This is a genomic window from Micromonospora sp. B9E7 (genome assembly GCF_039871815.1).
Lineage (GTDB): Bacteria > Actinomycetota > Actinomycetes > Mycobacteriales > Micromonosporaceae > Micromonospora.
The window spans coordinates 1-46,379 of sequence record NZ_JBDPLX010000034.1 but is presented as its reverse complement, the minus strand read 5'-3'; the positions used below and the strand labels follow the sequence as shown (position 1 = coordinate 46,379).

Sequence of the window (46,379 nt, the reverse complement as noted above, 5' to 3'; positions counted from 1 at the left end):
GGCAGGAGGCATGCCATGTGAGAGCCACACCAAATCGCGGTGGGCAGCCGATGAGAGAGCCACCCCGCCGGTCACCTCGACCAAGCCTGGCCGGGCTGCGGTCGTAGCACCAGTAGATAAGTAGCCGGTGACCGTGTCGACTGGCAGCCGGTCGCGGTGCGCCTCGATCGCGGCCCGGGTCTCGGCGTCGTAGGTGGACAGCGGGCCGCCCCGCCAGGCGCTGTGCGGGCCGGCGGCCGGGCCGCCGTCGGCGTCGACGCCGCGCAGGGCGCGCAGGAAGGCCGCGAGGTCCGTGGCGAACCGGGTCAGGTCGTCGATCCGGTCGGAGCGGGCGGTCTGCCCGTCGATCCAGCCGTACACCGACCACGGGTACGGGTAGCCGGCACCGGGTCGACCGTGGGCCAGCGGGGTGGGGATCTCCAGCGGCAGTCGCGCCCCGAGCACCGGCAGGCACCGCTGTTCCTTGGCGACCTGGACGGCGTACCCCTCGTCGCTGGGCAGCCGCACGGTCATCGCGTCGCCCAGGTGGAAGGTGCGATTGTCCCAGCCGCCGACCTCGACCGGACGCACCGGCAGGTGTGACCACCGGGGGAACTGCTCGGCGATCAGTTGGCGCACCAACGCCACGTCGATCCGGTCGGTGCTGGATTCCGATACGCCGGTGTCAGGCTGTGCGCTCATCCGCCCGAGCCTGCGGGTGACCGGCCGCCGCCCGCAACCGATTTGCGCCACCTCCGTTCCCGACGGTGGGGCTCTACGGCGTGGTGGCGGGGGTGGGGCGCGATGGTGTGGTCGTCCGGGCCAGCAGAGGAGACGCGGTGACCAGCAGACAGAACGCGGCCATGAGCAGCAGTGCCGGGGTGAGGTCGAGCGCGTCCACCGACCAACCGCCGAGCAGCGCGCCGGTTACGTGGTCGCCGACCAGCGGGTGGCCGGACCGGACGGCCGTGTCGGCCCGCTCGCGGACCAGCTCGCCATGATCAAGAGCATGGTCACGGTGAACACGTCACCGATCGCACAGGCGGTGATCGGTGGCCCCGGCTGCTGGAGAACGGATGCAGCCTGGTGGCGGCGAACACCCGGGAGCGCTCCGCGTACACCCGGAATCTGCGCCACCTGGTGACCGGCCTGCGCCGACGGTTCCTGGCCGGGACGGACGGCCCGGTGGCGGTGCGCTGGACGGTGCCGGCCGGCGGATTCTTCGTGGTGGTGACGGTGCCGTTCCCGGCCGACGACGCGCTGCTGGACCGCTCGGCGCGCGACTACGGGGTGCTGTGGACGCCGATGGCGCACTTCTACGACGACACCGCGCCGGTGCGCGCGCTGCGGCTGTCCGTCAGCGCGGTGACGCCACCGCAGATCGACCTCGGGCTGGATCGCCTCGCGGCGCTGATCACCGACGAGTTGGCCGCTCGGGCGGGTTGACACACCGCGTTCATCGGATGGCAATGCGCGACGACCCGCGTGTCGCCGTCCTGCGTGGACGGTCATAATAGGCCGCATGGTTGCCTGGGAGTACGCCCTGCTCGTCCGCCGCTATCAGGGACAGGGCCGCAATTTCCATGTCTCGTTCGTCTGGTACGCGCCGGACGGGTCCCGCAAGGACATCACCGCCTTCGGGGACACCGCCATCGCACACCTCAACCGCGCCGGCCGGGAGGGATGGGAGTTGGTCTCCGCTGCCGAGGACGTCAACAACGTCCAGGGCAGCACCGAGGTCCACCGCTACCACCTGAAGCGCCCGATGGCCTGACCCCACCCCGCCCCGCCCCCCGTCCGGGTCGATCATGGAGTTGTGGTGGTGGACAAAGAACGCCATCCGCCGCGATTCGGGCACCACAACTCCATGATCAACACGATCCGGCCGGGGCCGGGGCCGTTGGTCAGGCCAGGTCGATGGCGGGGTAGAGCGGGTGCGGGGCCAGCAGGTCGGTCGCCTGGCGGGCGACCTTGTCGGCCAGGGCCGGGTCGAGGTTGTACTTCGCCTTCGACGGGGTGCCGTCGGCGTTGGCGCCGGCGGTGGTCTGCGTCAGCACGGTGTGGATCAGCTCCGCGGTCTGGTCCATCTCGGCGGTGCCCAGCCCCCGGGTGGTCAGCGCCGGGGTGCCGATCCGGATGCCGGACGTGTACCACGCCCCGTTCGGGTCCTGCGGGACCGAGTTGCGGTTGGTGACGATGCCCGAGTCCAGGAGAGCCTGCTCGGCCTGCCGACCGGTGAGCCCGTAGCCGGACACGTCGATCAGCACGAGGTGGTTGTCGGTGCCGCCGGTGACCAGCTTCGCGCCCCGGCGCAACAGCCCCTCGGCGAGGGCCTGCGCGTTGTCCACGATCCGCTGGGCGTAGTCGGCGAAGTTGGGGCGGCGGGCCTCCGCGAGGGCGACCGCCTTGGCGGCCATCACGTGCGGCAGCGGACCACCGAGCACCATCGGGCAGCCCCGGTCCACCTGGTCGGCCAGCTCCGGCTGGCAGAGCACCATGCCGCCGCGCGGACCGCGCAGCGACTTGTGGGTGGTGGTCGTGACGATGTGCGCGTGCGGGACCGGGTCGAAGTCGCCGGTGAACACCTTGCCGGCCACCAGGCCGGCGAAGTGCGCCATGTCGACCATGAAGGTCGCGCCGACCGAGTCGGCGATCTCCCGCAGGATCCGGAAGTTCACCTTCCGCGGGTACGCCGAGTAGCCACCGACCAGGATCAGCGGCTTGAACTCGCGGGCCGCCTCGGCCACCCGGTCGTAGTCGATCAGGCCGGTCGCCGGGTCGGTGCCGTAGCTGCGCTGGTCGAACATCTTGCCGGAGATGTTCGGCCGGAAGCCGTGCGTGAGGTGGCCGCCCGCGTCCAGCGACATGCCGAGCATCCGCTGGTTGCCCAGCTCGCGGCGCAGCGCGAACCAGTCGGCCTCGGTGAGGTCGTTGACCTGCCGGACCTGCGCCTTCTTCAGCGCGGGGGACTCCACCCGGTCGGCCAGCACCGCCCAGAACGCGACCAGGTTGGCGTCGATGCCCGAGTGCGGCTGCACGTACGCGTGCGCCGCGCCGAACAGCTCCCGGGCGTGCTCGGCGGCGAGCGCCTCGACGGTGTCCACGTTCTGGCAACCGGCGTAGAAGCGACGGCCGACGGTGCCCTCGGCGTACTTGTCGCTGAACCAGTTGCCCATGGCCAGCAGGGTCGCCGGGGAGGCGTAGTTCTCGCTGGCGATGAGCTTGAGCGACTCCCGCTGGTCGGTCAGCTCGGCGCCGATGGCGTCGGCCACCCGCGGCTCGACGGCCCGGATCACCTCGAGGGCACTACGGAATGCGGTGGACTCGGCGTTGCGCGACATGCGACCTCCAACAGACGTGCGGGAAGGCCCAGGCGCTCGGCAAACGTCCTCGTGACGGGGCCGCTCCCCGATGGTTGTCCATCCCCACGCGCCAGTAACGGCCCGGTCCGATCCTACCGGGCCGGCCGGGGCCATCCCGGGCGACCTCCGTACGCCGCGCGTCGGAAGGGTCGGGCGATCGACGTGCGGGCACTCCCAACGAGCTGACCCGCTGCACGGCGAGAGCCCGGCGGCACGCCGGGCCCTCGTTGTGTACGCGACCGACTCAGGCCGTCACCGCGTCCATCGCCTTCTTGATCGCCTTCGGAGCGGTGGGGGTGCGCGGGGCGTCCGCCCGCAGCGCGATCATCCGCTCGCCGATCTCCTGCAACTGCTTGCGACCCAGGGCGTCGCGGACCTTCGGGAACCACTCCTCCTCTTCCTCCTCGACGTGGTGGGTCACGTTCTCGATCAGCACCGTCGTCTTGGCGTTGAAGCGTTCGTCGGTGGCGTCCATGCTGGCCAGCTCGGCACAGAGCACGTCGGCGACGTGGTGCTCCTCGTACGACTCGAGGATGTCGTCCTCCAGGTCGGGCAGCAGGCGGCGGACCTCCGGGTACATCACCTCGTTCTCGAGGTAGGTGTGCACCGTCAGGGCCTCGAGGATCTGGTCCACCAGCTTCTGCCGCTTGCTCGCCGGCCCCTCCTCGGCATCCTGGAAGGCCTTGAACAGGCGGCGCATCTCCTTGTGGTCCTCTTTGAGCAGGACGATGGCATCGGTCGACACGGGTATGACCTCCCTGGATCTCGTCTGGTGTGAATCCGGTACCCAGCAGGTCAAATGGGGAAACAGCGGATATCGGCTGATCAGACCATCGACAGCGTTCCGGGGATCTCGTCGAGCAACTCCCGGGCGAGGAAGCCGATCCGGCCGTACCGGGGGATCAGCCGTTGGCCACTCACCGCGTGCGCGAACGAGCCCCAGCAGGCGGCCTGCGCCGGATCCGCTCCCCGGGACAGCAGCCCCGCCAACAACCCGGCGAGCACGTCCCCGCTGCCGGAGGTGCCGAGCCCGGCGTCACCGCTCTCCTCCCGCCAGCCCCGCCCGTCCGGGGCGGCCACGTGCCCGTACAGCGACACGACGGCCTCGTAGCGGACGGCCAGCTCGGCCGCCTCGGCGTCCAGGTCGTCGCCCGGGTCCCGCCCGAGCAGGTGCCCGGCCTCGGTGACGTTGGGCGTGAGGACCACGGGCCGGCCCGAGCCGACCAGCAGGTCCGGCGCGTGGCTCAGCGCGCCGAGGGCGTACGCGTCGAGGACCAGCGACGTTTCCGGGCGGGCCGCGTCCAGGACCAGGCTCAGCAGGCGGTTGGTCTCGTCGATCGCCTTCAGCCCGGGGCCGAGGGCCACCACGTCGGCCTGGGCGACCAACTCGCCGAGCTGACCGTCCCGGTCGGCGGCGACCGCGCCGTCGACGGTCTCCGGCAACCCGACCACCAGCGCCTCGGGCACCTGGATGCTCAGCGTGGCGGCGGTGGACTCGGCGGCGGCGAGCTGGAGCACCCCGGCGCCGGCACGCAGCGCGGCCACCCCGGCGAGGAGCACCGCGCCGGGAGTGAAGCGGGAGCCGCCGACGACCAGCACGGTGCCGCGGCTCTCCTTGCCCCCGGCCGGCACCGGCAGCGCCCAGTCCCGCAGCAGCCCCGGCGTGATCACCTTCACCTCAGACCGGCTCGGCATGGATCTCGTCCTCCCTGGTCGGCTGTGCGCCCTGCCGGTGCAGGTGGCCGACCTCGTTGAACCCGCCCAGCGTCAGCCGACCCTGCGCGTCGGCGGACCAGTCGGTGATGGAGCAGTTGGCGATCACGTGCTCGCGGGTCAGCGCCATCAGGTCCGCCTCGGTCAGCCCTTCCACCAGATAGCGCAGCAGGAAGACCAGCGCGTCGTGGCCGAAGAGCAGAACCCGTTGGCCCTCGTGGTCGCGGCGCAGATCGCCGAGGAGCGTGCGCAACCGCAGCGCCACGTCGGTCCAGGACTCTCCGCCCGGTGGCCGGTAGTAGAACTTGCCGAGCCGGGCCCGGCGCTCGGCCTCGTCCGGGTACCGACGGCGCACCCCATGCCCGGTCAGGCCGTCGAGGATGCCCAGCTCCCGGTCGCGCAGCCGCTCGTCCCGGCTGACCGGCACCCCCGTGCCGTGCAGCGCCAGCTCGGAGGTCGCGACCGCCCGCAGGTACGGCGAGACCACCGCCACGTCCGGCCGGCGGTCCGGGGGCAACTCGGCCAGCCAACGGCCGGTGGCCCGGGCCTGCTCCGCACCGGTGGGGGAGAGCGGCACGTCGGCGTCGCGATGACCGAGCCCGATCAGCTCCTCGCCGGACGCCTCGGCATGGGTGGCCGCCACGTTCGCGGTGCTCTCACCGTGTCGGATGATCCAGAGCGTCGCCAGTTCCGCCATGCCGACCCCCTACCCGGGCGCCGACGGCGGTAACCGTGGTCGCTCAGCCCCGCCGTTGCAGCAGGGCGACGGTCAGCCCGGTCACGTGGGTCACCGTGACCACCTCATAGCGTTCGGTGAGCGCGGCGGCCTGCTTCTTCGAGAGTCCGGTCAGCGGTGCGTCGGTGACCGTCGGCAGCAGCACCCAGATGCGCGGCTCGTCCCGCAGGCAGCGCGCGGGGTTGCCGCAGTCCGCGGCGAACAGCTCGTTGCGCTGGGCCGCCGACCGCTGCTGGAAGACGTTTCGCGGCGAGACGTCCGCCGGGAGGTAGTAACGCACCCCGGGTTCGTGCATCCACCACCAGGGCCCGCCCGCGGCGAGGCCGTCGCCGGGCTGGTAACCCGCCTCGATGACCTGCGCGGCCTCGGAGTAGGAGAGTGGCTTGAACGCCCGTGCCTGCGGATAGGTGTACCAGCCGTGCGAGTACTCGTCGCGCATGGCGAGCTGCCCCGGCACGGACAGGGCGGCGACCACGACGAGCGCCACCGCGACCAGCGGGGGACGACGCAGCGCGGCGAGCCCCGCGCCGGCGAGCACCGCCCAGGCCGGCATCAGGAACAGCAGGTACTTGGAGAAGAAGTAGTTGATGTCGCCGGTGGCGGCCACCAGGATCACCGGCACCGGCAGCGCGGCGATCAGCGCCGCGCTCAGCGTCCGGGCCAGGGCGTCGCGGCGCAGATGGGTCAGCAGACCCACCACGGCCAGCGCGGTCACCGCGACGGCGATCAGCGTCGAGCCGTAGACCTGCTCCCAGACCGTCCAGGGGGAACTGTCCGGGATCCAGCTGATCTGTCGGCCCGCCTGCTTCATCCCGCGCAGGATCACCGGCGCGGCGATGGCCGCCCCAGCGGCGGTGGCGAGCGTGAACCAGGCCACCGACCACCAGCGGCGCTCCCGCCAGCAGTGGATCAGGACGGCCACCCCGTGCCCGAGCAGCATGGTCAGCGCGACGACGTTCACCAGGCCGGTGCCGGCCACCGCGAGCGCGTACGCCGCCCACCGCAGGAACCCCGGCCGCTCCAGCGCGCGGAGCAGGAACAGCGTGGCCGCGGCAGCGCCGAGGACGACGAACGCGTACGAACGGGTCTCCTGCCCGAATCGGGTGACAGTGGGCAACAGGGCGAAGACGAACCCGGCGGCGACACCCGTCCGGTGGTCGAACAGCCGCCGTCCGGCCAGCGCCACGCATGCCGTGGCCAGGACCATCGCCAGCGCCGACGGCAGCCGCACCGCGGCCGGCCCGGTGCCGAGCAGCATCGTCCAGCCGTGCATGAAGAGGTAGTAGGCCCCGTGCACGGCGTCGACGTTCGCCAGCATGCCCAGGATCTGCCCGGTGGAGCGGGTCGCCACGTCGATGGTGACCAACTCGTCGTGCCACATCTCCGGACTGCCGAGCCGCCAGCCGACCGCGAGCGCGGCGAACGCCGTCGGCCAGAACCAGACGCTCAGCGCCACCTGGCGGGCGAGCCGCAGGGGCCGAGGATCGGGCACGGTGGCGGCCGGGGGCGGGCCCCCGGCGTTGGTCTGCGCGGGCTGCGCGTCCGTGGCGACGGCGCGGTCTGACATCGGCGTCCGATCCGGGGGGCGGGGCGGTACGGGGCGCGACGATGATAGCGCTCGCCGGCGTCGGCGTCGGACCGTCGTCGGTGTGGTCGCGGTGTCCGGTTCGGCGGTGCTCGATCGTGGGTGGGAGCCTGATAATGTGGCCGCGCCTGTCGAGCACCACCACCACGCACAGTTAGGTTTGCCGACCTGATGATTGTCGACATCATGCTGCCGTACTACGGAAGTGTGCCTCTCATGCAGGCGGCGGTGCGCAGCGTGATGGCGCAGAGTGACCCTGGTTGGCGCCTCACCGTGGTCGACGACGGCGTCGAGCCGGGGGTGCCCGAGTGGTTCGCCGGCATCGACGACGAGCGGGTCCGCTACCAGCGCAACGAGCGCAACCTCGGGGTCACCGGCAACTACCGCAAGTGCGTCGGCCTCGCCGAGCACGAGTACCTGGTGATGATGGGCACGGACGACATCATGCACCCCAACTACGTCGCCACCGTCCGATCGGTGATCGAGCAGTACCCGGGCGTGTGCATGATCCAGCCGGGTGTCGAGGTCATCGACGCCGACGGCACGGTGGTCAACACGATGGTCGACGAGGCCAAGCGGCGGCTCTACGCCCCCCGGGTCGACTCCCGCGAACTGATGGGGGGTGAGGACCTGGCGGCCAGCCTGCTGCGCGGCTGCTGGTTCTACTTCCCGTCGATCTGTTGGCGCACGGACGCGCTCAAGGCCGTCGACTTCCGCGACGAGTTCCAGGTCATCCAGGACCTGGCCCTGGTGATCGACCTGGTCCAGCGGGGCGAGCAGATGGCCGTCGACACCACCCTCTGCTTCCAGTACCGGCGGCACGCGGTCAGCAAGTCCGCCGCGGACGCGGTCAACGGTTCCCGGTTCACCGAGGCGCGGGCGTACTTCGTCGATGTCGCGCGGCGGATGGACGAACACGGCTGGCCCCGGGCGGCCCGCGCGGCCCGCCACTACACCTCGTCGCGGCTGCACGCCATCACCCTCCTGCCGACGGCGGTCCTCTCGGGCAAGATGGCCGGCGTACGCAGCCTGTCCCGGCACGCGTTCGGGCCGGGCCGATGACCCACGACAGTCCGGGAGGCGGCATGACCATCGCTCCACGAGGCCCGGCGGACGACGCCGGGCAACCACTGCGGGTGACGGTGTTGGGCGGCACCGGCTTCCTCGGCGACCCGATCTGCCGGGCGCTGGCCGACCAGGGCCACACCGTGGTCGCCGTCGCCCGCACCCCGAAGGCCGTCGGCGCGGGTGTGGAGGTCCGCGCACTGGACCTGGCCGCCGCCGACGTCGACGAGATCACCGAGATGCTGCGTGACCTCGACCCGCACGTGGTGATCAACGCGGCGGGCGGGATGTGGGGTCTGAGCGAGGCGCAGATGCTCGCCGTCAACGTCACGCTGGTCGAGCGACTGGTCGAGGCCGCCGGCCGACTGCCGCGGCGGATCCGCGTGGTCCAGCTCGGCAGCGTGCACGAGTACGGGCTGGTCCCGGTCGACACCTCGATGCCCGAGCAGTTGCCCCCGGCACCGGTGATGGCGTACGGCGAGTTCAAGCTGCGCTGCACCACCGCGCTCACCGAGGCGCACCGGCAGGGCCTGGTCGAGGGCGTCACCCTGCGGGTCGGCAATGTCATCGGCGCCGGCCAGCCCGGGCACAGCCTGCTCGGGGTGGTCGCGGGCCGGCTACGCGACGCGCAGCGGGCCGGCGAGCGGGCCCGGTTGGAGTTGGCCCCGCTCGGCTCCCGGCGCGACTTCGTCGGCCTCAGTGACGTCGTCGCCGCCGTGCTGCTGGCCGTGACCCGCCCCGACGCGGCCGGCCGCGTGATCAACATCGGCCGGGGGGTGGCGGCCAGTGCGCGTGATATGGTCCAGCTCCTCATCGACGTCAGCGAGGTTCCGACCGACCTGGTCGAGGCCGAGCGCACCGGCCCCGCCGAGACCACCTGGCAGCGCCTCGACGTCGGGCTGGCCGCCGAGCTGCTCGGCTGGTCGCCGAGCGACGATCTGCACACCGAGATGAAGCAGTTGTGGGAGCACGCCGGCGCCGAGGTGCCCGCCTGATGGTCGAGAGGTTCCTGGCCGCATGACTACCCCCGCCCTCGTCCGATCCCGTGGCACGCTGGCCGATCTACTCTCCGGCCGCAGCAACGGCATCGGGCTGATCCGACTCTGCCTCGCCGTCGGCGTCGTACTGTCGCACTCCAAGCCGCTCGGCTTCGGTGCCAACGACCTCGGCTACCACCTCACCGGTCGGCAGACCAACGTCGGCACCATGGCCGTGTACGGCTTCTTCGTCCTCTCCGGTCTGCTGATCACCCGCAGCGCCCGGCGCACCGGGCTGATCCGCTACGCCTGGCACCGGGCGTTGCGCATCTTCCCCGGTCTCTGGGTCTGCCTGCTGATCACCGCGCTGGTGGTCGCCCCGCTCGTCGCGCTGCGCGAGCACGGCAGCACCACCGGCTTCTTCGACAACGCCTGGGAGCCCGGCGGCCCGCTCGCCTACCTCCAGGCCAACTGGTGGACCGGTGTCCGCCAGTACGGCATCCACGACCTGCTCAGGGACACCACCCCGTGGGGTGACAAGAGCAACTCCAGCGTCTTCAACGGCGCCCTGTGGTCGCTCAAGTACGAGATGTTCTGCTACGTCGTGGTGGGCGTGCTGGCGGCGACGGCGGTGCTGCGCAACGCCCGCCGGTTCGTGCTGTTCCTGACCGTGGCGCTCTACCTGAGCATCCTCCACGACTGGGTCAGCTCCGGGCAGTTCAGCGGCCCGGTGTCGACCGCGAGCTGGTCGTTCAACTCGCCCCTGGTCGGCGGGATGAGCTTCCACTACATCGTCTACCTGGGCTTCCTCTTCGCCTTCGGCGCGACCCTGGATCTCTACCGGGAGCGGGTGCCGATCAACGACGCGCTGGGCATCGGCTCGGCGGTGGCGCTCGGACTGTCGCTGCTGTTCGGCGGCTTCTTCGTCATCGGTCTGCCGGCGTTCGCGTACCTGCTGGTCTGGCTGTCGGTGCGGATGCCGCGCCAGCTGCACTGGGTGGGCCGTAAGAACGACTACTCGTACGGCATCTACATCTACGGGTTCGTCTTCCAGCAGGTGATGGCGAGCCTCGGCTGGAGCCGCTGGGGCTACGTGCCGTTCGCCGCGATGTCGGTGGCCGCCGCCTTCGCCGCCGCGTTCGTGTCCTGGAAGCTGGTCGAGCGACCGGCGCTGCGGTTGAAGGACTGGACGCCGGGCTTCGTGGCCCGCCGGTCGTCCCCGGCGGTGCCACCGGAACCGCAGACCGCGGTCGCCGAGGAGCCACCCGGGACGCCGTCGCCGACGCAGGCCGGCGGCCCGACCGAGGAACTGCCGCAGCAGCCCGCCACGCTGGTCCCCGGCCGGTAACCCGCCGGCCCGCCCCCGAGCCGTACGCTCGGGGGCGTGGCCACGGCGGCGGAAGAGATCCGGGTGGGGGAGCGGCTGGTCCGCGTCTCCAGCCCCGACAAGCCCTATTTCCCGGAGCGAGGGCTGACCAAGCTGGACGTGGTCCGCTACTTCCTGGCGGTGGGTGACGGCATCCTGCGCGCGTTGCGGGACCGGCCGACGATGCTGGAACGCTGGCCGCGCGGTGTCTTCGAGGGAGCGACGATCGCCACCCGGCAGACCAACCGGGGCGACGCGTTCTACCAGAAACGGTTGCCGGCGGGCGCGCCCGAGTGGGTGCGCACCGCACACATCACCTTCCCCAGCGGCCGCACCGCCGACGAGATCGCGCCGAGCGAGTTGGCGGTGGTGATCTGGGCCGTCAACCTGGGCACGTTGCGGTTCCACCCGTGGCCGGTCAGCGCCGCCGACGTGGAACGCCCCGACCAGCTACGCATCGACCTCGACCCGATGCCCGGCGTCGGCTTCGACCAGGTGGTGCCGGTGGCGCACGAGGTGCGGGCGTTCCTCGCCGAGCTGGGGATGACCGGCTACCCGAAGACCACCGGCGGGCGGGGCCTGCACATCTACCTGTCGATCGAGCCGCGGTGGAGCTTCGGTGACTGCCGTCGGGCGGTGCTGGCGCTGGGCCGGCAGATGCAGCGCCGGCTGCCGGACCTGGTCACCACCACCTGGTGGCGCGACCAGCGGGACCGGCCGGTCTTCGTCGACTACAACCAGATGGCCCGGGACCACACGGTGACCTCGGCGTACTCGATCCGGCCGACGCCGGCCGCGCTGGTCTCCGCGCCGCTGGACTGGTCGGAGCTGGACCAGGTCCGCCCGGAGGACTTCGACGTGCTCAGCATGCCGGCTCGGTTCGCCGAGCGCGGCGACCCGCACGCCGGCCTGGACGGTGACCGGCACTCGCTGGAGCCGCTGTTGGAGCTGGCCGACCGGGAAGGTCTGGAGGCCCCACCCGAGCGCTAAGGAAGGGCCCCTTACTAACGCCAGGCGTTAGTAAGGGGCCCTTCCTTAGGCTCAGGCCCAGGGGCTGCTCGCGCCGTCGAACTCCTCGAACACCAGCCAGGTGCGGGTGGACAGCACCCCCGGGATGCTCTGCACCCGACCCAGCACCACGTCCCGCAGCGCGGCGTTGTCCGGCGCGCGGACCAGCGCGAGCACGTCGTGGTCGCCGCCGAGCAGCGCGGCGTGCTCGATGTAGCGCACCCGGGCCAGCTCGGCCGACACCTCTCGCCAGGTGTTCTGCTCGATCGTCAACGCGATGTACGCCGACGTGCCCAGCCCGGCCGCCTCGGGCGCCACCTGGGCCCGGAACCCGGTGATCACCCCGTCGCGCAGCAGCCGCTCCACCCGTGCGTACGCGTTGGTGCGGGAGATGTGGATCCGTTCGGCGAGGGTGCGCACCGACGTGCGGCCGTCCCGGACCAGCTCGTCGAGGATCCGCCGATCCACCCCGTCCAGACCTCGGGCCGATCGTCCCGATCCCGCCTCCCGGCCCGCTCCGTCGGCGGTCTCCTGGCTCACTTTCGGCCGTCCCGCATGCCAATCGTCCCGCCTTCCGCGTGGATCTTGAGTCAATCATCCGACAGGCGGAAGCATAGGCCCACCACACGTCCCAGGAGGTTCCGCCGTGACGACCACTCCCCAGGCGGTCCGCAGGGCATCCCCGCGCACCCGTCGGGCGGCCACCCCGCCCGACCCGGCGCGTCCGCTGCTGCCGAACACCGAGCCGGTCCGCCTGCTCGACCCGACCGGCACGCCGCTGCCCGCCCGCACCGACTACCCGGAGCCGCCCGTCGAGGCGCTGCGCGAGCTGTACCGCCGGATGGTGCTCGGCCGCCGCTTCGACACCCAGGCGACAGCCCTGACCAAGCAGGGCCGGCTTGCCGTCTACCCGTCCTCGCGAGGCCAGGAGGCGTGCCAGGTCGGCGCGGTTCTCGCGGTCCGTGACACCGACTGGGTCTTCCCCACCTACCGCGAGTCGATGGCTCTGGTTGCCCGGGGCATCGACCCGGTCGAGGTGCTCACCCTGCTGCGCGGCGACTGGCACTGCGGCTACGACCCGACCGAGGTACGCACCGCGCCGCAGTGCACCCCCCTCGCCACCCAGTGCGTGCACGCCGCCGGGCTGGCGCACGGCGAGGCGTACCAGGGGCGCGACACCGTGGCGCTGGCCTTCATCGGTGACGGCGCGACCAGCGAGGGTGACTTCCACGAGGGGATCAACTTCGCCGCCGTGTTCAAGGCGCCGGTCGTCTACTTCGTGCAAAACAACAGGTACGCGATCAGCGTCCCGCTGTCCCGGCAGACCGCCGCGCCGTCGCTTGCCTACAAGGGTGTCGGCTACGGCGTACCGAGCGAGCAGGTCGACGGCAACGACCCGGTCGCGGTGCTCGCTGTGCTCACCCGCGCGGTCGCCCACGCCCGGGCCGGCAACGGGCCGTTCCTGGTCGAGGCGCACACCTACCGGATGGAACCGCACACCAACGCCGACGACGCCAGCCGCTACCGCGACAGCGCCGAGGTCGACGCCTGGCGGGACCGGGACCCGGTCGCCCGGCTGGAGACCTACCTGCGCGCCCGCGGTGTGCTCGACGACGCGGCGGTCGCCGAGATCGCCGAGCAGGCCGAGGCGTACGCCGCGGACCTGCGGACCCAGATGAACGAGCAGCCCACCGTCGACCCGCTGAGCCTCTTCGACCACGTGTACGCCCAGCCCACACCGCAGTTGGTCGAACAGCGTGAGCAGGTCCGCGCCGAACTGGCCGCAGCCCGCGACGAGGAGGGTGACGCCTGATGGCCACCACCATGGCGAAGGCGCTCAACACCGCGCTCGCCGACGCGCTCGCCGCCGACGACCGGGTTGTCGTCTTCGGTGAGGACGTCGGCGCGCTCGGTGGCGTCTTCCGGATCACCGACGGCCTCCAGGCCCGCTTCGGCGAGGACCGCTGCTTCGACACCCCCCTCGCCGAGGCCGGCATCGTCGGCTTCGCCGTCGGCCTGGCCATGTCCGGGTTGCGGCCGGTGGTCGAGATGCAGTTCGACGCGTTCGCGTACCCGGCGTTCGAGCAGATCGCCTCGCACGTGGCGAAGCTGCGCAACCGGACCCGGGGCGCGTTGAGCGTGCCGATCGTCATCCGGGTGCCGTACGCCGGCGGCATCGGCGGGGTCGAGCACCACTGCGACTCGTCCGAGGCGTACTACGCGCACACCCCCGGGCTGAAGGTGGTCACCCCGGCGACCGTCGAGGACGCGTACTCGCTGCTTCGCGAGGCGATCGACGACCCCGACCCGGTGGTCTTCATGGAGCCCAAGAAGCTCTACTTCGCCAGCGCCGACGCGGAGCTGCCGGCGCGTGCCGAGCCGTTCGGGAAGGCCGTCGTGCGTCGGCCCGGACGCGACGCCACCCTGGTCGCGTACGGGCCGGCGGTGCCGGTCGCGCTGGAGGCCGCCGAGGCCGCCCGCGAGGAGGGCTGGGACCTGGAGGTGGTCGACGTCCGCACCATCGTGCCGTTCGACGACGCCACCATCACCGCCTCGGTCCGGCGTACCGGTCGGTGCGTGGTGATCCAGGAGGCGCCGGGCTTCGCGGGTGTCGGCGCGGAGATCGCCGCCCGGGTGCAGGAGCGGTGCTTCCACGCGCTGCACGCACCGGTGCTGCGGGTCGCCGGGCTGGACATCCCGTACCCGGCGCCGATGCTGGAGCACACCCACCTGCCCGGCGTGGACCGGGTGCTCGACGCGGTGGCCCGGTTGCAGTGGGACGACCAGCCGGACGCACGCTGGGCGGCGGCATGACCACCGTCGAACGGACCCAGGTCTTCCTCCTGCCCGACCTGGGCGAGGGGCTGAGCGAGGCCGAGATCGTCGAGTGGCGGGTCGCCGTGGGCGACGTGGTCACGGTCGACCAGAGCGTGGTCGAGGTGGAGACCGCCAAGGCGGTCGTGGACGTGCCCTGCCCGTACGCCGGCCGGGTGGTCACCCTGCACGGCGCGGCCGGTGAGGTACGCCCGGTCGGCCAGCCGTTGATCACCATCGCGCCGCTGGACGGCGGCGACGAGCCGGCCGGGCACGCCACCTACCGCGAGGAGGAGCGGGCCGGCTCGGGCAACGTGTTGATCGGGTACGGCACGGGCCACGGCGGTGCCACCCGGCGTCGACGTCGGCCCCGGCTGGTCCTCGCCCCGGAACCGACCGACGCCGGCCCGACCGACGCTGCCCACCCGGACGCTGCCCACCTCGACGCTGCCCGGACCAGCGTCGGCGCGACCGGCGGCACCGCCGCGGGTGTGGCCACCGCATCCGCCGATCCGGCACGGTCACCGGCCGGCCTGGTCATCTCGCCGATCGTCCGGCGGCTCGCCCGGGAACACGGCGTCGACCTGAACACGGTCCGCGGCACCGGTCCCGGCGGGGTGATCCGCCGCGCCGACGTGGAATCGGCGCTGGCCGCGCCGACCGCCCGACTCGCCGCCGTGCCCGACCCGCACGTCACGCTGGCACCGACCGGGGACGGTGACGTGATCGTCCCGCTCACCGGCGTGCGCAAGGTGATCGCCGACAAGCTCTCCCGCAGCCGGCGGGAGATCCCGGAGGTGACCATCTGGGTCGACGTGGACGCCACCGGGCTGCTGGAGACCCGTGCGGCGATCAACGCGGCGACTCCCGACGCGCCGGTGAGCATCCTGGCCCTGCTGGCCCGGATCTGCCTCAGCGGGCTACGCCGGTTCCCGCAGCTCAACGCCCGGGTCGACACGGAGGCGCAGCGGATCGTCCAGTCCGCCGGGGTGCACCTCGGCATCGCCGCGCAGACCGACCGGGGTCTGCTGGTGCCGGTGCTGCGCGACGCCCAACGGCTCACCACCGCCGAGCTGGCCGCCGAACTGGCGGCGACCACCGCCGCCGCGCGGGCCGGCAGCCTGCCGCCCGCCCGGCTGACCGGCGGGACGTTCACGCTGAACAACTACGGGGTGTTCGGCGTCGACGGCTCCACACCGATCATCAACCACCCCGAGGCGGCCCTGCTCGGCGTCGGGCGGATCGTGGACAAGCCGTGGGTGGTCGACGGGCAGCTCGCCGTCCGCAAGGTGACCCAGCTCAGCCTCACCTTCGACCACCGGGTCTGTGACGGCGGGGTGGCCGGTGGCTTCCTGCGGCACGTGGCCGACTGCGTGGAGCGCCCGGCGTTACTGATCGCCGCCGTCTGACGGCGTACCCCATCGGCCCCGGCGCTGCCCCCGCGGCGCCGGGGCCGACCCACGTCCGGGTCCTCCCGGCGGCGGTGTCATCGGGCCGGGTCTTCCCGGCGGCGTCGTCGGGCCGGGTCTTCCCGGCGTGCGTCGTCGGGCCGGGGTTTCCCGGCGGCGTCATCGGGAAGTCGGCCCCGCCGGAGCGCACCGCACGCGTCGAAGGGAGGCAGCCGGTGGCCGTGCCGAACGAGCTGCTACTGAACTCGGTCCGGGTACGACGACCCGCCTCGGCGGGCGCGCCACTCTACTGCGACGCGCTGGAGTACGGGCTGACCGGTGACGGCGCGACCAACGACCAACCGGCGCTGGCCGCCCTCGTGGACCGCCTCGGCGCCGGCTACGCCTCGGACGGGCGGGCCCGCGTCATCTACTGCCCGCCGGGCATCTACTCGATCCGGGACGCGGGCACGGTGTGGCGCAGCGGTGTGTCGCTGATCGGAGCCGGGCCGGCGGCGACCCGGTTCATGCTCAGCAACGAGGGCAACCGGGCCGATCCGACGCCGCTGGCCTTCTGGACCACCGTGCAGCACGGCGCCGACCGGGACCGGCACATCGCCGACTGCACCTTCTCCGACTTCCAGATCGACGGCTCCGGGGTCGCGATGGCCGAGTACAACTACCTGGCCAAGGGTCTCGGTCTGCAGTACGTGGTGCGGGGCGTGTTCCGCAACCTCTACATCCACCACACCGCCGCCACCGGGCTGGGCTGCGACTTCCTCCAGGACTCCCTGATCGACGGCGTGGTGGTGGTCGGCTGTGGTCGCCTCGACAACGGCGAGCAGATCGGCGGCGCCGGCATCGGGATCGGCATCGGCGGCTGGGGCACGGTGGAGCGGCTGACCATCGCCAACTGCACCGCCCTGGCCAACGGCACCAACGGGATCTTCCTGGAACTGCAGAAGGACTACTGGGAACCGCCCCGCGGCTACCGCATCATCGGCTGCCACAGCCAGGGCAACCGGTTCGGCATCTCCGACTGGGGTGCCGACGGTCTGATCGTCTCGGCCTGCACGATGACCGGCAATCTGGAGACCGGCTTCGACGTGTCGTCGCAGGGCACCGCGTCGGTGGCCGGGCGGGGTGGGCTGCTCACCGACTGCGTCATCGACGGCAACCTGCGCGACGGGGTCAGCATCGGCAACAGCCCTGGCCCGTACACCGTCCGGGGCAACCGGATCAGTGGCAACGGTCAGCACGGCTATCACGCGCAGGACCTGAGGCGCGGCTACCGGGGCGCGATCCGGGACGTGGTGATCGAGAGCAACGAGATCTGGGGCAACGGGTTGGACGCGGTCCGCGTCGATCACCAGATGACCGACGCGGTGGTGCTCAACAACCGGATCCGCAACAACGGGCGACAGTACGCCGAAGGCACCGGCGGGACGGGCGATGCCGTGCGCTACGGCGAGCGGTCCCTGGTGGACCGGTCGGCCACCTGGCCGCACGACGGACACCGGGGCAAGGTCCTGCGGGTCGGACGGTCCGTTGCCATGGTCGCCGCCAACACCGGGGACGAACTCACCCTCGCCCCGGTCCGCCCGGACGGGTTCAGCGCGTGGAGCGGAGACATCCCGCCACCGGGATGCGGATACGAACTGGCTGCCGCGCCGCAGCGGCGGGCTGGTATCACCATCGACGCGCCATTCGACTCGGCCACCATCCGCGGCAACCGGATCTGGGACAACCACGACAGCCCGACCCAGACGCACGGGCTGTGGATCACCGAGCGGGGCAGTTGCGTGGACTGCCGGGTCGAGGACAACGACCTCGCCGGCAACGCCGACGAGGGGATGCGGCTGGACACCCCGCCGGTGGGCGGACGCTGGCGGGACAACCACGTCGACAGCGACTGGAGCTGACCGGCTTGGTCCGGGCTCGGCGCTGAATGACGTGCGGCGGCGGCCGGATCACTCCGGCCGCCGCCGCTGTGTCGGTTGAGCTGGTCAGCCGGCCAGACCGGCCACCGGGGTCGGGTCCAGCACGACCGTGGCCGAGGCCGACTGCGGCGGTACGCCCGGGTCGGTCGGGGCATCGGTGTACTCCGCGACGAACACCGCGGTCAGGTTGTCCGCGCCGCTGTGCCCACCGTCCAGGAAGGTGGGGATCGTCCCGGAGCAACCCGTCGAGGTGGAGAGCGGGTGCCCGTGCTCGTCGTGCCCGAGCACGTAGGTGACCTTCACCCGGGAGCAGTCCACCGGCAGGTCGTCGGTGACCTTCACCTCGTACGCGACCGTCTGCCCGAACTGGAACGGCTGCCCGGCCTCCGGGGTGACGAACTCGACGACCGGCGCGGTCGGCCCGACCACCAGCGGCAGGGATGCCGAGGCGGACCGTCCGGTGCGGTCGGTGACCTTCAGCGTCGGCGTGTACGAGCCGTTCTCCGGGAACGTCCAGCTCGCGTTCGGAGCGGTGCTGTCCACCGAGCCGTCCGCGTTGAAGTCCCACGCGTAGCTGAGCTTGTCACCGTCCGGGTCGGTCGTGCCGGCGCTGGAGAACGCGACGGTCAGCGGGGCCTGCCCGACGGTCGGGGTGCCACTGATCTTCGGGATCGGCGTCCGGTTGCCCCGGACGAAGTCGATCCGGGACAGCTGGGCGTCCGGGTTCTCGGCGAAGTAACCGTCGCCGTACTCCAGGACGTAGAGCGCGCCGTCCGGGCCGAACTCCATGTCCATCGGGTTGTCCACCACCAGCGACGGCGCCACCGGACGGATGTCCGTCACGTCGCCGTCGGAGTCGAGGCGGAACTCCTTGATGTAGTCGCGGGACCACTCGTAGAACAGCGGCACCCCGTCGTAGTAGGCCGGCCAGCGGGTACGCGACGTGCTGGTCCCGTCGTACTCGTACGCCGGGCCACCCATCGGGGAGATGCCGCCGGTGCCCAGCTGCGGGAACTCGGCCGAGGGGGCGGCCGCGTACCAGACCTCCGGCTGCTCGACCGGCGGCAGCACGCGCTTGCCGGTGTTGTGCGGTGAGTCGTTGACCGGGCGCTTGCAGTTGAACTTGGCACCGGACTCGCCGGTGGCGAAGTCGTAGTCGCGGTAGGCGATCGTCGGCGTCACGCAGTACGGCCAGCCGTAGTTCGCCGGCTTGTCGACGAGCATCCACCTGCCGTGCCCGGCCGGGCCGCGCTCCGGGTCCGGGTTGGAGGCGTCCGGGGAGTAGTCGCCGACGTACACGTTGTCGGTACGCCGGTCGACGGCGAACCGGAACGCGTTGCGCAGCCCCATCGCGTAGATCTCCGGGCGGGTCTGCGCCGTGCCGGGCTTGAACAGGTTGCCGGCCGGCACCGTGTAACCACCACCGGCCTTCACCTTGATGCGCAGCAGCTTGCCGCGCAGATCGTTGGTGTTGGCCGAGGTGCGCTGGGCGTCGTACGCCGGGTGGCGGTCGGCCCGCTCGTCGATCGGGATGTAGCCGTCGGAGGCGAACGGGTTGGTGTCGTCACCGGTCGACAGGTACAGGTTGCCCTTGCTGTCGAAGTCGATCTGGCCGCCGACGTGGCAGCAGATGCCCCGGTCGGTCGGCACGTCGATGATCTGCTGCTCGCTGGCGAGGTTCAGCTTCATCCCGTCCAGCTTGAACCGGGACAACCGCAGCGCGCCCTTGAACCGCTGCCAGTCCGCCTCGGTGCCGGTCTCCGGCGCGTCCCCCTCGTTGACGTCCGGGGTCGCCGGGTCGTCCACCGGAGTGTCCATCGGCGGCGAGTAGTAGAGGTAGACCCACTTGTTCTGGGCGAAGTTCGGGTCGATGGCGACGCCCTGCAGGCCTTCCTCGTCGTGCTCGTACACCGGGATGTCGGCGGCGAGGGTGTTCAGCCCGGTGCGCGGGTCGTGGATGCGGACCTCGCCGGTGCGGGAGGTGTGCAGCACCCGCAGGTCGGGCAGCACGGCGAGGCTCATCGGCTCGCCCGGGAAGTCGTTCAGGGTCACTTTCTGGAAGCTGCTGTCCGGCGGCGCGGCCGGCGCGGCGACTGCGGCTGACGGTGGCACGGCCAGGCCGGCCGTCACCAGCAGCAGGGCGGACACGAATGCGGTCCTGTTCATCAGGTCGTCCCCCGAGGTGGTTTCAGTACCGGAGTGAAGCGAGATAGTCGAAGCCGACCCGGGCGGTGTCCAGGGCGTCGGCGGGTGAGCGCGGCGGGGTGCCCGCGTCGTCGCGCTCCACGATGTACTCCTCGATGCCGGCCTCCCGCTCGTGGGCGAAGATCCGACCGAAGTCGATCAGGCCGTCGCCGAGGTCGGCGAAACCGCCCTCGACGTCGAGGTCCTTGACGTGCACCTGGCGGATCCGGCCACGGTTGGCCCGGATCACGTCGACCGGGTCGTGCGCGCCGCGCCAGGTCCAGTAGAGGTCCAGCTCGAAGTGGACCAGCCGCGGGTCGGTCTGTGCGGTGAGGATGTCGAACCCGGTCGAGCCGCCGGTCAGGGGCACGAACTCAAGCTGGTGGTTGTGGTAGCCGAATTCGAGCCCCGCGCGCTCGGCGAGCCGCCCGGCGCGGTTGAGGTCCCGGGCCAGGGCCCGGTACACGGCGGGGTCCCGGATCGGCTGACCGCTCGCGTCCCGACCGAAGTACGGATGGACGATCTTCTTGCAGCCCACGACGTTGGCGTCCGCGAGGGCCTGTTCCCAGGTGGCGGCGTCGAACGGCTGTGGAATGCCGACGTGGCCGGAGGTGGACTTCAGCCCCGCCTCGTCGAGCGCCGCCCGGAACTCCGCGGCGGTGCGTCCGACGAAACCGGCGTGCTCCACTCGCCGGTAGCCGATCCGGCGCAGCGCGTCCAGGGTGCCGGGCAGGTCGGCGGCGAGTTGGTCGCGCAGCGTGTAGAGCTGGATGCTGATCCGGTCCACCGGCACCCGGCGTCGGCCGTGCGACTGCGCGGCGGGCGCGGCGTTGGCCGGCCCGGCGAGGAGACCGGCGGCGCCGACGGCAGCGGCGGAGACGGTCGCGGCGCGTAACACTCCGCGCCGGCTGACCGGCTCGGACGCCGGTGTCGGCTCCGGTCGGTCGATGTGTCGATCCATGGTGGTGGTCCCTTCCTGACGGCTGGCATGCCGTCGACGGCGGTCGACCTGGCTGCCGTCGCCCGGGCGCGCCGAACCGGCCGGAGGCGGGCTCCGGCTGGACGGTGACGGACGGCGCTCGGGTGCGGCCCGGCCCTGTGGGGAGCGGAACGCGGCGACCCGGCAGGGGTGGCGGCAGACTGATCGACTAATGGGCAACCCTCTATCTAGATCGTGACCCTACCCTTGCCCCCGTACGAAGGCAAAGCTTCGTCGCGTTCGGCAGAAGTTTCGCTCCACATGACAAAAGCGCGCTGTCGAGGTGCGCCAGCCGGCATGACCTCCACCTTCCGCGCCTGCGCGTGCCTCGACCCCCGACCCCGACCCGACCCGCGCTCGTCGGGCCCGGCCTCCGCAGCAGCCGTATGTCGCCTTCGGCCCGGTTCATCCCAACTGCCACGAGAGGTCGCCATCCGGACAGCCGGCGTTGCGCGCGCTGAAGCAGAGCAAAGGGCACGACAGGTGCGGCTGGGCTCCTATTCCACCAAGCGGGGCATTGTCGGAAAACTGTGTCGACAAATGCGTGGCCAATTATTTCTGAACGCCGCAATAGCCCACGCCCAGGAAGCGAGAATGTCGGCATAGGGAAGTCGAAAACGGGGGGACTGAACATGACGTGTAGGCGGCGATTGACGCTGTTGGCGGTAACCATCGCAGCCGCACCACTCGTCCTGGGTGGGTGCACCGTCGGCCGGGAGTCCGCGACCGGTTCGGACAAGAAGCACGCCGCCCCACCGGAGCTCGCCGTCACGCCGGGGGACAAGGCCCGGGACGTGCCGGTCAGTGCCGAGGTGGGCACCGTGGTCAAGGGGGGCCGGGTCACCGGCGTGCGCCTTACCGACGACAAGGGCAAGCAGGTCAGCGCCGAGCCGCGCGAGGACGGATCGGGCTGGGTGCCGAGTGCTCCGTTGCAACCGAAACGGACCTACACCGCCGAGGTGACCGCTACCGGTGATTCCGGTGCCACCACCACGCGCACCACCACCTTCACGACGATGGCCAAATCGACCAAGCCGCAGATCACCAGCACCCTCTATTTCGTCGGTAATCGGACGTACGGCACGGCGATGCCGGTTACCGTAGCGTTCGACCCGGCAATTCCAAAAGAGGCCAGAGCGGATGTTCAGCGGCGGTTGTTCGTGAAGACGAATCCTCCGCAGCCGGGCACCTGGTCGTGGATCGAGGACGGGAGTCAGGTCTATTACCGGGCACCCGACTTCTGGAAGCCGGGGACGACGATCAGCGTCCGGGCCGGCCTGGAGGGTCTGCCGATCGGCAAGGACCGGGTTGGTGACGCCGAGCGGACCGCGACTTCCAAGATCGGACGTCAGGTCTCGCTGGAGATCGACAACGCCACCAAGCAGATGACGGTCATGCGCGACGGAAAACAGATCCGCCGGATTCCGGTCAGTCTGGGCAAGCCGAGCACGCCGAGTTCGAGCGGCAAGATGGTGATCATGGAGAAACACGAGCGGACCACCTTCGACACCCGGGGTGAGCCGAACGGCGGCTACGTGGTCGACGTCGACGACGCCCAGCGTTACACCTGGGGCGGCGAGTTCATCCACTCCGCCCCCTGGTCGGAGGGGGACCAGGGCAACACGAACGTCTCACACGGCTGCGCCAACGTCTCCGCCACCGCAGCTGACTGGTTGATGGGGGTGACCCAGGTCGGGGACCTGGTCACCGTGAAGGGCACCGAGGTGGAGCTGCAGCCGGGCAACGGCTGGACCGCGTGGAACGTGAGTTGGGACGAGTTCGCCCGAGGTAGCGCACTACCGGTGCCGCCCGGGCTCAAGCCCGCTCCGGTCGCTCCGGCCCACCCGGGCGCGGTGGCCGGCGGCTCGCCTGAACCGGCACCGTCGGTCAGCGGCCGCTGAGACACCCTGTCGGCTCACCGGGCCGGTCCGCTGTAACGGATCGGCCCGGCGCGGCCGCCTACGACCGGCAGCGCCGGTCCCGTCGACCGCGGCCGAGCATCTGCCAGCGACGCCGGCGTTCACCCCAGGGGTACGCGGGCCACTCCCGGACCGGTCAGGCTGCCCAGCCAGAGTTGGTCGCCGTGCTGGCGTACCCCGGTGATCATCCAGTAGTGCCCGTTCGGGCCGTGCAGCGTCCGGCGGACCGTGCCGTCGCCGTCGACGAGCGCGACCAGGCCGTAGCGGCGGGGCTGCGGCTGCATCGCGTCGGGCAGCAACGCGGCGAGTTGGCGCAGTCGCGGATGCGGCAGCAACCGCTCGGCGATCGGCACCCGCGGGCTGGGCAGCGCTATCCAGTACGTTCCGTCGCCCACGGCGGCGAGGTTGTCCGGGTACGCGGGCAGGTCGGCCAGAACCCGCACGCCGCCGCCCAACTCGACGCGGAGCAGACGGTGGGTGCTGGTCTCCACGAGCATCAGGGCCGACTCGTCCGGGGTCAGCGCGATCCCGTTGGGGAAGTACAGCCCGTCGGCCACCACCTCGGTGCGGCCGCTGCCCGGTCGGTGGGCCAGCACCCGGCCGTTGGGACGGTGCTCCAGCATGTCCCGCTTCCAGTGCGAGACCGGGAACCGGTCGGAGGAGTCGGTGAAGTAGATCGTGCCGTCGCGGGCCACCGTCGCGTTGTTGGCCAGGTGCACCGGAGGCGCGGTCCCGGTCAGTTCGTGCACCTCGCCGTCGGGGGTGACCCGCAGCAACCCGCGGTACGCGTCGCAGACGACCAGCGCCTCACCGGACGTGTCCACCTCGATGCCGAGCGGCCGGCCACCGGTCTCGGCCAGCAGCCGTGGTCGGGTGCCGGCCGGCGCGTCGACCGGCCACCACCAGAGCCGACCCTCCTCGTCGCCACTGATCACCCGGCCGGCGGCGTCGACCAGCACGTCCTCCGGGCCGACGGCTCCCTCGGGAAGGGGCAGCAACTCGACGTGGTCGAGCCGGCGGTCGGTGGGGGCCCACGCTCCGGCCAACGCCGGAGGAACGGTCGCCGGCTCGCGGACGGGGCGGATCAGCCGAGGCGGCCGTGGCCGAGGGATCAGCATCGGCCTATTCTCCACCGCCGGGGCCGGCTGCCGAAGGCCATCGCTCGCGCGGCGTGCCGATCACCGTGATCAACCTCGTGTCGGAGACGGCCGGGCGTCCCGCCGGCCCGACCCCCGACCCCCGACCCCCGGACCTCGGTGACCTGCGGTGGGTCACTGTCCGGAAGGCGCGGGGCTGCGGGCCCCCGGCCTCCACCCCTAGGGGGATGAGGGCTGTTTCGGGGTATGACCCTGGGCGTACCCGGAATCACTCCGCGGAGGGGCGAAACTGTCGTAGTCGGCGGCTAGATTTCTTGGCATGGGAGACGACAGCGACCGGCTCGACGTGCAGGTCAGCGTGGGTGACCAGGTGGTCGTCATGCGGGTGGCGGGCGAGATCGACATCGCCACGGTGGCGGCGTTCCGGTCGGCGTTGTGGTCCGCACCGGCTCGCCGGGTGCTTCAGCTGGAGTTGTCCGATCTGCGGTTGCTCTCCGCCGCTGGCGTCCGCACGCTGCTCGCCGCGCACCTGCGCGTCCGGGCCTGCGGTGGCGAGCTGGTCCTGGTCGACCCGAGCCCGGTGGTGGCGCGGGTGCTCCGCGCCAGCGGTCTGCACCGCGTGATGCCGATCCTGGAGCCGGCCAAGGTGATCAAGGCCGCGCGTCTCTCCGGAGCCGCGACCGCAGACCTGCAGCTGGCCGCCTGACCGGCGCGGGGCCGCCAGCGTGAGCCGACGACCCCGAGGATCGGTCAGCGTACGCCGAGCAGGTCCACGACGAAGATCAGCGTCTCGCCGGGCTTGATGACACCGGCCGCGCCCCGGTCGCCGTACCCGAGGTGTGGCGGGATGGTCAGGCGGCGACGGCCGCCGACGCGCATGCCGACGACGCCCCGGTCCCAGCCGGCGATGACCTGACCGCCGCCGAGCGGGAACTCGAACGCCTCGCCCCGGTTCCAGGACGAGTCGAACTCGCCGCCGGTGGAGTGCGACACGCCGACGTAGTGCACGCTGACCAGCTGGCCCGCCTCCGCCTGCGGGCCGTCGCCCACGGTGATGTCCTCGATCACGAGGTCGGCGGGCGGTGCACCCTCGATCGGACCCACCTCGGGCTTGCCGGATCGGGCGCCTGCTGCCTGGTTCATGCGGGGATCTCCTGCCGTGTCGGGTGATGTGTCCGGTCACCGTCGATCCTGCCGGATCGCGCTTCACCGATGTGCGGCGGACCCGCTACCTGCCCAATCTCACCCCCGGCTGCCGCACAACCTGCCCGGACGACACGTGCACGATCAGCGCGGCGCGAGCGGGGATCGGGGCGTCGACCGGGGGCGGGGCGGAGCGGGACCCGGGAACAGGCTGGCGGGCGTCACCGGGAGTGGTGACGCCCGCTCAGGGGTGGCGCGTTGTGGTCAGCGCAGCCAGGGCAGTCGCTGGACGATGGGCAGCTTCGCCCACGCCCGGCCGAGGCCCCAGGTGTCGCCGGCGTCGACCAGCGCCAGGACCGCCAGCACCGCGGCGTAGATCAGGTGGTCGTCCATGAAGGGGTTGTTCTCCGGAGGCAGGACGGCGGTCCACATCAGGACCAGCAGCAGCCCGCCGGCCACGGCGGCGACCCGCATGCCGATGCCGAGCAGCAGGGCGACGCCGATCCCGGCCAGGCCGGCCATGAACAGCCAGTCCGCCCAGGCGGCACCGGCGATTCCGGTGTACACGTCCTTGAACGGGCCGGTCACCCCGAAGGTCAGGAAGCCCTTGGTGGGGCTGCCCCCGTTGATCCAGGCGTTCTTCGACTCGGTGGCCATCCCGAGGCCGAACATCTTGTCGACGAACGCCCAGAGGAAGATCCAGCCGAGCGCCAGTCGGGTGCCGGCCAGGATGTACCGGACGGCCCGCTCTCCAGTGGTGCCGGCCGTCGGAGCGGTGTTCTCGACGGTGACCCGGTCGGTCGTCGCGGTCATGGTCTCCACGTCCCTTCTCAGTCTCGCACCGCACTTCCCGGTGGCATCTCCAGTGGACGCTCACGGCGCTCGCGGCGGCAGGGCCGACAGACCGCATCGGCCCGGGACGTTGGACCCCCTTCGGTCCGGTCCGGCGACCCTGACGGCTGCCGTCGCGCGGTCGTAGCGTCCGAGGTGGACGAGGAAGGTGAGGTCGTGATGAGGACCTGGCAGGTTGGCGATGTGATGACCCGGGAGGTCGAGACCGTGGTCGTCGAGACCCCGTACCGCGAGATCGTCGACGTGCTGCTGCGTCGCGGGGTCAGCGCGGTGCCGGTGATCGACGGGTTCCGGCGGGTGCTGGGCGTGGTGTCCGAGGCTGACCTCCTGCACCGTGTCGAGTGCGCTGGCGAGCCGGCGCTGCGCCGGGTCTTCGAGAGCCGGCGTCGGCGTGGTGCCCGGGCCAAGGGTGCCGCGCTGCTCGCGGGGGACCTGATGACCGCCCCGGCGATCACCGCGTACGCGGAGACGCCGTTGTCGGCCGCCGCTCGGCTGATGGACCACGAGCAGGTCAAGCGGCTACCCGTCCTGGACGATCTCGGCCGGCTGGTCGGCATCGTCAGCCGCGGTGACCTGTTGCGGGTGCACCTGCGTTCGGACGCCGCGATCCGCGAGGACGTGGTGCAGGAGGTGCTGCGCCGGGTGCTCGCCGTGCGGGACGGGCTGGTCACGGTCGAGGTCCGGCACGGTGACGTGACACTTGCCGGTCGGGTGGACAGACGCTCCGCCGTCGACCTGGCCGGTCGGCTCGCAGGCCAGGTCAGCGGTGTCGTGCGGGTGATCAACACGATCACCTACGACGCCGACGACACGGTCTGCGATCCGGCCCAGGTGATGCCGATCGCCTGAGTGCCGCCTGCCCCACGCCACCACCCCGCCTGCCCCACGCCACCACCCCGCCTGCCCCACGCCACCACCCCACCTGCCCACGCCACCACCCCGCCGGCACCTCTACACCCGCGGTCGTCGCTCCGCCGTTTCGACAAGGGTCGAGTTCGCAGGACCTCCGACGTCGGATCGGCCGTTCGCCTAGGCTCGGGAACGGCCGGCCGGCGGGGTGACGGGGCGCGCACCGTGGCCGATGCGGGAGGGCTTCGGTGGCTGACGTGACAGTCGCGGTCCCGCTGTGGGCCTGGGCGGCGGTCGGCGCGGTGATCACCGTGATGCTCGCGGTGGACGTGCTCCTGCACCGGGACAACCACGTCATCGAGCTACGCGAGGCGTTGCTGTGGAGTGCCGTCTGGATCGGCGCGGGCCTGGTGTTCGGGTTGGTCGTCTGGTGGGGCCTCGGCGGCGACCCCGCCGTCGCCTACTTCTCCGGGTACCTGCTGGAGAAGGCGCTCTCGGTGGACAACGTGTTCGTCTTCGCCCTGCTCTTCGGCTACTTCCAGGTGCCACCCGGCTACCAGCACAAGGTGCTGTTCTGGGGGGTCGTCGGGGCGCTCGTCTTCCGTCTGCTGTTCATCCTCGCCGGTGCCGAGCTACTGGACCGGCTCGCCTGGGCCGGGTTCGTGCTGGGCGCGTTCCTGATCTGGACCGGCTGGCGGCTCGCCGTACGCGGGAAGCCGGACGTCGACCCGGAACGCAACGTCGTGGTCCGGCTGTTCCGGAAGCTGGTGCCCACCGACGCGCGCTACCACGGCGACCGGTTCACGGCCCGGGTGAACGACCGGCGGGTGGCGACGCTGCTGCTGGTGGCACTCGTCGCCATCGAGGCCACCGACGTGGTGTTCGCCATCGACTCGGTGGCGGCGATCCTCGCCATCACCACCAACACCTTCCTGGTCTGGACGGCCACCGCATTCGCCGTGCTGGGGCTGCGCAGCCTCTACTTCTGCCTCGCCGGGCTACTGCGACACTTCGGCTACCTGCGGTACGGACTCGCGTTGCTGCTGGCCTTCGCCGGGCTGAAACTCATCCTCGCCGAGACTCCGGTGGGCAAACTGCCGGTCGGGTTGACCCTCGCGGTGGTGGTGCTGACCCTGGCGGTCTCCATCGGCGCCAGCATCCTGGCCGCACGGCGTGCCCGGGCCGGCTGACGTGCCGGGTCAACCGGCCAGCAGCAGCGCGCACCTCCCGTCCGGATCCGATCATGCCCGTCCGGTCGGCGCGGCGCGTCAGGGCGGGTCGGGGGCGCCGGGCTCGAATCGGGCGGTCACGTCGAGGTGCGCGGGCGTGCAGCCGGCGGTCGTCGCGAACCGGCGGACCGCGGCGTCGACGTGCTCGCGTACGTCGTCGGCCGGTGCGTCGGCCGCCAGATCCACCAGGATCCACACGTCGGGTCGCTGCGGCGCGCCGGTGAGCAGCACCCGTGCGCGGCGTACCCCGGAGTCGCCGGTTGTCAGGTCGCGCTCCAGTGCGCCGACCAGCAGTTCGGTGGCCAGGCGGGTGCGGCCGGGGCGGTGGCCGGGGTGGCTCAGCATGCCGCGTATCGCCTGGCGGGGTCGGCGCAGCTCACCGGCCAACAGGCGCTGCCCCGCGAGGGCGGCGACCACTCCGGTGACCACTGCGGCCAGGGTGCTCCACGGCGCGGCGAGTCGCCACGCGTCGAGTAGCCCCGCGCCGAGCAGTGTCGCGTCCGGGTCGTCGGCGGGCAGCGTGCTGACGCTGACCCACAGCGCGGTCGCCCCGAACGTCACCAGCAGCAGCGCGACGATCGTCCACAGCAGCCGGTGTGCGGCGTCGGTCATGCGGGCCGCCGGCGCGGCAGCAGCCGGATCTCGATCCGGCCGGTACGGGGTGATGCGAGGCGACGCAGCTCCTGGCGCACGGCGAACTCGACCTCCGCGCGGGCTGCGGGGTCGCCGGTCGCGTGCACCCGGGGACGCCACTGGTCACCGCGCCGCCGGACGCGCACCCGAGCCCGGCGGACGCCGGGCACGGTCCCGGCCGCGTCGGTCAGCCGGCGTTCCACACACCGTCTGCGGAGATGCCAGCCCTCCCGCTCGTCGGCGCGCAGCCGGACCGGTGTCCAGCGGCGCAGTTGGGCGACCAGGATGACCAGGCCCAGCAACACGGCCGCGCCGGCTCCGGCGCGGACGCCGGGGTCGTCCCACCGGGTGCTGGTCAGCGCGTCGTACCAGCCGGTGCGGGCGAGCAGCGCTGCCGGGCTACCCAGCGTGACCAGCAGCGCCTGCACGGCCAGCAGCGTTCCGCCGGTCAGGAGGACGACGGCCAGCAGCGACGAGGCGGCACGGTTGACGACGCGCATGCCGCCCGCCGGCCGCCGGACCGGTGACGCCGCGTCGGCGTGGTGCGTTCCGGGAACGATCAGGTCGTCCACCGTGATGGTCACGGCCGCCACGGTGAGCCCGGTTCCGGCGGCCACCCGGTCGGCGACGGCGATCCGGACCGCCTCGGCGACGGCGGGCACGCTGTACCCGTACCTGGTGACCAGGTGCAGGTCGATTCCCACGCACCGGTCGACCAGCCGGACCGTGGCCGGGTGTGCGCCGGTGACGCCGGGCACCTGGCGGGCGGCGTGGACCGCGATCCGTGCGACGTCCGCCGTCGCGATGGTGCTCCGATCCGGCCCGGTGCCGGTGCCCGGTCTCCCGTCGGTGATGCCGGCGTTAGGTGCGGAGCCGACCGTCGGGGTGGACGTGGGGGCGGCCACGGGTCGCGGTGGAAGTCGATGGTGACGTCCCGCTCGAACGGCACGAGGGCGGCGCAGGATGGTCGGATCACCGGCCAGTCGAGGTCGGCGGGTGCGCTGGTCGTCCCGGTGCTGGCGACCGCCCGGACCGCTGCCGGTGCGGGTGCCGAGCTGCTGTCGCGACATGCTGACCTCCCGGCCGGTCTGCTACCGGCGACTCCGCTGGATACACAGCAGCGGAGTCCCTGGAACACGACTGGTCTGTGACCTCGGTCACAGGCGACGACCGCTGCCACCGTGGGGAGGTCCCTGGGAGGCTTCTGCAACGTTGTAGGACGTGCTTCGACCCCGAGGATCCCTCGTGCGCGGATCCGGCAGAAGCACACCGTCGAGGCCTGGTGATTGGGCGCTGTGGTGGGGCGGTCGGGTGGCGCGTCCGGATCAGGCGTGCCGCCGAGGCGCGCGTCATGATCGACCGCTTAGACTCGGCCCGGCTCGACCGACCGGCGGATGGATCAGGCAGATGACGAGCATCGGCAGCGACGCCCGCGGCTGGCTGCGGGTGGTATCCGCCGAGGGTGGACACGACACGCTGCTCAGCCGCGCCGGCCAGCGGGTCCATCCGAACCGCCGGCTCAGTGACCTGGTCCAGGGTCGGCCGCCTGGTGTCACCGGCAGCCAGTGGAGTTCGGCCAGCCGTGCCACCTTCGACTTCGTGGTCTGTGCCGCCGACAGTGGCCGCGCGATCGTCGCCGTGGAGATCGGCCCGGTCACATCCGCCGGCTCGGCGGAGCAGCGCGTCGAGCGACTGAAGGACGCCGTGAGCGAGGCCGTCGGCCTGCCCGTGCTGCGAATCGGTTCTCCGACGTTGCGGGCGGCCGAGCACGGGCGGAACCTCGTGGAGTACGTGATCGACGCGCGCGCCTACGCCGCAGGTGGTGCCGGGGTGGCCGCCTCCGGCGACGAACCGGACCCGGTGGGTTTCCGGGACATCCTCGGTCGGCTGCCGGACGGCCGGACCGGAGCGGTCAACGACCTCGGGGCGCTGACCCGCGCGGCGGCGGTCGAGGCCTACGTGGCCGGGCGGGTGGCCGACCCGATCGTGCGGGGACTGCACGTGCGCTGGGCGGACGGGCCGGCGCAGGGGTGGAGTTGGGTGCACGTCCGCCCCGACGCGTGCCTCGTCGAGCGCGTCTCGGTGACCGAGCACCGCTTCTCCTGCGGCATCGACCCGGCCCGGCTCGCGGAGGACCTCGCCACGGTCGCGGTCGGGGACCGGCTGCGCGAGAACGCCGTCACCGACCTGGTGCCGCGCGCCGAGTTGACCGCGCAGATCGTCGCGCTGAGTCGGCGCCGCGACGAACTGGTCGGCGGGTTCGCCTTCGACCACCTCTGCGCCGACTGACCGGCGCCCGTTCCACCTGCTGATTCTCCGCACCGCACCGGCTCCGTGTCGGGTCGCGGCAATTTTCGGTGAGTCTGTTGAACCTTCCCGGTCGCGGCCCCGTACTCCTGCGCGAATGAACAGGATCTCCCCACTCGCGTCGTCGGGGCGCGGGGGACGGTGTGGAAAGGGCATCGTCGGCCATCGACGCATTACCTGGTAGGTCACGGTGGTCGCCGCCGTGGCGTGCCATCTCACATCCGTCGGTCCGCCGAGGGCAGGAATCCACTACCGGATCGAGAAGGAGAGCAATTCGATGCGCAGGTCCACACGGGCGCGCCGGTCATCCGGCAACGCGCGGAGCAAGCGTCTGCTGGCCGTTGTCGGCACGCTCGTGGTCTTCGGCGGAGTCGTCGCCGTGACCCAGATTTCGTCGGCCCAGGACCGGCGGACAAATAAGCCCCGCCCGGCCGCTGGCCAGTGCGTGGAACCGAGCCCCGGCGCGACCGCGCCGACGGGTGCCGGTTCCACCACACGAACGTGGCAGAACGGTCGGTGGGTGCGCAACCACTGGGGTGACGGCCAGCAGTCGGTCCCCGAGTGTGAGGACGGCAAGGACGGCACGGTCGGCACCGGCACGGCTGTCGCCTGCCCGGACGTGACGGCCAAGCTGCCGCAGGTGCCGGACCGGGCACGGGTCGAGGTGGACCGCAACCTCGCCCAGTTGCAGGCGCAGATCGCCGAAGCGGACCGCCGCCTCGCCGCCGAGGGCAACAAGGGTGAGGCGTTCATCCGTGACGCGATCCTGCAACCGCTGGCCGGCAAGCGGCGCGCGGTGCTGGACCGGATCACGACCGCCATCGACCGTGTCGGTCCCCGACCGCAGGGTCTCGCGGATCTCGCCACGTGCACGGTGCAGCCGACCAACAACGGCGGCGGAAACAACGGCGGCGGCACCACCCCCACCACCACTCCCGGTGGCAACAACGGTGGTGGCAACAACGGTGGCAACAACGGTGGCAACGCCCCCGGCGCCGGTCTCGGCGTGCTGGCCAACGACTGCGACGAGAGCCGCCTCCAGCCGCACGACGGTTTCCAGACCGGCAACCGCTGCGTGAGCACCGAGTTCGGTGAGGTCGGCGCCGCCGCGAACAACCCGTCGCTGCTCATCACGCAGTTCCCCCAGCAGGTCGGCCAGAACCAGGCATTCACCCTGCGGGTCAGCACCCGCAACCTGGTCCGTGACCGCTTCCTGGCGGCCGGTCAGGGGGGCTACTACGTGGAGAGCTCGCTGCTCAACGCCCAGGGCCTGGTCCGGGGTCACTTCCACACCGCGTGCCGGATGTTGGATAGCCTGACCGCCCCGCCGGAGCCGCAGGAGGTGCCCGCGTTCTTCGTCGCGACCGAGGACGGCCGCGGTGGGGCCCAGCCCGACGAGGTGACCATTCAGATTCCGGGCCTGCCGGAGTCGGGCACCGCGCAGTGCTCCGTCTGGGCCGGTGACGGCTCGCACCGTCTGCCGATGATGGAGCGGGCCAACCAGACCCCGGCGTTCGACTCGGTGCGCATCACCGTCAACTGACCGGACGTGCCAACGGCCGGTCACCCGGGGCGACAACCCCTGGGTGACCGGCCGCCGTCTTGTCCCGACGCCCGGACAAGTCGACGGGGTCCCGCCGTTTCCGGCAGGACCCCGTCGTCGTCTCGTGCGTCAGCGGCTCTTGTACGCCTCGACGACCTCGACCGGGATCCGACCCCGTTCCGAAATCTTGTAGCCGTTCTTGACGGCCCATTCCCGGATTGCTCGGTTCTGCTCGCGATCCATTCCCGCGCCGGCGGGTCGCCCCGGACGCCGGACTGAGCGGGTGCCCTCCACCGGGCCGCGCCCGATCCGCCGACCCGCATTGATGTACGGATCCAGCGCCTTCCGTAGGACGCCTGCATTCTCGTCCGAGACGTCGATCGTGTAGGCGACGCCGTCGAGACTGAACTCGACCGTCCGATCGGCCTTCCCACCGTCGAGGTCGTCGGTCAGGACCGTGATTACTTTTCTCGCCATTGCCGATTACTCCCTGTGTGCGGCGGGATGTGTCCAAAGTCTGACCTATCACCCCCGGAATGCGCAACAATATGCGTCCCATTCATTCGGCGCGTCGCGATTCCGTTACCCAGCAAAACCGTGAATCAGTCCGATGACGAAGCTTCATTACCCGAGGATGCCGCTGTGGCCGGCGACGGCGGCAGCCTCGGCCCGGTTCGAGACCCGCAACTTGCGCAGCAGCGCGGCGGTCATCCGTTTCACCGTCCGTTCCGAGACGTGCAGTTCTTCGGCGATGTCGACGGTGCTGCGGCCGGCGGCGATCGCCCGCAGCAGCCGCCGTTCCTCGCCGTCCAGGTCGACGGGCGCGGAGCGGGTGGGCCGCAGAATGGTGCGCAGCAGTTCGGCCGGCAGCACCGCCCAGCCGTCGAGGATGGCCAGCAGCGGTGGCAGCAACTCCTCCGGTTCGCTGGTCTTGGGCAGGAACCCCTCGGCGCCGGCCCGCAGCGCGTCCGCCGCGGGCCCGGGGTCGGTGGAACCGGACATCGCGACCACCCGTACCCGGGGGGTGGTCCGTCGGATCGCGGCCACCGCCCGGATGCCGCCGGGTGGCGGCATGTGCAGGTCGACCAGTGCCAGGTCGGGCTGGCAGCGGCTGACCAGCGCGGCCGCGACGGCCGCGTCACCGGTCGAGGCGACCACTTCGGCCCGGCCGTCGGTGGTGATGGGGAGCAGCAACTCGAGGCCGCGGACGAAGAGCGGGTGATCGTCCACGACAACGAGTCGCAAGGTGGAGGCTCCCGGCATGTCTGCGCCGTTCCCCAGCGGGTACCGATCATGCGGGTTCGCACCATACGAGAGGAGTCGGGTGGATGCGCGTACGGCACGGTTTGCGGGACCTGCTGCGAGGGTTGCGCCGGATCGAGCCCGCCTCGGGTGAGCTGCGCACCCCGGCGGCCGATTCGGAGTTGCTGCTGCGCGTGTTGTGCCACGAGTTCCGGACACCGATCAGCACGCTGACCTCGCTGACCCGCGCGCTGGCCGACGAGCGCCGCGAGCTGACCAGCGACGACCGGCGGGCGATCAGTGAGCTGGCCCGCGACCAGGCCGCCCACCTGCAGAGCCTGCTGCGGGACGCGACCGCCGGCACCGGCGTCCTGGCGCTGACCCCGCAGCCGGAGCCGGCCGTCGCGTTGGCGGGCATCCTGCGGGAGGCCGCCGCGCTGGTGCCGGCCGGCCGGCGGCGGGCGCGGGCCACCCGGCGGGCGGCCTCCTGGCCGGTGCCGGCCGGACGCACTCGACAGGTCCTGGTCAACCTGGTGGAGAACGCGTTGCGGCACGGGCCACCGGACGGACAGGTCGGGCTCTACGCCACATTGCGCGGCTCCGGCCTGAGCATCCTGGTCACGGACGAGGGCCGGGTCGACGACGCGTTGCTGGTGGCGCTGCGGCGTCCGACGCCGGCGGTCGGGATGTCCGGGTTGGGCCTGTGGATCGCCCGGCAGCTCGTCGCGACGGACGGGGGAGCGTTGCGGGCGCACCGGCTACGGCCCCGCGGTGTGGCGCTGGAGGTGCTGCTGCCGATGGCCCGCCCGGTGCGCTGACCCGGCCGGGACACCGGTTGGCCCGCTCGGGTCACCGGGGCGGGAACGGCCTCCCTACCTGTTTCTGGTACCGAGGAGGTTGGATGTTCAGCCACGTCAAGGACCTGCAGTTCGAGGCCAAACCGGACGGCCCGGACGCCGCGTTCGCCCGGCGCCTGCAGGAGGTGCTGGGCGGCAAGTGGGGTGAGATGACAGTCGCCAACCAGTACCTGTTCCAGGGCTGGAACTGCCGGTTGCCCGGCAAGTACAAGGACCTGCTGCTCGACGTCGGCACCGAGGAGATGGGCCACGTCGAGATGATCGTCACCATGATCACCCGGCTGTTGGACAGCGCGCCGCTGTCGCTGACCGAGGGGATCGCGGAGGACCCCGGAGGCGCCGCGACCTACGCCGGCGAGAACCCGGCGCACTTCATCCACGGCGGTGGTGGCGCGCTGCCCGCCGACTCCAACGGGGTGCCCTGGAACGGCGCCTTCATCACCGCGAGCGGCAGCCTGTTGGCCGACTTCCAGCTCAACGTCACCGCCGAGGCGCAGGGTCGGCTCCAGGTCGCCCGGTTGTTCCACATGACCGACGACCCGGGCGTGAAGCAGATGCTGCGCTTCCTGCTGGCCCGCGACACCATGCACCAGAACATGTGGCTGGCGGCGATCGAGCAGCTCAAGGAGGACGGGCTGGAGGAGATGCCGGTGCCGGAGGCGTTCCCGGACTCGGGCGAGCTCGCCGAGGAGTACGCCTACACCTACCTGGGTTTCTCCTCGGGCACCGACGCCGCCCAGGGGCGCTGGGCCTCCGGGCCCGCACCGGACGGCAAGGGCGAGTTCCGGTACGACGACAACCCGCGGGCGAACGCGCCGGAACCGGTGCTGCCCCCGGGCGATCCACGGCTGTACGGCACCAATCCGGATGTGGCCGGCTCGCTGGTCAACACGGTGAAGAGCAAGCTCACCTGAGGTGTGCCGTCGGGTCGCCCACCGGTCCCGGGCGACCCGACGGACCGACCGGGGGAGTGGTCTGGGTCACAGGCCGGAACAAGGGGAACGCTTTGTTACTTGAGCCAGACACGCTCAACTCAACGTGATGGCAGGTGTTCGATGGCAACTCTTCCGGTACTTCCCCTGACCGACGCCGTGCTGCTGCCCGGGATGGTCATCCCGGTGACCCTCGACCCGTCCACCCAGGCCGCGATCGACGCCGCCCGCGCGACCGGCGACCGCAAGCTGCTCGCCGTGCCACGGATCGACGGCGAGTACGGCCCGGTCGGCGTGGTCGCCACCATCGAGAAGGTCGGCCGGCTGCCCGAGGGTGAGCCCGCCGCCGTCATCCGTGGCCTGTCCCGGGCCCGGATCGGCTCCGGAGTGCCCGGCCCCGGCGCCGCCCTCTGGGTCGAGGCGACCGAACTCGACGAACCCGCCTACGCCGGTCGGGCCCGGGAACTCGCCCGCGAGTACCGCGCACTGGTGACCTCCGTGCTTCAGCAGCGGGGCGCCTGGCAGGTCATCGACGCGGTGGAGCGGATGACCGACCTGTCCGAGTTGGCCGACTCGGCCGGCTACGCGCCCTGGCTGACCCTGGACCAGAAGACCGAGCTGCTCGCCGCGCCGGACGTGACCGCCCGGCTGGAGCTGCTGGTCGGCTGGGTGAAGGACTACCTGGCCGAGCAGGAGGTCACCGAACAGATCAACAGTGACGTCCGCGAGGGGCTGGAGAAGTCCCAGCGCGAGTTCCTGCTGCGCCAGCAGCTCGCCGCGATCCGCAAGGAGCTGGGCGAGGACGAGCCGGACGGCTCCGCCGACTACCGGTCCCGGGTCGAGTCCGCCGAGCTGCCGGAGAAGGTCCGCGAGGCGGCCATGCGCGAGGTCGGCAAGCTGGAGCGGGCCAGTGACGCCTCCCCGGAGGCGGGCTGGATCCGTACCTGGCTGGACACCGTCCTCGAGATGCCGTGGGGCACGCGTACCGAGGACAACACCGACCTGGCCGCGGCCCGGGCGGTGCTCGACGCCGACCACGCCGGCCTGGCCGACGTGAAGGACCGCATCCTGGAGTACCTGGCCGTGCGCAACCGGCGGGCCGAGCGCAACCTCGGTGTGGTCGGCGGTCGCGGCTCCGGCGCGGTGCTCGCCCTCGCCGGCCCTCCCGGTGTGGGTAAGACCAGCCTCGGCGAGTCCGTGGCGCGGGCGCTCGGGCGTAACTTCGTCCGGGTGTCGCTCGGCGGTGTCCGCGACGAGGCGGAGATCCGCGGTCACCGGCGCACCTACGTGGGCGCGCTGCCCGGCCGGATCGTCCGCGCGCTGCGCGAGGCCGGTTCGATGAACCCGGTCGTGCTCCTCGACGAGGTGGACAAGCTGGCCGCCGGCTACGCCGGTGACCCGGCCGCCGCCCTGCTGGAGGTGCTCGACCCGGCCCAGAACCACACCTTCCGGGATCACTACCTGGAGGTCGACCTCGACCTGTCCGACGTGCTGTTCCTGGCCACCGCCAACGTGGTGGAGTCCATCCCCGGCCCGCTGTTGGACCGGATGGAGCTGGTCACCCTGGACGGCTACACCGAGGACGAGAAGGTCGCCATCGCCCGGGACCACCTGCTGCCCCGGCAGCGGGAGCGGGCCGGGCTGACCGCCGACGAGGTGCAGATCGCCGACGAGGCGTTGGCGCTGATCGCCGGGGAGTACACCCGGGAGGCCGGCGTCCGGCAGCTCGAACGTGGCCTCGCCAAGATCCTGCGCAAGGTGGCGGTGACGTTGGCGACCGACCCGTCGCCGGTACGCGTCGACACCGACAACCTCGCCGGCTTCCTGGGGCGGCCGAAGTTCACCCCGGAATCCGCCGAACGCACCGCGGTGCCCGGCGTGGCGACCGGCCTCGCCGTCACCGGCGCCGGTGGGGACGTGCTCTTCATCGAGGCGACCAGCATGGAGGGCGAGCCGGGGCTGACCCTGACCGGCCAGCTCGGCGACGTGATGAAGGAGTCGGCGCACATCGCCCTGTCCTACCTGCGCTCCAACGGGCGGCGGTTCGGCATCGACCCGAACGCCCTGGCGGGACGCCGGATCCACGTCCACTTCCCGGCGGGCGCGGTGCCCAAGGACGGCCCGAGCGCCGGCATCACCATGGTGACCGCCCTGGCGTCGCTGGTCACCGGCCGTCCGGTGCGTCCCGAGTTCGGGATGACCGGTGAGGTGACGCTCTCCGGTCGGGTGCTGCCGATCGGCGGGGTGAAGCAGAAGCTGCTCGCCGCGCACCGGGCCGGCCTCACCGAGGTGATCATCCCGGCGCGTAACGAGCCCGACCTGGACGACCTGCCGACCGAGGTGCGCGAGGCGCTGACCGTGCACACCCTGGCCGACGTGGCCGACGTGCTCGCCCTGGCGCTGCGCCCGGCCGACGTCCCGGCGCTGGACGGTCCGGCGCTCTTCACCGTCTGACGCTCCGGACACAAGGGAACCCCGCCGTCTTCTGACGGCGGGGTTCCCTTGTGTCCGCGCGGGGAGGTCTACTGTCTCGCTTGAGCCCTCAACTACCTCTTCGCCGCGAGGCGTCCCCCAGGAGGAAACCCCGTGAACCTGGTGCTCTGGATCATCCAGATCATGCTCGCCGTCGTCTTCGCCGGCGTCGGCTTCGCCAAGCTGACCCAGTCCAAGGACAAGCTGCGTGAGCTGATGCGATGGGTGGACCCGGTCCCGCCCACCCAGGTCAAGGCGCTCGGCGCCGTCGAGCTGCTGGCCGCCGTCGGGCTGGTGCTGCCCGCACTCACCGGCATCGCCACCGTGCTCACCCCGTTGGCCGCCGTCGGGCTGGTCATCGTCATGATCGGGGGCATCCTGGTGCACCTGCGCGACAGGAAGAAGCAGGACACCCCGCAGGGGCGTCGCACGGAGATCCAGGGCGCGATCACCTGCGCGGTGCTGCTGGTGCTCGCCGCCGTGGTGGCGTGGGGCCGCTTCGGGCCGTACTCCTTCTGATCCGGCACGCCGGCGACCGTCGTACCCGGCGGTCGCCGGCGGCGTGCTCAGGCCGGCGGTCGCCGGCGGCGTGCTCAGCGCTCGTCGCCTCCGCGGTCGCGGCGCACGGTCGCCTTGCGGCCCTTGATCGTGCTCTGACGCAGCCCGGAGATCACCTCGTCGGCCACCCCCTGCGGCACCTCCACCAGGGAGAACCGGTCGGCTATCTCGATCGAGCCGATGTCCCGGCCACGGATCCCGGTCTCGCCGGTGATGGCGCCGACCAGGTCCTGGGGGCGCACCCCCGCGCGTCGACCCAGGCCGACGAAGACCTGGACGGTGTTGCCACCGCCGGAGCGTGGACGGCCCCCGCCCCGCCGATCGCCGCCCCGGCCGCCGGACTCCGGTCGACCCTCACGGGGACCGCGTACCGGAACCTGCGGGATCTCCTCCTCGTCGTCGGAGCCCGGCGACGTCACCTCGTGGGCCAACTTCACGGCGGCGAGGGCGACCTCCATCAGGTCGAACTCGTCGGTCAGCGTCTCCACGATCACCCGGTACGGGTCGAGATCGTCCTCCAGCAGGCTCTCGCGCAGCGCCGCCTGGGTCAGCTCCAACCGGCGGGTCCGCATGTCCGCCACGGTGGGGATCTTGTCGATGGTGATCCGCTGACCGGTCACCCGCTCGATGGTCTTGAGCATCCGGTGCTCGCGCGGCTCGGCGAGGGTGATCGCCACGCCCTCGCGGCCGGCCCGGCCCACCCGGCCGATCCGGTGCACGTACGACTCGGGGGCGGACGGCACGTCGTAGTTGACGACGTGGGTGAGCTGCTCGACGTCGAGCCCACGGGCCGCCACGTCGGTGGCCACCAGCAGGTCGGCGGTGCCCGCCCGCAGCCGACCCATCACCCGGTCGCGCTGCTCCTGGCTCATGCCACCGTGCAACGCCTCGGAGCGGTATCCCCGGCCGTTCATCGTCTCGGTCAGCCGGTCGACCTCTTCCCGGCTGCGGCAGAACACGATCGCGGCGGTGGGCGACTCGACGTCCAGCACCCGACCCAGTGCGGCCGGCTTGTGCGCGCGGGTCACGATGTACGCGCTCTGCCGCACCCGGGGCGCCTCACCCGCGACCGGCTGCTCCCGGCCGATCTCGATCCGGACCGGCTCGCGGAGGTGCTGCCGGGCCATCCCGTCGATGCGCGAGGGCATGGTGGCCGAGAAGAGCACCGTCTGCCGCTGCGCCGGAGCGTGTTCCAGGATCGCCTCGATGTCCTCGGCGAAGCCCATGTCGAGCATCTCGTCGGCCTCGTCGAGCACGACCGTGGCAAGGCCACCGAGGCGCAGGGTGCCCCGGGCGATGTGGTCGAGGGCGCGTCCCGGGGTGGCCACCACCACGTCCACGCCGCTGTCGAGTGCCCGCAGCTGTCGTCCGATCGGCTGCCCACCGTAGATCGGCAGCACCCGGGCGCCCAGGTCCTTGCCGTAGCGGTGGAACGCCTCGGACACCTGGACGGCCAGCTCACGGGTCGGCACCAACACCAGCGCGACCGGGTCACCGCCCCGGCGGTGGGCGGTCATGAGGTTCAGCAGCGGAAGCGCGAACGCCGCCGTCTTCCCGGTGCCGGTGGCCGCCTGACCCAGCAGGTCCCGACCCTCCAGCAGCGGTGGGATCGCCTCCCGCTGGATGGGTGTCGGCTCCTCGTAGCCGAGGGCGGACAGCGCGCCCAGCAGTTCGGCGCGCAGGCCGAGCTCGGTGAAGGCGTTCCCCTCGTCGGTGCCGGCGGGGGTGGCGTCGGACGGTGCGTCGTGCTGTGCAGGTGCGGAACTCATGTGCCAAGCCTTTCATCACGCCGTCCAGGCCGCTGCGCCGACCGCCACAAGAGCTGTCCCCGAGCCCGTGCGCCGGCTGTTCCGCGATCCCGGTGGCGGCCTCGATCAGGCGTCGACGGTCAGGATGGCCAGCACCATCACCGCGGCGAGGGCCACGTCGAGCACCGCGCAGAACTCGGCGTAGCCGCGCGGCACCACCCGGCGGTTGCGGTGGTGCACGACGTCCCAGCCGGCGTGCGTCAACCACCCGAGCGCCACCAGCCAGTCGGCGGTCCGCCCGCCGGCCAGCACCGCGACCAGCGTCAGGGCGACCCAGCCGGCCAGACCGGTGAGCTGGGTGGCGAGCACGCCCCGCCCGCCCAGCGTGCGGCGGGCCATGCCGATCACCAGGTAGCCGCCGGGCAGCACCAGCATCGTCCACGGGCTGAGCACGCCCGGGTCGACCCACATGTCCACGGTCACCAGCAGCGCCAACCCGGCCGGCCAGCGGTGGGCGAGCGCCACCACGACCCGGTGTCGGCGTACCGGCGCCGGCGCCTCGTGGCGGTGTCGGACCGCCACCAGCACCATCGCGGGAATCATCAGCAGGTGGCCGCCGAGCAGCAGCGCGTCGGCGTCGATCAGGCCGACCCGAAACGGCACGAACAGCAGCAGGAACGGGACGTACATCGCGGCGGCCATCTCGCCGACCGCGTGCCAGCGGTGCGCCCGGTAGCGCATCACCACAGTCATCCCGACTGTCATGTTCGTGGCCATCACCAGAGCGGCGACCTCCGGTCGGGCCAGCGCGTCGCCGACTCCCAGCGCGGTGCCGGCCAGCTCCCACAACGGGCCGAGCAGCAGCATCCCGGCGACCATCGCCAGGGCCATCTCGCCCAGGTGCCACAGCAGCCGCCGCCTGCTCCTGGCCGGGGCCGCGGTGGTCGGTGTCGCGGTGGTTGGTGTCGGGGCCGAGGGGGCCGGCTCGGCGGTGGGTAGGGGCGCGGGCGACGGTACGGCGGTGGCGCTGTCCGCGTACATCCGGGTGTTTTCCATGCCTCGACCCTGCCGGTGTCCCAGGTGTGGCCGGCAGACCCGTTCGTCACGGGAAAACCGTGTGGGACCGTCGGTCCGACCGTGACAGTTCGCATGGGTGGACCGTGTGCCGGGCGGCCCTAGGATCGGTGCGTGGCGAGCGAGGCGGTGACTCCCCGGGCGGACCGCCGGCTGCGCCGCGCCCGACAGGCGACGCTGGTGTCGCTGGCCACCGGCCTCTGGGCGAGCGTCCTGCTACCGGCGGTCGGCCTGACCCGCGAGCCCGACCCGAGCCGGGTGGCGCTCGGCGCGGTCGGCATCCTCGCCTTCGTGATCGCCCAGACCGTCGTCCTGTACGCGGCCGTGACGCCGTGGCTCGACAGGCGCTGGCGGCGTCGGGCCGAGCTGAGCCTGGTCGCGGTGGCGGCGCTGACCGTTCCGCTGGTGGGTCCGGTGGCGGCCGGCAGGTGGCCGACCTGGGCCTGGCTCGGCGCGGCGCTGATCGGTATGACGCCGCTGCTGGTGCGGTGGCGCGCCGCGCTGGCGGTCGCGGTCGGTGTCCTGGCGGTGGCGGTCGCGGTGGCCTGGTGGACAGGCGGTTCCGTTCCGCGCCACCTCGCCGTGACCGGTGGGATCGGCGTGGCCGTGGCCGCCGTCAACGGGTTCCAGGTGTGGTTCTGGGACCTGCTCGTGGAGGCCCGACAGGGCCAGGCCGCCCAGGCCCGGCTGGCCGCCGCCGAGGAGCGGCTGCGCTTCGCCCGCGACGTGCACGACGTCCTGGGGCACCGCCTCACCGTGATCGCGTTGAAGGCCGAACTCGCCGCCCGGCTCGCCCCGGTCGACCCGGAACGGGCCGGGCGGGAAGCCGCCGAGGTGCAACGGATGGCCGCCTCCGCGCTGAGCGAGGTACGGGAGACCGTGCACGGCTACCGGGCCGTCGACCTCGACGAACAGCTCACCGCGGTGGTGGGGGTGCTGCGCTCCTGCGGGGTGCGGTGCACGGTTCTGCCACTGCCGGCGGACCTGCCGCAGCCGGCCGCCACCGAACTGGCGGCGGTGCTGCGCGAGGCGAGCACCAACGTGCTGCGGCACAGCCGGGCGGACTGGTGTCGGATCCGCATCGATCGGGAGGATGACGTGGCCAGGATGACGGTGGCCAACGACGGCGCCGACAACCGTGGCCCGGACGCGCACAGCCACGGCCTGCGAGGGCTGGCCGACCGGCTCGCCGCTGCCGGGGGCGAGTTGCGGGTACGCCGGGAGGACGCGATCTTCACCCTCGAAGCCACCGTGCCGGCGCCGTCGTGATCCGCGTCCTGCTCGCCGACGACGAGGACCTGATCCGGGTCGCCGTCGCCGCGCTGCTCGGCCTGGAGCCGGACATCGAGGTGGTGGCACACGCCGCCGACGGGACGACAGCAGTCACCGCGGCGCTGGCGCACCGTCCGGACGTGGCAGTGGTGGACCTGGAGATGCCCGGCCTGGACGGCATCGCGGTAGCCGCCGAGCTGACCCGGGTCCGACCCGACTGCGCGGTGGTCGTGCTGACCGGCCACGGTCGTCCCGGGCACCTGCGCCAGGCGTTGACCGCCGGCGCCCGCGGGTTCCTGCCCAAGGGCTCGCCGGGTGGGGCGCTCGCCGACGTGATCCGCCGGGTGCACGCCGGGGGTCGCTACGTCGACCCGTCGCTGGCCGCCGACGCGTTGACCCTGCCCCCGTGCCCGCTGACCCCTCGGGAACTGGAGACGCTCCGGCTGGCCGAGGTCGGTGCCCCGGTTGCGGTGATCGCCCGTCGGGTGCACCTGTCCACCGGCACCGTGCGCAACCACCTCTCCGCCGCCGTGCAGAAGCTCGGCGCCGCCGACCGGGCCGAGGCGGTGCGCACCGCCCGGGACAACGGCTGGCTCTGACGGCGTCAGCAGCGGCTTGCCCGGCTAACGTGTCGGGGTGCGTACGGTGGAACTGGTCTGCTCGCCCGGCCTGGAGGTCGCGGTCCGGGCGGTCTGGGGCCGGCTGGCCGCCGCCGGGTTGCCCAGCCTGGCCCGCAACATCCATCCGACCAACCGGCCGCACCTCACCCTCGCCGCCGTCGACGAGTTCCCGCCGGGGGTCGAGCACCGCCTGGCCGAGTTGTTCGACGCCGCGTTGCCGGTGCCGGTGACGCTCGACCGGGTCGTCGTCCTCGACGGCAGCGCCCCACTGGTCTGGCTCGTCCGACCCACTCCGGCGCTGACCGCGCTGCACGCCGCCGTCTGGGACGTTCTCGCCGAGGCCGGCGGACACCGCCCGTGGCATGCGCCCGACGCATGGGTGCCGCACCTGAGTCTGGCTCTGCGGTTCCGCAACGCGGACCTGCGGCTGGCCCGTGCCGTCACCGGTGGGCAGCGCCCGACGGGCGACTTCGACGCCGCCCGCAGCTACGACGGCACGGACCGGTCGGTGACCGCGCTGGCCGGGCGCGGTTGAGGTCGTTCCACGTCGTCCCGCACCTCAGTTGCTGCCCCCGCCCCCACCGCCGTCGCCGCCTCCGCCTCCGCCGTCGCCCCCGCCACTGAACTCGCCGCCACCACCACCGCCGCCCGCACCGCCGGCGTAGCCGTGGCGGCCGTCGATGAAGGGCAGGTCGCCGCGAATGCCGGGTGGCTTGGGCCGCTTGCCCGGCCCGGCGAGGTGTTGCAGGCAGACCCGGCCGGAGACCGGGAAGCATTCGCCACGGCCTCCGCAGTCGGCCAGGTAGCGGTTGCCATCGTGGATGTGCAGTTCCTGGTCCACCCGGAACAGCAGCGGAAGGCCGGTCGGGCCACAACCCTCGTCCCGCCGGCCGTGGCCCAGCGTGGCGAGCAGGAGAGGCCCGCGATTGGTGGTGGTCGAGTCGTCGCTCGCCGCGAACGTCGGTCGGTGGTGCGTAGAGCCCCCGAACGCGGCGTCGCAGAAGGTGGCGTAGTCCCGCGCGTGGAGGGTCAGCTCCTGCCACAGGTCGTCCACGACCACCGAGGGCATGGACAGCTTCGCGTTGGGCTGGCGGGCGATGATCCGGAACCACTGCCGGGTCGCGGTCTCGACGAGAACGAGGTCGTCGTCGCTGAGATGGGGATACCGGTTTCGTAGATGGTGTCGCCCGCTGGCAGGAAACCGCAGGTCGGACACGGCGCGGAGTCGGCGAGGGGTGCGGTCGCTTCTGAACTTCGTCCAGATCATCCGGTGACTTCCATCCGCCCGCGCTGCGGGCGCTAAGGCCCCGACCTGCCGAAGTGGCGTCGTGGCTCCTTCAGAGTAGGGCAGTAGGCAAGCACCTCACCGACGCCTGTCAGGCAGGGCTGTACGCGGTGGCCAGCGCCATCGCCCATGCGATCGCGCAGCCCGACGCCGTCGATGTCAACGAGATCATCATGCGGTCCACCGCGCAGGGCTGAACACGTACGAGGAGGAGAACGATCATGAGTGAAGCGCTTGAGATGACGACATTCCGGCTCGTCCCCGGCCTCACCGGCGCCGACTTCGTCAGAGCCAACAGGGACATCGACGACTACCTACGACGCCAGCCGGGCTTCCGCTGGCGCCGCATCACCGAGACCGATGATGGCACGATCACCGACATCGTCGCCTGGGACTCGGTCGCGGACGGCCGGCGCAGCGCGTCAGGGATCATGACCAAGATGGCCGACTCGCCGGTGCACGCGACCATCGACCACGCCACCGTCGACTTCCGGATCGTCCCGGTGCTGCACGAGGTCACCTGATCGTGGCGGCCGTTTGGTTCGAGCCAACACCCGCACCGCTGGTGCGCCGCCACCGCCGGGCATGATGAGGCGATGACCGCAGGCACCGAGGGGCGGGGGATGGCCGAGCTGGCCGCTTTGCTGGCCGACGGCACCCGGGCCGGCATCTGTGTCGCGCTGCTCGACGGGCGGGCGTGGACCGCCGGCGAGCTCGCCCGCCGTGCCGGTGTCGCCCAGTCGACGGCCAGCGACCACCTCACCCGCCTGGTCCGGGGTGGACTGCTGGTCGAGGAACGGCAGGGCCGGCACCGCTATCTGCGGCTGGCCGGGCCGTCGGTGGCCCAGCTGATCGAACACCTGGCCGGACATGCCCCGCCCCCATCCGCGCCGACCGGCTCGTTGCGCGCGGCGACCGCCACCGCCGCCCTGGCGTACGCCCGGACCTGCTACGACCACCTGGCCGGGCGACTCGGCGTGCTGATGTATGACGCGCTGCTGGCCGGCGGACGATTGGACCGGTCCAGTGGGTTGGCGTTGACGGCGGACGGGTGGGCGTGGGCGACTGAACTGGGCGTACCAGTGCACCTGCTGCGCACCGGTCGACGCCCGGTGGTCCGGGACTGCCTGGACTGGACCGAGCGCCGTCCGCACCTGGCCGGAGCGCTCGGCGCGGCGCTTTGCCGCCGGTTCACCGATCTGGGCTGGATCAGCCAGGGCATCGGTCGCTCCATCCGTCTCACCCCCACCGGCCGCGTCGCCCTCGCCGAAACCCTGGATGTCCCCGACGGCACCCTCGCCCCCGCACCTTCCTCGGTACCCAGCAGCGGCCGAGCCTGACTCGCAGCGGCAGCCGGCGGGGCACCACATCCTGGACAACGCCGTTGAGTTAGGGCTATGGCCGGCGGTCAACCCCCTGCTGGATAACGGGGTCCTGTGTAGATCAACGTGCGTCGAGCAACAGGACCACGCCGATCTTGCAATTGCCGTCGCCAACATTGGTGGATATGCCCCTTACATCGGGAGGGAGACTGCGAGATCGCGGAGCAGAGTCAGCTCGCCCCGTCGATCATGAAGTTGTGGTGCCTGATTCGGCGCTTTACGCGCGCTTTGTCACCCACCACAACTCCATGATCGACGGGGCGGGGCGG

45 protein-coding genes, 1 pseudogene and 1 riboswitch are annotated in these 46,379 nt (G+C 71.9%); of the genes and pseudogenes, 26 read left to right on the top strand and 20 right to left on the bottom strand.

What is annotated here, in order from left to right; translation table 11 throughout:
- Together ABGB10_RS32435 and ABGB10_RS32430 are read right to left on the bottom strand one after the other, a co-directional pair.
- On the bottom strand, positions 1 to 681 hold a 681-nt coding region (locus tag ABGB10_RS32435; protein WP_347664784.1), incomplete at its 3' end, for a phosphotransferase.
- A gap of 73 nt (positions 682 to 754) precedes the next feature.
- The gene (locus ABGB10_RS32430; RefSeq protein ID WP_347664791.1) at positions 755 to 880 is read right to left on the bottom strand and encodes a hypothetical protein; all 126 of its coding nucleotides are present in this window, start codon (positions 878 to 880) and stop codon (positions 755 to 757) included.
- A gap of 18 nt (positions 881 to 898) precedes the next feature.
- Here ABGB10_RS32430 and ABGB10_RS32425 point away from each other — a divergent pair.
- Both ABGB10_RS32425 and ABGB10_RS32420 read left to right on the top strand, forming a co-directional pair.
- Positions 899 to 1,425 (top strand): annotated as a pseudogene (locus ABGB10_RS32425) (aminotransferase class I/II-fold pyridoxal phosphate-dependent enzyme); the annotation flags it as partial.
- Positions 1,426 to 1,492: 67 nt separating this feature from the next.
- Positions 1,493 to 1,753 carry a hypothetical protein gene (locus ABGB10_RS32420; protein ID WP_278142296.1) on the top strand — a complete coding sequence of 87 codons (261 nt, stop codon included), beginning with the start codon at positions 1,493 to 1,495 and terminating at the stop codon, positions 1,751 to 1,753.
- A 130-nt stretch (positions 1,754 to 1,883) separates the two neighbouring features.
- Here the strand turns inward: ABGB10_RS32420 and ABGB10_RS32415 are convergent, their stop codons facing one another.
- The 5 genes from ABGB10_RS32415 to ABGB10_RS32395 all read right to left on the bottom strand — a co-directional run bounded on the left by ABGB10_RS32415 (position 1,884) and on the right by ABGB10_RS32395 (position 7,357).
- Positions 1,884 to 3,320 carry a glycine hydroxymethyltransferase gene (locus ABGB10_RS32415; RefSeq protein ID WP_347664783.1) on the bottom strand — a complete coding sequence of 479 codons (1,437 nt, stop codon included), beginning with the start codon at positions 3,318 to 3,320 and terminating at the stop codon, positions 1,884 to 1,886.
- 19 nt (positions 3,321 to 3,339) lie between these two features.
- A riboswitch (ZMP/ZTP riboswitch) is annotated at positions 3,340 to 3,429 on the bottom strand.
- 156 nt (positions 3,430 to 3,585) lie between these two features.
- The gene (locus ABGB10_RS32410; RefSeq protein ID WP_347664782.1) at positions 3,586 to 4,086 is read right to left on the bottom strand and encodes a hemerythrin domain-containing protein; all 501 of its coding nucleotides are present in this window, start codon (positions 4,084 to 4,086) and stop codon (positions 3,586 to 3,588) included.
- A gap of 80 nt (positions 4,087 to 4,166) precedes the next feature.
- Entirely contained in the window at positions 4,167 to 5,036 is an 870-nt protein-coding gene (locus ABGB10_RS32405; protein WP_347664781.1) for an NAD(P)H-hydrate dehydratase, read from the bottom strand.
- Entirely contained in the window at positions 5,020 to 5,751 is a 732-nt protein-coding gene (locus ABGB10_RS32400; RefSeq protein ID WP_347664780.1) for a histidine phosphatase family protein, read from the bottom strand. The genes ABGB10_RS32405 and ABGB10_RS32400 overlap by 17 nt, the downstream gene beginning before the upstream one ends.
- Before the next feature lie 43 nt (positions 5,752 to 5,794).
- The gene (locus tag ABGB10_RS32395; RefSeq protein WP_347664779.1) at positions 5,795 to 7,357 is read right to left on the bottom strand and encodes a glycosyltransferase family 39 protein; all 1,563 of its coding nucleotides are present in this window, start codon (positions 7,355 to 7,357) and stop codon (positions 5,795 to 5,797) included.
- 189 nt (positions 7,358 to 7,546) lie between these two features.
- On the opposite strand from ABGB10_RS32395, the gene ABGB10_RS32390 reads away from it, so the two are divergent.
- Genes ABGB10_RS32390 through ABGB10_RS32375 form a run of 4 tightly spaced genes read left to right on the top strand, consistent with a single transcriptional unit; the run spans position 7,547 to position 11,773 of the window.
- Positions 7,547 to 8,437: a glycosyltransferase gene (locus tag ABGB10_RS32390; protein ID WP_347664778.1), complete on the top strand. Its 891-nt coding sequence runs from the start codon at positions 7,547 to 7,549 to the stop codon at positions 8,435 to 8,437.
- Positions 8,438 to 8,460: 23 nt separating this feature from the next.
- On the top strand, positions 8,461 to 9,435 hold the full coding sequence (locus tag ABGB10_RS32385) for an NAD(P)-dependent oxidoreductase (protein WP_347664777.1): 975 nt from the start codon (positions 8,461 to 8,463) through the stop codon (positions 9,433 to 9,435).
- A 22-nt stretch (positions 9,436 to 9,457) separates the two neighbouring features.
- Positions 9,458 to 10,765 carry an acyltransferase gene (locus ABGB10_RS32380; RefSeq protein WP_347664776.1) on the top strand — a complete coding sequence of 436 codons (1,308 nt, stop codon included), beginning with the start codon at positions 9,458 to 9,460 and terminating at the stop codon, positions 10,763 to 10,765.
- Between the two features lie 36 nt (positions 10,766 to 10,801).
- On the top strand, positions 10,802 to 11,773 hold the full coding sequence (locus ABGB10_RS32375; RefSeq protein ID WP_347664775.1) for a DNA primase small subunit domain-containing protein: 972 nt from the start codon (positions 10,802 to 10,804) through the stop codon (positions 11,771 to 11,773).
- A 51-nt stretch (positions 11,774 to 11,824) separates the two neighbouring features.
- Here the strand turns inward: ABGB10_RS32375 and ABGB10_RS32370 are convergent, their stop codons facing one another.
- Complete coding sequence (locus ABGB10_RS32370) at positions 11,825 to 12,259, bottom strand: Lrp/AsnC family transcriptional regulator (protein WP_347664790.1); 435 nt, start codon at positions 12,257 to 12,259, stop codon at positions 11,825 to 11,827.
- Positions 12,260 to 12,437: 178 nt separating this feature from the next.
- Here ABGB10_RS32370 and pdhA point away from each other — a divergent pair, with 178 nt between their 5' ends.
- The 4 genes from pdhA (at position 12,438) to ABGB10_RS32350 (ending at position 17,915) form a co-directional block, all read left to right on the top strand.
- Entirely contained in the window at positions 12,438 to 13,604 is a 1,167-nt protein-coding gene (pdhA, locus tag ABGB10_RS32365) for a pyruvate dehydrogenase (acetyl-transferring) E1 component subunit alpha (protein WP_347664774.1), read from the top strand.
- The gene (locus ABGB10_RS32360) at positions 13,601 to 14,605 is read left to right on the top strand and encodes an alpha-ketoacid dehydrogenase subunit beta (protein ID WP_347664789.1); all 1,005 of its coding nucleotides are present in this window, start codon (positions 13,601 to 13,603) and stop codon (positions 14,603 to 14,605) included. Before pdhA ends, ABGB10_RS32360 begins: the two co-directional genes overlap by 4 nt.
- Positions 14,590 to 16,014, top strand: coding sequence for a dihydrolipoamide acetyltransferase family protein (locus tag ABGB10_RS32355; RefSeq protein ID WP_347664788.1), 1,425 nt, complete (start codon positions 14,590 to 14,592; stop codon positions 16,012 to 16,014). The genes ABGB10_RS32360 and ABGB10_RS32355 overlap by 16 nt, the downstream gene beginning before the upstream one ends.
- Before the next feature lie 221 nt (positions 16,015 to 16,235).
- Positions 16,236 to 17,915 (top strand): right-handed parallel beta-helix repeat-containing protein, encoded by a 1,680-nt coding sequence (locus ABGB10_RS32350; RefSeq protein WP_347664787.1) that lies wholly within the window; start codon positions 16,236 to 16,238, stop codon positions 17,913 to 17,915.
- A gap of 84 nt (positions 17,916 to 17,999) precedes the next feature.
- On the opposite strand, the gene ABGB10_RS32345 is transcribed toward ABGB10_RS32350, so the two are convergent.
- Together ABGB10_RS32345 and ABGB10_RS32340 are read right to left on the bottom strand one after the other, a co-directional pair.
- The gene (locus ABGB10_RS32345) at positions 18,000 to 20,099 is read right to left on the bottom strand and encodes a PQQ-dependent sugar dehydrogenase (protein ID WP_347664773.1); all 2,100 of its coding nucleotides are present in this window, start codon (positions 20,097 to 20,099) and stop codon (positions 18,000 to 18,002) included.
- A gap of 22 nt (positions 20,100 to 20,121) precedes the next feature.
- Positions 20,122 to 21,078, bottom strand: coding sequence for a sugar phosphate isomerase/epimerase (locus ABGB10_RS32340; RefSeq protein WP_347664772.1), 957 nt, complete (start codon positions 21,076 to 21,078; stop codon positions 20,122 to 20,124).
- 650 nt (positions 21,079 to 21,728) lie between these two features.
- On the opposite strand from ABGB10_RS32340, the gene ABGB10_RS32335 reads away from it, so the two are divergent.
- A complete protein-coding gene (locus ABGB10_RS32335) occupies positions 21,729 to 22,997 on the top strand; it encodes an Ig-like domain-containing protein (protein WP_347664786.1) in 1,269 nt (422 codons plus the stop codon).
- 119 nt (positions 22,998 to 23,116) lie between these two features.
- Here ABGB10_RS32335 and ABGB10_RS32330 read toward each other — a convergent pair whose 3' ends face one another.
- Positions 23,117 to 24,133 carry an SMP-30/gluconolactonase/LRE family protein gene (locus tag ABGB10_RS32330; protein WP_347664771.1) on the bottom strand — a complete coding sequence of 339 codons (1,017 nt, stop codon included), beginning with the start codon at positions 24,131 to 24,133 and terminating at the stop codon, positions 23,117 to 23,119.
- 298 nt (positions 24,134 to 24,431) lie between these two features.
- Here ABGB10_RS32330 and ABGB10_RS32325 point away from each other — a divergent pair, with 298 nt between their 5' ends.
- The gene (locus ABGB10_RS32325; RefSeq protein ID WP_347664770.1) at positions 24,432 to 24,818 is read left to right on the top strand and encodes an STAS domain-containing protein; all 387 of its coding nucleotides are present in this window, start codon (positions 24,432 to 24,434) and stop codon (positions 24,816 to 24,818) included.
- A 44-nt stretch (positions 24,819 to 24,862) separates the two neighbouring features.
- On the opposite strand, the gene ABGB10_RS32320 is transcribed toward ABGB10_RS32325, so the two are convergent.
- Positions 24,863 to 25,255 (bottom strand): FKBP-type peptidyl-prolyl cis-trans isomerase, encoded by a 393-nt coding sequence (locus ABGB10_RS32320; protein ID WP_347664769.1) that lies wholly within the window; start codon positions 25,253 to 25,255, stop codon positions 24,863 to 24,865.
- Positions 25,256 to 25,519: 264 nt separating this feature from the next.
- Entirely contained in the window at positions 25,520 to 26,077 is a 558-nt protein-coding gene (locus ABGB10_RS32315) for a hypothetical protein (RefSeq protein ID WP_347664768.1), read from the bottom strand.
- A 189-nt stretch (positions 26,078 to 26,266) separates the two neighbouring features.
- Between ABGB10_RS32315 and ABGB10_RS32310 the strand changes: the two genes are divergently transcribed.
- Together ABGB10_RS32310 and ABGB10_RS32305 are read left to right on the top strand one after the other, a co-directional pair.
- A complete protein-coding gene (locus ABGB10_RS32310) occupies positions 26,267 to 26,956 on the top strand; it encodes a CBS domain-containing protein (RefSeq protein ID WP_347664767.1) in 690 nt (229 codons plus the stop codon).
- 257 nt (positions 26,957 to 27,213) lie between these two features.
- Positions 27,214 to 28,146, top strand: coding sequence for a TerC/Alx family metal homeostasis membrane protein (locus ABGB10_RS32305; RefSeq protein WP_347664785.1), 933 nt, complete (start codon positions 27,214 to 27,216; stop codon positions 28,144 to 28,146).
- 78 nt (positions 28,147 to 28,224) lie between these two features.
- Here ABGB10_RS32305 and ABGB10_RS32300 read toward each other — a convergent pair whose 3' ends face one another.
- Both ABGB10_RS32300 and ABGB10_RS32295 read right to left on the bottom strand, forming a co-directional pair.
- The gene (locus ABGB10_RS32300) at positions 28,225 to 28,797 is read right to left on the bottom strand and encodes a hypothetical protein (RefSeq protein ID WP_347664766.1); all 573 of its coding nucleotides are present in this window, start codon (positions 28,795 to 28,797) and stop codon (positions 28,225 to 28,227) included.
- Positions 28,794 to 29,888 (bottom strand): Asp23/Gls24 family envelope stress response protein, encoded by a 1,095-nt coding sequence (locus ABGB10_RS32295; protein ID WP_347664765.1) that lies wholly within the window; start codon positions 29,886 to 29,888, stop codon positions 28,794 to 28,796. The genes ABGB10_RS32300 and ABGB10_RS32295 overlap by 4 nt, the downstream gene beginning before the upstream one ends.
- A gap of 337 nt (positions 29,889 to 30,225) precedes the next feature.
- Between ABGB10_RS32295 and ABGB10_RS32290 the strand changes: the two genes are divergently transcribed.
- Positions 30,226 to 31,107, top strand: coding sequence for a DUF2726 domain-containing protein (locus ABGB10_RS32290; protein WP_347664764.1), 882 nt, complete (start codon positions 30,226 to 30,228; stop codon positions 31,105 to 31,107).
- A gap of 295 nt (positions 31,108 to 31,402) precedes the next feature.
- The gene (locus tag ABGB10_RS32285) at positions 31,403 to 32,668 is read left to right on the top strand and encodes a hypothetical protein (protein ID WP_347664763.1); all 1,266 of its coding nucleotides are present in this window, start codon (positions 31,403 to 31,405) and stop codon (positions 32,666 to 32,668) included.
- 129 nt (positions 32,669 to 32,797) lie between these two features.
- Here the strand turns inward: ABGB10_RS32285 and ABGB10_RS32280 are convergent, their stop codons facing one another.
- Complete coding sequence (locus tag ABGB10_RS32280; protein ID WP_347664762.1) at positions 32,798 to 33,145, bottom strand: Lsr2 family protein; 348 nt, start codon at positions 33,143 to 33,145, stop codon at positions 32,798 to 32,800.
- 147 nt (positions 33,146 to 33,292) lie between these two features.
- Positions 33,293 to 33,913: a response regulator transcription factor gene (locus ABGB10_RS32275; protein ID WP_347664761.1), complete on the bottom strand. Its 621-nt coding sequence runs from the start codon at positions 33,911 to 33,913 to the stop codon at positions 33,293 to 33,295.
- An 83-nt stretch (positions 33,914 to 33,996) separates the two neighbouring features.
- On the opposite strand from ABGB10_RS32275, the gene ABGB10_RS32270 reads away from it, so the two are divergent.
- The 4 genes from ABGB10_RS32270 (at position 33,997) to ABGB10_RS32255 (ending at position 38,690) form a co-directional block, all read left to right on the top strand.
- Positions 33,997 to 34,728: a HAMP domain-containing sensor histidine kinase gene (locus ABGB10_RS32270; RefSeq protein WP_347664759.1), complete on the top strand. Its 732-nt coding sequence runs from the start codon at positions 33,997 to 33,999 to the stop codon at positions 34,726 to 34,728.
- Between the two features lie 83 nt (positions 34,729 to 34,811).
- Positions 34,812 to 35,681 carry a manganese catalase family protein gene (locus ABGB10_RS32265; RefSeq protein WP_347664758.1) on the top strand — a complete coding sequence of 290 codons (870 nt, stop codon included), beginning with the start codon at positions 34,812 to 34,814 and terminating at the stop codon, positions 35,679 to 35,681.
- Between the two features lie 141 nt (positions 35,682 to 35,822).
- Positions 35,823 to 38,153, top strand: a complete 2,331-nt coding sequence (gene lon, locus ABGB10_RS32260; protein WP_347664757.1) for an endopeptidase La — start codon at positions 35,823 to 35,825, stop codon at positions 38,151 to 38,153.
- 132 nt (positions 38,154 to 38,285) lie between these two features.
- Positions 38,286 to 38,690, top strand: a complete 405-nt coding sequence (locus ABGB10_RS32255; RefSeq protein ID WP_347664756.1) for a DoxX family protein — start codon at positions 38,286 to 38,288, stop codon at positions 38,688 to 38,690.
- Between the two features lie 74 nt (positions 38,691 to 38,764).
- Here ABGB10_RS32255 and ABGB10_RS32250 read toward each other — a convergent pair whose 3' ends face one another.
- Both ABGB10_RS32250 and ABGB10_RS32245 read right to left on the bottom strand, forming a co-directional pair.
- Positions 38,765 to 40,498, bottom strand: a complete 1,734-nt coding sequence (locus tag ABGB10_RS32250) for a DEAD/DEAH box helicase (protein ID WP_347664755.1) — start codon at positions 40,496 to 40,498, stop codon at positions 38,765 to 38,767.
- Between the two features lie 105 nt (positions 40,499 to 40,603).
- A complete protein-coding gene (locus ABGB10_RS32245) occupies positions 40,604 to 41,533 on the bottom strand; it encodes a hypothetical protein (RefSeq protein ID WP_347664754.1) in 930 nt (309 codons plus the stop codon).
- Between the two features lie 132 nt (positions 41,534 to 41,665).
- On the opposite strand from ABGB10_RS32245, the gene ABGB10_RS32240 reads away from it, so the two are divergent.
- The 3 genes from ABGB10_RS32240 to ABGB10_RS32230 are packed head-to-tail and all read left to right on the top strand — an operon-like array spanning position 41,666 to position 43,978.
- Positions 41,666 to 42,820, top strand: a complete 1,155-nt coding sequence (locus tag ABGB10_RS32240) for a histidine kinase (RefSeq protein ID WP_347664753.1) — start codon at positions 41,666 to 41,668, stop codon at positions 42,818 to 42,820.
- Complete coding sequence (locus tag ABGB10_RS32235; RefSeq protein WP_347664752.1) at positions 42,817 to 43,422, top strand: response regulator transcription factor; 606 nt, start codon at positions 42,817 to 42,819, stop codon at positions 43,420 to 43,422. Before ABGB10_RS32240 ends, ABGB10_RS32235 begins: the two co-directional genes overlap by 4 nt.
- 37 nt (positions 43,423 to 43,459) lie before the next feature.
- Positions 43,460 to 43,978, top strand: a complete 519-nt coding sequence (locus tag ABGB10_RS32230) for a 2'-5' RNA ligase family protein (RefSeq protein WP_347664751.1) — start codon at positions 43,460 to 43,462, stop codon at positions 43,976 to 43,978.
- 24 nt (positions 43,979 to 44,002) lie between these two features.
- Here the strand turns inward: ABGB10_RS32230 and ABGB10_RS32225 are convergent, their stop codons facing one another.
- Positions 44,003 to 44,659, bottom strand: coding sequence for a hypothetical protein (locus tag ABGB10_RS32225; RefSeq protein WP_347664750.1), 657 nt, complete (start codon positions 44,657 to 44,659; stop codon positions 44,003 to 44,005).
- 104 nt (positions 44,660 to 44,763) lie between these two features.
- Between ABGB10_RS32225 and ABGB10_RS32220 the strand changes: the two genes are divergently transcribed.
- The 3 genes from ABGB10_RS32220 (at position 44,764) to ABGB10_RS32210 (ending at position 46,068) form a co-directional block, all read left to right on the top strand.
- Positions 44,764 to 44,925 carry a hypothetical protein gene (locus tag ABGB10_RS32220; protein ID WP_347664749.1) on the top strand — a complete coding sequence of 54 codons (162 nt, stop codon included), beginning with the start codon at positions 44,764 to 44,766 and terminating at the stop codon, positions 44,923 to 44,925.
- A gap of 24 nt (positions 44,926 to 44,949) precedes the next feature.
- Positions 44,950 to 45,252, top strand: a complete 303-nt coding sequence (locus tag ABGB10_RS32215; RefSeq protein WP_347664748.1) for a hypothetical protein — start codon at positions 44,950 to 44,952, stop codon at positions 45,250 to 45,252.
- A 72-nt stretch (positions 45,253 to 45,324) separates the two neighbouring features.
- Complete coding sequence (locus tag ABGB10_RS32210) at positions 45,325 to 46,068, top strand: winged helix-turn-helix domain-containing protein (protein WP_347664747.1); 744 nt, start codon at positions 45,325 to 45,327, stop codon at positions 46,066 to 46,068.
- The last annotated feature ends 311 nt before the right edge of the window (positions 46,069 to 46,379 follow it).

Bases quoted from the DNA above. Each gene is read 5' to 3' on its own strand.
- ABGB10_RS32285 (WP_347664763.1), top strand. From the start codon at position 31,403: ATGCGCAGGTCCACACGGGCGCGCCGGTCATCCGGCAACGCGCGGAGC.
- ABGB10_RS32320 (WP_347664769.1), bottom strand. From the start codon at position 25,255: ATGAACCAGGCAGCAGGCGCCCGATCCGGCAAGCCCGAGGTGGGTCCG.
- ABGB10_RS32415 (WP_347664783.1), bottom strand. From the start codon at position 3,320: ATGTCGCGCAACGCCGAGTCCACCGCATTCCGTAGTGCCCTCGAGGTG.
- ABGB10_RS32210 (WP_347664747.1), top strand. From the start codon at position 45,325: ATGACCGCAGGCACCGAGGGGCGGGGGATGGCCGAGCTGGCCGCTTTG.
- ABGB10_RS32245 (WP_347664754.1), bottom strand. From the start codon at position 41,533: ATGGAAAACACCCGGATGTACGCGGACAGCGCCACCGCCGTACCGTCG.
- ABGB10_RS32335 (WP_347664786.1), top strand. From the start codon at position 21,729: ATGACGTGTAGGCGGCGATTGACGCTGTTGGCGGTAACCATCGCAGCC.
- ABGB10_RS32215 (WP_347664748.1), top strand. From the start codon at position 44,950: ATGAGTGAAGCGCTTGAGATGACGACATTCCGGCTCGTCCCCGGCCTC.
- ABGB10_RS32270 (WP_347664759.1), top strand. From the start codon at position 33,997: ATGCGCGTACGGCACGGTTTGCGGGACCTGCTGCGAGGGTTGCGCCGG.
- ABGB10_RS32345 (WP_347664773.1), bottom strand. From the start codon at position 20,099: ATGAACAGGACCGCATTCGTGTCCGCCCTGCTGCTGGTGACGGCCGGC.
- ABGB10_RS32325 (WP_347664770.1), top strand. From the start codon at position 24,432: ATGGGAGACGACAGCGACCGGCTCGACGTGCAGGTCAGCGTGGGTGAC.
- ABGB10_RS32330 (WP_347664771.1), bottom strand. From the start codon at position 24,133: ATGCTGATCCCTCGGCCACGGCCGCCTCGGCTGATCCGCCCCGTCCGC.
- ABGB10_RS32295 (WP_347664765.1), bottom strand. From the start codon at position 29,888: ATGTCGCGACAGCAGCTCGGCACCCGCACCGGCAGCGGTCCGGGCGGT.
- lon (WP_347664757.1), top strand. From the start codon at position 35,823: ATGGCAACTCTTCCGGTACTTCCCCTGACCGACGCCGTGCTGCTGCCC.
- ABGB10_RS32390 (WP_347664778.1), top strand. From the start codon at position 7,547: ATGATTGTCGACATCATGCTGCCGTACTACGGAAGTGTGCCTCTCATG.
- ABGB10_RS32405 (WP_347664781.1), bottom strand. From the start codon at position 5,036: ATGCCGAGCCGGTCTGAGGTGAAGGTGATCACGCCGGGGCTGCTGCGG.
- ABGB10_RS32385 (WP_347664777.1), top strand. From the start codon at position 8,461: ATGACCATCGCTCCACGAGGCCCGGCGGACGACGCCGGGCAACCACTG.
- ABGB10_RS32300 (WP_347664766.1), bottom strand. From the start codon at position 28,797: ATGACCGACGCCGCACACCGGCTGCTGTGGACGATCGTCGCGCTGCTG.
- ABGB10_RS32265 (WP_347664758.1), top strand. From the start codon at position 34,812: ATGTTCAGCCACGTCAAGGACCTGCAGTTCGAGGCCAAACCGGACGGC.
- ABGB10_RS32400 (WP_347664780.1), bottom strand. From the start codon at position 5,751: ATGGCGGAACTGGCGACGCTCTGGATCATCCGACACGGTGAGAGCACC.
- ABGB10_RS32340 (WP_347664772.1), bottom strand. From the start codon at position 21,078: ATGGATCGACACATCGACCGACCGGAGCCGACACCGGCGTCCGAGCCG.
- ABGB10_RS32310 (WP_347664767.1), top strand. From the start codon at position 26,267: ATGAGGACCTGGCAGGTTGGCGATGTGATGACCCGGGAGGTCGAGACC.
- ABGB10_RS32250 (WP_347664755.1), bottom strand. From the start codon at position 40,498: ATGAGTTCCGCACCTGCACAGCACGACGCACCGTCCGACGCCACCCCC.
- ABGB10_RS32380 (WP_347664776.1), top strand. From the start codon at position 9,458: ATGACTACCCCCGCCCTCGTCCGATCCCGTGGCACGCTGGCCGATCTA.
- ABGB10_RS32395 (WP_347664779.1), bottom strand. From the start codon at position 7,357: ATGTCAGACCGCGCCGTCGCCACGGACGCGCAGCCCGCGCAGACCAAC.
- ABGB10_RS32280 (WP_347664762.1), bottom strand. From the start codon at position 33,145: ATGGCGAGAAAAGTAATCACGGTCCTGACCGACGACCTCGACGGTGGG.
- ABGB10_RS32290 (WP_347664764.1), top strand. From the start codon at position 30,226: ATGACGAGCATCGGCAGCGACGCCCGCGGCTGGCTGCGGGTGGTATCC.